We start from the raw sequence: 46529 nt of genomic DNA on the forward strand, positions 1-46529 counted from the left end.
TCCATTGCTTCTTGCCGTTGGTGATCAGATATACGGGCGCGCTGGTCGCCCCCTTGGCCAGCACCGCGCCGACGCTCAGCGCCGGACCGCGTGGGATGTTGTCGACCAGGTAGTCGCTGACCACAACGTTGTTCCAGTTCGCGAACAGGTTGTTGTAGGTGGTTGAATCCGGGATCCAGCTCAATTGGCCGTTCAACACCAGGTAGATCGGGTCGCTATTGCTGCCCTTGACGCGTTCGCCGTCATACTTGCTCCAGTTGACGCCCTGTTCCAACGCTTCTTTGATCTGGCCTTCCGAAGCCACCACACGATTGCTTTCCGAATACACTACCGCTGCTTGTGAGCTCATGACATTGTCCTTTTAAATAGTTGACGAAAGCCTCTTGCGCGCCACCCGGAATGGGTTGCGGCCAGCCAGTTCAGCAATTGCCATGCCATCGCCGCGATGCCGGTCCGGCGCTATGGGCGGCGTGTGCGGCGCTGTTTTCCGCCGTGTAAAAAAATCCCACTTTACATGTCAATTGACACGCGATTTGACACGCCGGGCGCGGCCGCCGGCACGGCGCGCCGCGCCAATACTGGCTGCGGCCACGCTTTTAGCGCTGGCACTGATTTTGCGTAAGGACCATGTTGAAAAGTGCTGCGCCGTGCAGCGTCCATGACCTACATCAGCATCGGGAACGCCATATGTCCAATATCCGCAACGTCCTTGAAGTGATCTGCAAGGCTGTCAACGAGAACCTGCAGAACCTCGAGCAGCGCGGCGACGATTGGGTCGTGTTGTCGAGTATCGTCGGCCATGGCGGCGGGATCAACGAACACGTCAGCAACAAGGTGGTGATGACGGTCTACAACGTCACGCGCGAAAACATGGTCAGCAATTACACCGCGGCCCGGGCCGGCAACGATGCGTTTGCGATGGTGCGCCCTCCCATCTACATCAATCTGTACTTGATGTTCATGGCAAATTTCGCCGATAAAAACTACACCGACGGCCTGGCGGCGATTTCGCGCGTGATCTCGTTTTTCCAGCAAAATCCATGCTTTACCCAAGCCAACCGGCCCGAGCTGCAACCGGGGATCGACAAGCTGACCTTGGAGATGGAAAACCTGACGCCTACCGATGTCAGCTTCGTCATGGGCGTGCTGGGCACCAAGTATTTGCCCAGCGCGTTTTACAAGCTGCGCCTGCTGCCGTTCGATGCCAACGCGATGTATGCCCGTGGCCATGGGGTGCAGGGCAACAGCGCCAACAGCCTGCCGGAAGCCTGAGGCACCCATCATGGCCACCCATCCCGCCCACCGGCTGACGCTCGGCGCCGCCGACGCCACCCCGCCACTGCGCAAGTTATGCAGCGTGGCGGTCACCCATACCTTCTATCTGCCGCCACTGCATGCCTGCGCCGATCTCAGCGTCGAGGCGACGCCGGCCTGCCAGGCGCTAATGGCCCAGCTTGGCATCGCGCTCCGGCAGGACGCGACCGGATTCAGTCTCTTCATCCCGGCCGCCAAGCTGCCGGCGCTGCAAGCGTATCTGCTGGATGGCGCCCGCGTCGGCCCGGACGGCCATCTGGAATTCTGGCAGCGCCTGACGTTTTCGCTGCGGCTGAACAATCCGGACTTCGTCGGCTTCACCTCGCTGCCGCTGGACCTGGTCACCAGCGGCCGAAATCTGTACGCCAGCAACGCCGACGCACACTACACCGACCAGGGCTTGTTGCTCAGCGCCGGCGCGGCGATGCTGGGCGACGCGCTGCTGCGGGTGACCGGTCCGGAGCTACCGGTCACGCTGCCGGAGGACGTCGCGGCGGTGCAGGTCAAGGATATTTCCGGCGCCGTGGTGCTGCCGGCGCCCGGCGCCAAGCCCATTTATATTTCGCCACCACCGTACCGCCAGGCGCTGCTGGACCTGGGCAGCCTGCCGCACGGGCGCTACCGTATTGTCGCGCTGACCGACGCGGGGCGCGCCTGCGGCGTCGGCGGATATCCGCGCGATGTGCTGTACACGCCACAGCAGTCCGGCGCGCTGGTGCTGCTGGATCTGTTCTTCACCCGGCCGACCCGCGGCAGTGCTGGCCAGTATCTGTTTGAACGGCCAGACTCGCCGCCTGCCGGCGTCGGCGGCCAGCCGCTTGACCTGCCCTACCTGCTGCCCTTCATTGCCCGCTTGACGCAATGGCGCTACTTCGTCATCTCGCAGGACCCCGGCACGCGGCTGGCGGACCTGCGGATAGACGGCGAAGGCGTCACGTTTTCCGGTCCCGGCAAGCCGGTGCCCTTACCAAGCGGCCACAGCGCCGTGGTGTTCACCGCCGACCGCCTGCTGCCGCTGCAACACAAGCCGACCCTGTTGTTCAAGCTACATGGCAAGCGCCTGCACAGCGATAGCCATGAGAATCACGTCCGTATCTCCCGCCTGCCTGCAGCGTCAAGCACGCCGGTGTGGCCCGATGGGGAACTGCCGCCAGTCTCGGGCGTTTCCGAAATTTTTGTCTATGTTTGATCCGGCAATTCCGCCACGTTTGAAAAAAGAGAAGGATACGCGCCATGTCGACCAGCACCACCCTAGCCAAGAACCGTAAAACACCCGGTGTCTATATTACGGAGTTCCCATCGTTTCCGCCGTCGATAACCGGGGTGGCCACCGCCGTGCCGATCTTCATCGGCTACACGGAAACCGCGGCCGATCCGGCCACCGGCAAGCAACTTTTCAACCAGGCCATCGCCATCAGCTCGATGGTTGATTACATCAGCTATTTCGGCTACGGCTACAGCACCGTCAGCGACGTCGCGCCGGCGGCCGGCGAGGACTACGATTTCCAGGCGCCAGGCCTGCAAGTGATCGATGACAAGCTGGTCGCCGTGTCAAAGAAATATCAGGTCGGCCAGACCGATAACGGTTCGGTGCCGAAATTCAACCTGTATGCGGCCATGCAGCTGTTCTTCTCCAACGGCGGCGGCAACTGTCACGTGATCTCGGTTGGCAACTACGTTGGCCAGCCTGGCGGGCTGCAGCTTGAAAACGCCGCCGCCGTGGCCGTCAAGGCCAAGGCGCTGCGGGCCGGCATCGACATCGCCGAGGCGGTCAAGGGCGGCACCATGCTGGTCATGCCGGACGCCTGCCTGCTGCCGGTCGAGGAGCATCTGCCGCTCGCCGTGGCCATGTTGAAACAAGCCAAAAAACTGCAGGACCGGGTCGCCATCCTCGATCTGCCGGGCGCGCTGGAAGCGAGCAACTGGACGGCCGAGAAGATGCGCGAGACCACCGACGATTTTTGCGTCGGCATCAACAGCGCGGAGGATGCCTTCAGCTACGGCGCGGCCTACGGCCCGGCGCTGGAATCGTCACTGCTGACGATAGACGACGTGGACTACACCAATTTGCTCGGCAATGCGCCACAAAGCCAGGTCCTGATGAACAACCTGCTGACCACCCAGGCGCTGGCCAGCTATCCGGTCGACGGCAATGGCGAATATACGAAGAAATTCAAGGATATCGCGGCGCGCATCGCCGCCGCCTTCCCGATCGATGGCACCACGGGCAAGTTCGGGCACCCGGAGGGCATTACCGGCACCGTGGCGGGCTATCCCGCGACCCCGGCGTCCACCATCCTGGTTTCGCTCAATCAAACCGACGTGCCGTCGCCCCCGAAGGACGACCGTGCAGCCATCGGCTCGCTCGACCAGTACCTGACCAACGCCGTGCCGCTGATCGGCCAGATCGAGCAGATCCTGGCCAGCCAGCTGAACGTGGTGCCGCCCAGCGGCGTCATGGCCGGCGTGTGGTCGCAGAACGACGCCAACCGCGGGGTCTGGAACGCGCCCGCCAATGTCAGCCTGAACCAGATCATCGCGCCCAAAGTGCTGCTGAACGATGAACAGCAAGGCGACTTCAACGTGCCGCTGAACGGCAACTCGGTCTGCATCCTGCGCTCGTCGACCAGCCGCGGCACCGTGGTCTGGGGCGCACGCACGCTCGATGGCAACAGCCTGGACTACCGCTACATCCAGGTGCGCCGCACGCTGAACTACCTGGAGCAGTCGATCAAGGCCGCGTTGCAGCAGTTCGTGTTCGCCCCCAACGATGGCGGCACCTGGGCCACCGTCACGGCGGCGATCTCCAGTTTCCTGACGCAGGTCTGGCAGGCCGGCGGCCTGATGGGCGACAAGGCCAGCGACGCGTTCACCGTCAACTGCGGCACGCCGACCACCATGAGCGCGCTCGACGTGCTGAACGGTTACATGATCGTCAGCGTCACCGTGCAACTGATCCATCCGGCGGAATTCATCGAGCTGACCTTCAAGCAGACCATGCAAGGCGCCTGACACGGCCCGACCGTCCCTCAGGTAAACCCACAACTTTTAGCAGGAGAGCATTATGGCAGGCGAAACCCAATCCACGAATGTATGGCCGCTTCCGAAGTTCTACTTTTCGGTCACCGGACTGCCGTCCGGCACCGTCAGTTTCCAGGAGGTGACCGGCCTCAGCACCGAGGTGACACCGATCGAATACCGTCACGGCGACAGCCCCAGCTTCTATCCGATCAAGATGCCGGGGCTGGGCAAGGTGGGCAATGTCACCATGCGCAAAGGGATTTTCATCAACGACACCGCGCTGTGGAACTGGTTCGACCAGATCAAGATGAACACCATCGAGCGCCTGACGGTGGTGGTCAGTCTGCTGGACGAGTCGGCGGCGCCCAAGATGGTGTGGACCTTGCAAAACGCGTTTCCGATCAAGGTCACCGGCACCGAACTGAAATCGGAAGGCAACGAGGTCGCCGTCGAAAGCGTCGAGATCGCCTTTGAAACGATGACCATCTCGGCGCCGTAAGCATGTTCGCCACCTATCATCCGCCGCCGGCGTTTTCCTTCACCGTCATGGTGGCGGGGGTGGGCACGCCGCTGCAACTGAGCAGCCTGGCCGACACCAGTTTCCAGGAGGCGTCCGGCCTGGAGGCCAGGATCGACACCGAGGCGCTGGCCGAGGGCGGTGAAAACCGCTTTGTCCACCAGTTGCCGGGCGTGACCAAGTCGCCCAACCTGGTGCTGCGGCGCGGCTATGTGACGCGGCCCTCGTTCCTGTCCGAATGGGCGGCCCAGACCATCGGTTCGGCCTTGAGCCAGCGCATCCTGCCGCAGACACTGGTGGTGATGTTGCTGGGCAGCGAACGGCTGCCGCTGGTGGCCTGGCGGCTGGACCGCGCCTGGCCGGTGCGCTGGGTGACCGGCGCCTTCGACGCCACCAAAAACGAGGTGCTGACCGAGGTGCTGGAATTTCGCTACGGCGCCGTCACCCGCATGCCGCTGACCGAGGCGGCCGCCATGATTCCCGTGGTCGATCGCCTGATCGACATGAACACCTAGGAAAGGAAAGCATCATGCCTGTGGAAATCAGTGAAATCGGGGTGCGCATCCACGTCCGTGACGAGCCGCATGACGGCGCCGCGCGCGGCGCCGACGCCGGCACCGATGACGGCCAGGCCACGCCGCGGCAGGACGAGATCGTCCGCGCATGCGTGCGGCTGGTGCTGCAGGCGTTGCGCGACCAGGGAGCGCGGTGATGCTGGGCGGCCTGCAACACATGGTGATTTCGGCCTTCTCCAACGACAAGCTGCGCCAGCCGGCGGGGGAATTCACCGTGTGGATCAATCCGGCCAGCTATCGGCACGATTACGGCGTCAAGTATGTCGATCGCCAGGGACCGGGCAGCAACGGCGCCTCGCCGGTGCTCAACAAGGTGTGCGAGGAAACGGTGGCGTTCGACCTGGTGTTCGACGCCACCGGCGTGATTCCGCCGCCCAACGGCGGCGGCTACCCGGCGGACGGGGTGGCCACGCTGGTCAAGGACTTCAAGGACCTGACCGTGACCCTGAAGGGCAAGCTGCATCGCCCCAACCTGCTCAAGCTGAAATGGGGGACGCTGCAGTTCGAATGCGTGCTCAGCAGTGTCAACGTCGCCTACACGCTGTTCCGCCCGGACGGCACGCCGTTGCGCGCCAAGCTGTCGGCCACCTTCCGCTCCAGCGCCAGCGAGGCGGCGCTGGCCGAGCGGGCCAACACCAATTCCCCCGACATGACCCACTTGGTGACGGTGGTGGCCGGCGACAGCTTGCCGGCGCTGTGCGAACGCATCTACGGGAGCAGCCGCTACTACCTGGGCGTGGCCGCCTTCAACCGGCTGAACGGCTTTCGCCAGCTGCGGCCCGGCGACCAGCTGCTGTTTCCGCCGCTGTCGGGGTCCAATCCATGAGCGCGCCCTCGCCCACCCAACTGGCCGGCACGCTGGCGGCGGCGGTCATCAGCGCCGGCGGCCAGCCGCTCGACAGCACCTACCAAGTGATCTCGGTCGAGGTCTGGCACGGCGTCAACAAGATGCCCAGGGCGCGGCTGGTGATTTCCGACGGCAGCCCGGATCAAGCCACCTTCCCCATCAGCGAAACCAGGACCCTGATACCGGGCGTGGCGCTGACCATCGCGCTGGGCTATGACGGCGAGCAGAGCCAGGTGTTTTCCGGCGTCATCCATCAGCAGGGCTTGCAGATCAGCCGCGACGGGCCGTCGCGCCTGGTGGTGGAAGCCACCGACCCGGCAATGGTGATGACGCTGGCCCGCAAGAACGCGATCTTCAACCAGCTCAGCGACAGCGACCTGATCAAGAAGCTGATCGGCGGCGCCGGCCTGGGCGCCACGGTGGAGGCGACCACGGCGATACAGCCCTCGGTGGTGCAGTTCTACTGCTCGGACTGGGACTTGATGCTGATGCGCGCGCAATTGAACGGCATGGTGGTGGCGGTGGCCGGCGGCAAGGTCAAGGTCGGCGTGCCCGACACCGCCGCCGCGCCGGTGCTGGCGCTGACCTACGGCAGTTCGATCCTCGATTTCCACGCCGACATGGACGCCAGCACGCAGTACGCCGCCGGCGCCATCCAGAGCGTCGCCTGGGACGCGGCGGCCCAGGCGCTGGCCACCTCCGGCAAGGCCAGCACCGGCGTCACCGCGCCGGGCGACCTGGGCTTCGACGACCTGGCCGGGGTGTTCGGCGTCAAGCAGCACCTGCAGCAAACCGGCGCCACGCTCGACCAGGCCGGGCTGACCGCCTGGTCGTCGGCCGAGCTGACCAAGAACTGCCTGGCCAAGATCCGCGGCGAGGTGCGTTTCCAGGGCTGCGCGCTGGCCGTGCCGGGCGCCATGGTGACACTGGCCGGGCTGGGTGGACGGTTCAATGGCAACGCCTATCTGTCGGCGGTCCGCCATACCTTCGAGGACGGCTGGTGGACCACCAGCGGCACGATCGGCCTGTCACCGGACTGGTTCGCCGCCAGCGCGCCGCGGATCCAGGCGCCGCCGGCCGCCGGCCAGCTGCCGGCGGCGACGCTGCAGACCGGCATCGTGCTGAAAGTCGACGCCGACCCCGACGGCGAATTCCGCGTCCAGCTGCGGCTGCCGCTGTTGCAGGCCGGGGAGCTGGGCGTCTGGGCCCGGCTCGGCAGCACCTATGCATCGACCGGCGTCGGCGCGGTCTTCTATCCCGAAGTCGGCGACGAGGTGGTGGTGGCGTTTCTCAACGGCGACCCAAGGGCGCCGGTCATCATCGGCGCGCTCTACAGCAAAAAGCACGCGCCGCCGGCGCCGCCCGACGCCAGGAACAGCCGCAAGACCATCATGACACGCGCCAAATTGCGGGTCGATTTCCTCGACGAGGAGCAAGCCATCGAAATCGCCACCGACCAGCAGCAAAGCATCCGTATCGACGACAAGAATGGCACGCTGGTCGTCAAGGACAAGAATGGCAACAGCATCAAACTAGGCGCCGATGGCGTGCTGATCGACAGCGCCGGCAAGCTCGCCATCAGCGCCAAGGGCGACCTCACGCTGCAGGCCCAGGGCAAGCTGGCGCTCAACGGCGGCGCCGGCGTCACGCTTGCCGGCGCCAGCATCAGCGCCAAGGCCGACACCAGCTTCGCCGCCTCCGGCGCGACCGAGGCCAAGCTCACCTCCAGCGCCATGGTGACCGTCAAGGGCGCCATGGTCATGATTAACTAACGCACGCTCGCACAGGAACCGCCATGCCCCCTGCCGCCCGCCAGACCGACCTTCATGTATGCCCGATGGTGACGCCCGGCCTGCCGCCGATACCGCACGTTGGCGGCCCGATCACCGGACCGGGCTGCCCCACCGTGATGATCGGCGGCCTGCCGGCCGCCGGGCTGGGCGACCTGTGCGTCTGCGTCGGCCCGCCGGACACCATCGTCAAGGGCTCGGCCACGGTCAAGATCGGCGGCCGGCCGGCGGCGCGCATGGGCGACAGCTGCGCGCATGGCGGCAGCATCGCCATCGGCCTGCCCACCGTGATGATCGGCGGCTGAGCGATGAGCGCCGATTCCATCGCCTTCCTCGGGGCCGGATGGGCTTTCCCCCCCTCCTTCGACCGGCAGCGCGCGAGCGTCAACCTGTCCAGCGCCGAGACCAACATCAAGCAATGCCTGCGGGTGCTGATGGCGACCAGCATCGGCGAACGGCTGATGCTGGCCGGCTACGGCACCGATCTCGGCACGCGGGTGTTCGAGCAACTGACCACCACCATGGCCAATGACCTGCGCAGCAACCTGGAGCTGGCCATCCTGCGCTGGGAGCCGCGCATCGACGTCAACGCCATCGAGCTCAGCGAAATGTCGCCGCTGGAGGGCCGCCTGACCATCATGATCGATTTCACCGTGCGCCAGACCAACTCGCGCAACAACCTGGTCTTCCCGTTCTATCTGAACGAGGCGACGCTTCCGCTGCCGGCGCCATGACCCGCCATACCGCACTGAATCACGCGCTGAGCCAGGCCCGGCGCGCGCGCCAGACGCCGGCGCCGGCCAGCGTCGCGGTCGACGGCCGCACTCTGGCCGAGGTGCTGGGCTTCGCCGCCGAGTACGGCGCGCTGGTGCGCTTCTACGACCTGGCCGACCAGCCCGACGGCGATTGGTCGGCCTTCTTCCGCGCGGCCCCCAGCGTCGGCCTGGCGCTGCAGGCCGGACTGGACCTGGCCGACATCGAGGCCGAGCTCGATCTGCTGCTGCGGGCCTTGCGCCAGGCCGACGACGCCGCGCCGCGGTTGCGGCACTGGAACGTGCTGAGCCGTGTGGTGTCCCGCCTGAGCACCGTGCTGCAGCGGGACGACGCCGGCTACAGCGACCTCGGCCAAGCGCTGGCGGGGCTGGCGGCCGCCGCGCACGACGCCGAGCTGAGCGAACCCGCGCAACGGCTGGCCTACCACCTCGGCTATCACCTGGGCCCTGACCAGGCCGAGCAGCGCCTGCGGCGCGCCAGCGACAGCTGGCTGCAACAGCTGTGCGAGCTGATCGAGGCGCTGCTGGCCGCCCTGCTGCTGGCGTTGGCGCTGCTGCGCGAGGCCGCCATCGAGGCGCTGGCGCCGGCGCTGCGCGACCAGCGGCACGCGCCGCAGGCCGGCCTGTGGGCCGCCTTCGCCCAATTGTTCGCCCACGCCCAGGCCAGCCTGAATGTCTTTCCGCGGCGTCTGCTGGCGTTCTACCAGAACGGCGTGCTGCGCCAGGATGCTGCGGCGGCGCAGCCCGATCACCTGGTGCTGCTGTTCACGCCGGAAGACGGCGCCAGCGACGTGCCCGTGCCGGCCGGCACGCAATTCCCGGCCGGCGCCGACGCCGCCGGCGCCACCGTGCTGTATGCGCTCGACCGCGGCCTGGCGGTGCAGGCCACCACGCTGGCCGCGCTGCGCACCATCACCCTCAGCACCCGGCCGGTGGCGCCCGGGGTGTCGCCGGTGCCTGCCCAGCTGTTCAGCGCAAGCGTGCGGCTGTCCTCCCAGCCGCCGTTGATCGCCACGCCGTTACCGTTGTTTGGCGACACCAACGGCGCTGCGCCAGACGGCAAGGCCAGCCTGGGCTTCGCGGTCGCCAGCGATTGCCTGATGCTGGCGGGCGGCGTGCGCCATGTCGAGCTGCGCCTGGACGTCTCGGCGGCAAGCTATGCGCAGCTGGCGCCGATGCTGGCCGCCATCGGCCAGCAGGCCGGCGGCATGAGCGCGCAAGTGGTGCTGGCGCAGTTGCTCGAAACAGGCTTCACGCTGCGCTATTCCAGCACGGACGGCTGGGTCACCGTCACGAGCTACCAGGTGACGCCGCCGGACGACGACCAGGCCGCGTACCGGCTCTCGTTTCGTCTCGACCACGACGCCGCGCCGTGCCGCGCCTACCTCCAACCGTCGCAGCCCGCCCCCGGCGCCACCGGCCCGTATGCCGACACACCAACGCTGCAGGCGCTGCTGAACCAGGACATGGTCAGCCTGTCGGTGCCGGGCAGCCACCGCGTCGCCGAACTGTATCCCTATGCGGTGCTGTCCGGCCTCAGCCTGGACGGGTTGGCGCTGCGGGTTTGCGTCGACGGCTTGGCCGAGCTCGGCCTGTCCGGGCCCGCCGGGCCGCTGGACGGCAGCGCACCCTTCGCCCTGTTTGGCTCGCCGCCAGTGCAATACGCGGCGTTGCGCCTCAGTGCGCCCGAGCTGTTTTGCAAGCGCCTGTCCAGCTTCGCCCTGTCGATCGGCTGGAACGGGCTGCCGGCCAGCAGCAAGGGCTTCGACGACTATTACCAGGGCTACCGCATCGACGCCGATGGCAAGCCGGTCGAGCCGCCCGCCAAGCTGTTCTCGAACACCATCTTCACCGCCGGTGTCGAGGTCGTCAATCCCGGCAGCTGGCGTTTGCCGACTGGCGCGCCATATCAATCGCTGTTCCAGACCGAGGACGACGGCACCACGCTGCTGGCGCGCACGGTCCTGCACTTGCCGGTGCTGGCGCACTCGCCAGGCGACTATTATGATCCGGCCAGCAGCGCCATCGAGCTCCGGCTGGAAACCCCGGCGTATGCGTTTGGCGAGGTGCTGTACGCGCCGAACGTCATGGCCGCGTCGCTGCAGCTGACCGCGACCGCCGCCGCCTGCGCGGCCGCCTGCGGTCATCCCGAGCAGATCGAGCAGGAGCGGCACGGGCGGATTGCGCAGGAGACGCCGTCCACCTGCGTCCAGGAATGCATCGCCAAGGCCAACATCAGCTTCCCCAACGCCCCCTGGCTGCCGATGGCGCAGGACGCGCGGGTCAGCTATAGCGCGCATGACAACGCGCCGGCTTTTTCACATCTGTGCCCCTTCGACGAGATCGTCACGCCGGCATGGCCGCCGGGCCAGGTCGTGCCACTGCTGGCGCCTGTCGCCGGCGCCGGCGCGCTGTATCTCGAACTGACACCAGCGCCGCGTTCGCTCAGCCTGTTCTTCGAGCTGGCGCCGGGCGCCGCCGGCTGGTCCGGCGGCACGCCCGCGCCGCAGTGGGCGCAGGCGCTGGACGGCGGCTGGCAGCCGTGCGCGCCGCTGGAAGACAGCACCGGCGGACTGCGCCAGTCCGGCATCGTGCGGCTGGCGTTGGCGCCGTCCGCCGGCCCGCTGCGCCTGCGAATCGCCGTCGCCAGCGAACCGTCGCGCTTTCCGCTGCTGGCGCAGGTGGCGCCCAACGCCGCCGGCGCGACCTGGCAGGCGGGCGGCGCCGAACGCCTGTCGACCCCGCTGGCGGCCGGGACCATCACCGCGCCGCTGGCGCCACTGGCCGGAATCGGCGCGGTCGCGCAGCCCTTGCCATCGCATGGCGGCCGCGCGCGGCTGACCGGCCCGGCCTTCGACCAGTGGCTGGCCGAGCGTCTGCGCCACAAGGATTACGCGTTGCAGGCATGGGACTACGCCAGCCTGGTGCTGGCGGCATTTCCCACCCTGTGGCAAGCCGGCGTGGTGGCCGCCAGCGACGGCCATCGCGACCGGGCGCCGGGTCATGTCTGGATCATCGCGGTGCCAGGCCCGCACGTGGCCAGCGGCGCCGATGCCACCACGCCCACCAGTCCGGCCCAGACGCTGGACGACATCGCCGCCTTCCTGGCCCCGCGCGTCGGACCGTGTGTCCAGCTGACAGTGACCAATCCGCCGTACACACGGCTGCGGGTGGAGGCCGAACTGCGCTTCAACGCCGGCCAGACGGCCGAGGCCTGCATCGCCCGCTTGAACCGGGAGCTCATCGACTTTCTGTCGCCATGGCCGCCGGAGGCGTCGCCGGCGCGGCCGGACAACTACTACACGCGCCAGGCCGTGATGAACTTCGTCCGGCAACGGCCTTATGTGCGCGCGATCCTGTCGCTGAAGCTGTGTCCCGAGGCCGGCGGCAGCAGAGCCGGACGGCGCTATTTCACTTCCGCCCTGGCCCACGACTTGCGCGGAGGCGCGACATGAACCCGACTATCAATCCCGACGCCCGCACGCTGTCGCGCGCCGCGCCAGAGGACATCGCGCTCGACTACACCAAGCTGCTGGCCGAGGGCATCGCCCTGGTGCAGCAACTGTCGGGCGATGTCTGGACCAATTTCAATTACTCGGATCCGGGCGTCACCATCCTTGAACAGCTCTGCTACGCGCTGACCGAACTGGCCTACCGTGCCGGCTTCGCGGTCGAGGACCTGCTGGGCGCCCCGGACAGTGGCGAAGTGCTGCTGGACCAGCACGGACTCTACCCCGCCCCGGCGATCATGCCGGTCAATCCGGTGACGCCGGACGACTGGCGCCGCCTGGTGATCGACCGCGTGCCGGCGGTGGCGAACATCTGGTTCACGCCGCTACCGGCGGCCACCGGCGCCGAGAACAGCGGCCTGTACCGCATAGACGTGCTGGCCCGGGCCACGCCCTGCGACTGCGCGCCGTTCGACGACGGCGACCGGCTGCTGACGTCGGTGCTCGACTGCTACAGCGCGCACCGCGGCCTGGCCGAGGACGTCGACGCCTGCCGCGTGCTGGTCCCCTTGCCGGCGCACGTCGGCGCCGACGTCTATCTCGACGCCGACAGCGATCCCGAGACAGTCATGGCGCGCTTGCTGTTCGTGCTGGGCATGGCGCTGGCGCCGGAACCACGGCGCAGCGCGCTGCAACCGCTGCTGGACGCCGGCCTGTCCAGCGCCGATATCTTCCGTGGCCCGCTGATGCTGCACGGCTTTATCGCCGACAGCGAACTCACGCCGCGCGTCACCACCGTGGCGGTCAACGACCTGCTGGCGGCTATGCTCGACGTGGACGGCGTGCTCATGGTGGAATCGCTGTCCTTGCTGGTCGGCGAGCCGGCGCAAACCTACCGCGGCGGCCAGGAATGTCCGGTGCCCGACGGCTACATCCTGCAATTGCAACCGGTATGGCGCGCCGGCCAGGGCGCGCTGCGGCTGCTGCGGGATGGCGTGGTGTGCACACCCAGCGGCGTCAAGGTGCGGCGGCGGCTGGAGCGCGCCTGGGCCGAACAGCGCCGCACCTATCCGCTGGGGCAGCAATACCGCGACGCCTATCCGGCGCCGGTCGGGCGGGCGTTGCCGCTGGCGGCGTACACGTCGGTCCAGAACCAGTTTCCAAGAGTGTACGGCATCGGTTCCGACGGGCTGCCGGGCGAAGCCGGCGTGGCCCGCAAGGCCCAGGCCAGGCAACTCAAAGGCTACCTGATGGCGGCCGACCAGTTGATGGCCAACTATTGCAGCCAGCTGGCGTTCGTGCGCCAGCTATTTTCCATCGAAGCCGGCGGCAAGCATACCTACGCCTGGCAGTCGCTGCGCGAGATCGTCGCGGACAGCGCGCCGTTGCTCCACGCCGACTACGAACAGCGGCTGGCCGCGCTGGTCGGCAGCCATGATCCGGTGGCCGCACGACAATCGGCGGTGCTCGACTTCCTGTTGTCGCTCTACGCCGCGTCACTGGACGCGCCGGCCGGCGTCCGCGGGCTGCCGGCATCCCGGCAAGCGGCCGTGCTCCAGGCCAAACGGACGCTGCTGACGCGGATGGTAGCCGCCACCCGTGACCGCGGCCGTGGTTTCGACTACCGGCACGGGGGCCACCACCACGATGGCGCCGGCCTGGAAATTCGCTGCCAAGTCGAATTGGCCCTGGCCGGCCTGGAGGATGGTGTGGACGAGGCCGAGGAAAACCCGGCGTCCGGGCTGTCGCCGCGTCTGGTGATTGTTGAATGGATACTGCTGCGCTACGCCGCCGAGCACGATGAACAGCCGCCACCACCAATGGCCGATGCATTCCGTTGTCGTATCAGCGTTGTCCTGCCCGCGCCACAGCGCGACGACGACGCGGCCAATGCGGCGTGGCGCGACCAGGTGTACGCGATCGTGCGCGCCAACACCCCCGCGCACCTGGTGATCGACGCCTGCTTCCTTGACCACCACCAGCTGCGGCATTTCCATCGGCTGCATGAGGAATGGCGGCGGGCGCTGCGCGCTGGCACGGCGGCGCAGCGGCGCCGGACCAGCCGCGATCTGGCGCACTTCCTGCAGCCGGCAACGTTGGCCGCCGCGCTGGCGCCGCAGCCAGTGGACGACGACGCGGAGATACCGCTGCTGCTGACGTTGGCGCCGTCGCCGCCGGCCGCCGGCGCCAGCCGGCAACCGCCACCGGCGGCCGCCTCAAGCCGGTCGCCCGACCGCGCACCGGCCGGGGCCAGCGGCGCCAACCTGCAGCACAAGCTGAGCGACGGTGCCGCCGCACACTACGCCGCCAAGGGCTTCGCGTTCGTCATTCGCGATGTCGGCCATCCCCACACCGCCATTGCCGACCTGCTCGACGCAACGGAAGTGCGCGAGATTCTGGCGGCTAAACTGGCGCTGATGCTGCGACAGTCGCTGTCGCCCGTGGGACCGCCCCTGGATGCTGAATCCGGCACGCGATGCGCGCGCCATGCGGTCGAGCAAGCGCAGTCGGCGGGCGTTCCCGAGGGCGTTACCATCTGGCTCGACCTGCGGGAGGAACCGGAAAATACCGCGCCGGACGACCTGCTGGCCTTTTGCCAGGCCTGGCATGCGTCCGTCGAAATCGCCGGCTATCTTCCAGGTTTGCGCCCGCCGTCATTCGCCGACGCCGGGTTTTACGCACGATTGTCGTTTTCACTCGTGTATTGGCGCGCCGCCAGTGTCTGCGCCCGGTTGCCGGCGCGCGGCGCCTGTCTGATCACAGCAGCCGGCAGCAATTACGCGCTGGCGGGCATTCGCTACGACTGGACCTATGTCCAGGCCGATGAACTCGGGCTGACGCCCGCCTGGCTGCAACCGCGCAGCCTCACGCCTGAAGGCCACCGCCATGCCGATCCACGATGAAGCGACAACGCAAGTGCGACCGCGCGCGGCGCGACGGGAAGCTGCGCAGCCGCAGGCTGACGGCGGCGAGTTGGCCGGCCAGCAGCAATCGGCACGGACCGCACAAATGCGGAGTTTGCGCGCGGTGGCAAATAGCGGCCCCCAACTGCGGCGCCTTGCCGGCCTGGCGTCGTCCGCGCCGGTGCAGCGTTATTCGCCACGGCCCTTTGAACGGGTGGAATTGAACAACCTTCCCGGCGTACCGGGCGTCGCCGGATTTGGATGGAATGGGGAGCGTCTCGCCGCGCTGACCGCGTGGAGCAAGAGCCACAAACAATTGCTCCACATCGCCCACAATCTTCGTTACGACGCGTGGCTGCGGCTGCAAGATCTGCCAGGAGCGGGTTTCAACAATCAGGTGCTGAAATCCGCGCCAGACGAGAGCAACGCCGACGCGTTGGCCGCCGCCCACATCATGCAGTCGCTGCCAGTCTGCCTGCTGCCGTTGGCGCGCTTGCTCATCGAAGAACATGGCGAGGAGGTGGTGCCGGAGCTCAAAGCCAAGCTGCCGATAGTCAACGCGGCCTACGGCATCGGCAGTAGCACCGCGGCCGCCGTGATTGCGGCGCAAAAGGGCTTGCAGCAATGGTTGCTCAGCAAATTAGACGTCAATCAGATTGTCAGCGTACAACGCAGCATCGGTTTCGAGTTTGAGTTCGCCCGCTACCATGCGCCTGGCGAGTTGCCCGCGCATCTGATACTTGGAGAATCAGCGGAACTCAGCACCTTGTTCAAGATGCCATTCGTGCTTGAAACCGACTCCGGAAACGAATTGGAGATCGGCATGCCGCCCATGTTGATTGGCTTGGTGGAGGATGGACCGGACAAGGACACCATCAGCCGCCTCTGGCCCATCTTGCGCTCCACCATGAAAACGATTCGTGACCAACACATCGACAGCCCCGTCAACACGCTGCCGCTGGCGGGCAACGGAATAGGCGCAGGCTGGAACATGAAAGCGGCGGCGAACAATCTGACTGTGGTCGCGGGCCGCCCCGGTAAAGCAAGCGCCAGCGCGGACCAGGTGTATTCCCAACTCAACATCACGCTGACGCCGGCGGAAATCGCCCGCTTCACGGATGGCGAGGGCAAGCGGCTCTATCTCAGCAAATCCCACGAGTTCTTTGGCAAGGCCTATGACGCAATCCGGACCATTCTCAAGAGTGCGGAGGGAACGCAGGGCAAGCAGGCGGCAATTCATATCAGCAAAGGATTGTCCAACCTGCTGGCGGTGCCCAGTTTTCTGTTCCAGGCCGAGTACCCTGACGTAACCGGGAATGCGGATGTCAGCTCGACGGTAAAGGAAGTCTTTGGTATCTGGGTCAAGGACAGCATTCCCAACATTGTCGACAACGCACTGACGGACCCGGAACAGCGCAAGGCAATGCGCCTATTGTTAAGCCAGAAAACAGTGGAAATCGAAGCGGCAATGGATAAGTTGATGACCGATGCCAACGACTTCCTGGACGGCGATTTCCCGTTTGGCACCAAGGATACAGAGGGAAAATTGGAGCGCTACAAAAACACCTTCCTCGTCGAGCTCGGACAGACGCTGCTCAAGCTGCAACAGCGGCTATCGGCGGATGTGCCTTCCTACCGTGTCAATCCCAAGCTTGCATTTGGCGAGGAAACATTCCCCGACGACGAAGCGGCATCGCGTGGACATGGGGTGCGAAAAGATACCTTTGTCAATGTGCCCGAGGGAGAGCGCCGGCTGCACCTGGCCGAACTCAGAAACGACCATTTCATCAACAGTTTTCTTGGCAAGCGCTAGCACATGTCGATCCCAGTCCACCAGCTAGGCCAGGTCAACCTGGATTTCTCCTCCGCCACCATGGCGACGGCATTGCGGTGGCGCGGTTGGATCGAGGAGTTCGCCAGAGTGCGCCTTCCCGCCGTGTTGGCGACGGTGTTCGACCAACTCGCGCCGCCCGACCTGCACGTCCGCATCCGGCGGCTGGATCTGGATCTGGGCGAGATCGCGGCCGAAGCCCTCGACAGCGAACTGCCGGCGGCCCTGGAGCAAGCGCTGCGCGCCGCGCTCGAAGCGGCGCTCGCCCGCGCCACGCACGCGCCCAGCGCGCAGGCCATCGCGCTATCGCCGGCGGCGGCCGCGCTCGATGAATTCGGCGTCTATCTGGCCAGCGGCGCCGTGCCCGCACGCAGTGCCAGCAACCGCTTTGCCCCGGCCGCCGTCCTGCGGCAGCTGATCGCGGACCAACCAGCCGCCCTGGTGGCCTTGCTGCGGCGTCACGCCGGAGATCGTTACGTCATCGAACGGCTGGCGCTGCAATCCGGCGCGGAGGGTCTGCACGACCTGCTCAAGCTGCTGTCGCCAGCCCACGCCGCCGTCATCCTGGCCTACCTGGCCGATTTCCGGCGCCTCCATCCCTTGTCGGTGGCCACGCCGGCGGCCGCGCCAGCGCTGCAGCGCGCGCTGTGGGTGCTGACGCTGACCTATCTGCTGCATGAGGCCGGAACCCAGTTCAACCGCCGCAGCTATCTGGCGGCGCTGATCACCGCGGTGGCGGCGAGCGAAGGCCTGGGCTACGCCGCCCTGCTGGCGCAAATGCACGCGGCCGCCCTCAAGACCCGGGCCAGCCAGCCTTTGGCCGGCACGCTGTTGAGCGTGCTCGACGAGTTGGTGGCGGCCGTGCCGGCCGCCACCGCGCCGGCGGCGACGGCCGCCGGCGACGACCCTGTGGCCCGCGCCGAGGCTGGCGACGTCGAATCCTTGCTGCGGCTGCTGCGGCGCGGCGCCAGCCAGCCGGTCGCGCTGGACGCGCTGCTGCGCGTCATCCCGGAACCAGTGTTCACCCGCGTGATTGAACGGCTGCAGCCCGTGCACGCGACCTTGATCGTGAGCTATATCCGCGACCTGGGAGCACTGCATCGACAGCGTCCGCTGCCGAGCCTGAGCGCCTCCGGCTTCGAACACCAGTTGCGCTTGCTGGCGCTGCGCTATCTGCTGCGCGACCCCGGTTCGGAATTCAACCGCCTCAGCTGGCTCCGCCGGCTGCTCACGTCGCTGGCGATGGAAGCCGGTGTCAGCTACCGCCACCTGCTGCTGTCGTTCGCCGATGTGCTGGCCGGACTGCGCGCGAGGATGCCGCTTTCGAGCTCGCTCCCGGAAGGCCTGGCGGTGCTGACGGCGGAACTGGCGTCGCGGCACCCCGGCGACACGGCCCCGGCGCGCCAGGATCGGCCGGACGCGACCAGCACGCTGCTGGAACGCTTGCGTGGCCAGGCCGGCCATCCGGCGGCGCTGGCCGCCATGCTCAGGGCCTGCCCGCCGGCGCAATTCACCGACCTGCTCAACCGGCTGGCGCCGGCGCACGGCGCCGCCATTCACGCCGATATCGCCGCTTTGATCCGCTCGCCCCTGTGGCGCCGTCCAGGTGCCGCGGCGATGGCGACGCGCATCGCCCCGATCGCGCTGCAGCTGCTGCTGGCGGCCGGGCCGCCCTTCGAGCGCCAGCGCTGGCGGCAACAGCTGCTCGATCGGCTGGCGCAGGAGGCGGCATTGCCGCCGGCCGAGCTGGTGGTGGCATGGACGGCGCCAGATGTGCCCGCGGCGGTTGTCGATCCGCAGGCGGCGGTGGCGCTGGCGGAGCGCTTTTTGCGCACCGGCCAACCGCCGGCGATGGGGGCGCGGCTGAGCGATCTGGCCGCCGCCAACCCGGGCGGCTTCGCCGCCCTGCTGCGGCGCCTGCTCCCGGCGGTGTCGGACCAGAGCGGCCTACTGCTCGATCGTATCCTGGACTGGATGCTGCCGGAGGAGATCGCGGCGGCGCTGGTGCCGGGCCAGGCCGCGCAAGCGGCGCGCTGGGCCGAGATGTTGGCCGACGAACCGGGCGCCGACATGCGATCGGCCTGGGGCCAGGTGCTGGCGGCCGCCTTGCGCGGCGACGTAGCCGGCGGCCCGCCTGGCTTCGCGCCGCCGCAACAACGCCTGGACCGGCTGTCGGCGTCGCGGCACTGGCTGGCGCATGGCGCACTGCCCTGGTGGCTGCCGCCGGAAATCAAGCTGGACGAGCTGCTGAGCGACCTGCCGCGACTATCGCAGGCCCAACTGCACGGGCTGTTTTTCGACCGGTCGCCGGCGTTCATCACGGCCGCCTTGCAACGGGTGCTCTCGCATCTGCCGGCCGCCGCCGGCGCAGCCCTGTTGGCGCGGCTGGCGCCTTGGGCGTCGTCGCCGGGCGGCGCGCTGGCCGGCATGCAAGCCGGACTCGACAGCACAACGCTGCGGACACTGCAATTGCGTGCCGCCACGGCGGCGATCGCCGGCGCCACGCTGGACCTCGCGCAGCTGGCGGCCGCCGCGCCAGCCCCCGCCGCGCCAGTTGCGGCGGCCGGTGCCGCGCCGCCGCCCACTATCGCCCCGCCAGCGTCGCTGGCGTGGCTGGCTGGCGACCCGGCGGCGACGGGTGAACCGGACGACCCCGCATTCCGCTGGCTGGCCGACATGCTGAGCCAGCCGACACCCGAGCTCGACGCCGCCTTGCGTGCGGGGCTGGCGCGGCCGGCCACGCGCGCGCGCTGGGCGCGGCTGCTGCCGGAGCATATCCTGGCGCTGCTGGTCTATCGCATCGCGCCGGCACGCGCGCGCACCATGCTCGATCTGAAGACCGTATTGCAAGCCGCATGGCGCTTGTCCGCGCCGCATGCCGCACGCGGCGACAACGACAACCGCCTCGCGGCTATATTGCTGACCTCGCTGGCGGGCGAGCCGCTGCCGGCGCCGCGCGCGCTCGCCGGCCGCATGCTGGCCAGCCTGGCGGACGGCAAGCCCGCCGGCGCGACGCTGCTGGCGAACGCCCAGTCGCTGGCGCGCCAGGGCGGTTACGCCAATGTCGCCGCCTTGCTGCGGCCGGCGGCGCCGACGCCGGTGGCTGCGGCGCCATCGCCGGGACGCGCGCCCCAGCCGCCGCTGGCCGACGGCGTGCCGCTGTATGTCGCCAATGCCGGCCTGGTATTGATCCATCCATTCCTGCAGCATTTTTTGCGCCAGCTGGACCTGCTGAGCGCCGACGAGCACGGGGTTGAACGCATACGCGACGTCGACGCGCGCTCGCGCGCGGTGCATCTGCTGCAGTACCTGGTGGATGGCCGCTGCGACCGCGCGGAGCCTGGCCTGGCGCTCAACAAACTGCTGTGCGGCATTCCACTGGAGGCGCCGATCGCCGCCGCGATCGAACCGACCGGCGCCGAACTGGCGCTGTGCGAACAACTGCTGGCCGCCGTGATCGGCAACTGGCCCACCATGGCAAGCACGTCCCTTGCCGCGCTGCGGGAAACCTTTCTCCAGCGCGAAGGGCGCTTGCAACTGAAGGACGACAAATGGACGCTCACCGTCAGCCGCAAGACAGTCGATGTGCTGGTCGACCAGATCAACTGGAGCCTGTCGGTGATCGTCTATCCATGGATGCCGGCGCCAATGGCGGTCCTATGGTGAGCGCGGACGACGCCAATGCCGCCGTCCTGGCCGGCGAGCTGGCCTGGCTTGAGGCCGTCATCGCCCAACGCTTCCACGCGCGCAACTCGACGCCGGCCGCCGACGCCGGCCTGCCGCCCGCGCCGCCCGCGCTGGACGGCGCGGGCGGCGCCTACGCCCGGACCGTGCGCGCGCTGGGCCTCGATGCCAGCGCGCGCCTGCTGCTGGCGCTGATGCTGGCGCCGCATCTGGCGCCGGAGATCCTCGACCCGTTCTGGCTGCAAAACCAGGTGACCGGACGCCGCTTCAGCGAATTTGGCGGCGAGACCGGCCAGTCGCACATCGGCTTCCTGCCGACCGTGGAGACCGCCCTGTTCTTGCTGGCCGGCGCCGACCTCCCGCTGCGGCTGCGGGCGCGCTGCCTGTTCCGTCCGCAGCACCCGCTGTGCGCCGCCGGCGTGATGACGCTGGACCAGCGCCACGCGGAGGAACCGCTGGGCGCCGCCGCCATTCGCCTGTCGCGTGAATACCTGGAAATCCTGCTGACCGGCAGCGACGCCGTCCTGCCGTCCAGCGGCGAGTTTCCGGCCGAACGCATCGACACCCCGCTGGAGTGGGACGACCTGGTGATCGACGACGCCACCCGCGCGCAAATCCACATGATCAGCGACTGGCTGCGCCACGCCGACACGCTGATGCATGACTGGGACCTGCGGCGCCGCCTCAAACCGGGCTATCGCTGCCTGTTTTACGGCACGCCCGGCACCGGCAAGACGCTGACCGCCTCCCTGCTCGGCAAGCAGCATCAGATGCCGGTGTACCGGGTCGACCTGTCGCGCGTGGTCTCCAAATGGATCGGCGAAACCGAGAAGAACCTGGCGGCGCTGTTCGACCGCGCCCAGCGGCAGAACTGGATCCTCTTCTTCGACGAGGCCGAGGCGCTGTTCGGCCGCCGCACCGAGGCCCAGAGCTCGAACGACCGCTCGGCCAACCAGCAGATCGCCTACCTGCTGCAACGGCTGGAGGACTTTCCCGGCATGGTGATCCTGGCCACCAATCAGCGCGGCCACATGGACGACGCCTTCGCCCGCCGCTTTCAGTCCACCATCCTGTTCCCGCTGCCCGATGTCGGCGCGCGCCTGGCCTTGTGGGAGAAACTGTTTCGCACCGGCCGCATCGCGCTGGCGCCGCAGCTCGATTTCGCGCCGCTGGCGGAGCAATACGCGCTGGCCGGCGGCGCCATCCTCAATGTGCTGCGCTACGCCTGCCTGCGCGCGGTGACGCGCACGCCGCAACAGGTGCAGCTGGCCGACATCATGGCCGGCATCAAGCAGGAGCTGCAAAAGGATGGCCACTATCTGCAGCGATGACAAGTCCGAAGCTATATGCTTGAGCCCGGCTGTCGCATCAGCTATGCTGCGACAGTGGACCGTCCCTTTAACCCAAGATTGCAAGGCGCTATCCCCATGAACGATGCCGACCGCACCCTGACCACCGCCGCCGCCGCCGCCACTTTCGCGGCCGCGCCGGTGCTGGGATTAACGATCCTGTGGCATCCCAGCCTGGAGCGCATCGGCGAGCAATGCCTGGGGCCGGGATGGGGCGGCGCCATCGAGCTCAGCCGCTTCACGCCGCTGTTTTGCGCGCCCGGCGGCGAAGCCGGCGCGCTTGGGCATCGCGCGATTTCGCGCTCGCCGCTGCGGATCCGCGTCGACGCCGGCGGCGCGGTCGAACTGCTGCCGGCCGACAGCCGGATGACGCTGGAAGTCAATGGCGCGCCGCTCTCGGCCCCGCTCAAGCTCGCCCCCCATCAGCTCGACCAGGGCGTGGTGCTGGGGCTGGGCGCGCAAGTCTTCGTTTGCCTGCACTGGATGCGCTGCCTGCCGCGCCCGGCCAACGTGCCGGGCGTGCTGGGCGTGGGCAGCGCGGCGATCGCGCTGCGCGAGGCCATCACGCAAAGCGCCGCCGCCCAGCTACCCGTGCTGCTGCTGGGCGAGACCGGCTGCGGCAAGGACGTGGCCGCGCGCGCCATCCATCACCTGAGCGCCCGCGCCGCCCGCCCCTTCGTGGCCGTCAACATGGCCACGCTGAGCGAGTCGCTGGCGGCGGCCGACCTGTTCGGCGCCGTCAAGGGCGCCTACACCGGCGCCCAGGCCAACCGCCGCGGCTGGTTTGAAGAGGCCGGCGACGGCACCCTGTTCCTGGATGAAATCGGCGACACGCCCGGCGCCGTGCAGGCCATGCTGCTGCGGGTGCTGGAGAGCGGCGAGTACCGCCCGCTTGGCGCCGCCGCCGACGCCGTCTCGCGCGCGCGCCTGATCGCCGCCACCGACCAGGACCTGGACAGCCGCGGCTTCAGCCAGGCGTTGCGGCGCCGCATGGAAGCGTTTGTGATCCGGGTGCCGGCGCTGCGCGAGCGCCGCGAGGACATCGGCGTGCTGGCGCGCCACTTTTTACGGACCTACGGCCAGCTCGGCGACTGCAGCCTGCCGACCGCCTTGGTGAGCGGCATCTGCAACAACAATTGGCCGGGCAACATCCGCCAGCTGGCGCACGCGATGCACCGGATCGCGCTGGACCTGCACCACCAGCGCACGCCGACGCTGGACGAGACCAGGAGCGCGCGCCAGGTCGCGCCGGCCCTTCCCGCCAACGACGGCCATGGCGCCATGGCGCGGCCAGACGCGCCCCGCCCCAGGCGCAAGCCGGCCGACGTCACGCCACAGGACCTGGTGGCGGCCATGGAACAGGGGCAATGGCAGATCCGCAGCGCCGCGCGGCATCTGGGAATTTCGCGGCCGTCGGTGTACAAGCTGCTGCAGGCGCACCCGCATATCCGGCTGCCGGCCCACATTCCGGCGGCGGAAATCCGCGCCGCGCTGCAGGCTTGCGCGGGCGACGTGACGGATTGCGCGTCGCGTTTGATGACCCCCTCCGAGGCGCTGCGACGGCACCTGAGCGCCTTGGACCGGGCGCCGCCGGCGGACTGACGACAGCGCTTACGGTGGATCCATTCCGTTGCCGACCTCGCTCTCGGGATCGAAGTAAAACACCCGATAGTCAAACACGCCCGGCTGGCGCTCCAGGCGCAGCGTCACGTAGAACGACAGGTCCCAATGCGACTGCACCTGTCCGACCTCCAGCTCGCCATCCCAGATCAGGAAACGCTTTCTGCCGGGCGCGCCGGCCGACAGCGGATCCTGCGGCCTGAACTTGTCGCCCGGGATCGCCACCAGCGCCCCGCGGTGCTTGCCATGCGCCTCGACGAACGGCGACGGCGGCGCATAGGTCGGCGTCTTGCCCGGACCGCAAACCGTGATCTGCGGCCGGGTGATCAGGCAGCAATCGACCACGGTGATCGCCTGGCAGGGCTTGTCGTAGACGTTGTCCGCCTCGATATCGATGCGAAATTTCTGCCCCGGAAGAAACTGGATATTGTTGCGCCAGTTGCGATCCGGCGCGCCGGCCTGCCCGGTGGCCGGATCCACCTGGACAAAATCCCAGTTGATCCGGTCGCGGATCTGACTGATGTCAAAGCTGACCTTGAGAGTCATGAGGGGTTGTTTTGGCATTACCTACCTTCCTTTTTCACACGTTGAAAACGGGGGTCGCGCCGCAGCGCCAGCAAATCCGGCTCGGCGGTGATGAAGCCATCGGGATAGCCCAATTGCTGGGCCGCGCGCAGTTCGCCCAGGGCGGCGTCGCGCTGGCCGATCAGTTCATAGGTCATGGCGGCGCGAAAACGCACATCCGGCTCCTTCGGCGCGCCGGACAGAGCGCGCTGGATCAGCGATGCCGCCTCGGCCTGTTGGCCAAGCTTGGCGCAATACAGCGCCAGGCGCGATAGATAGGTCACGTCGTTGGGCGAGCGCGCCAGCAACTGGCGCAACAGCTCGGCCGCCTCATGGTAGGCCTCGCGCGAGGCCGGCTCGCGGCCTGGAATCCAGCGCAAGGTATCGGCCAGATTGGCCCAGCGCAGATAGGCGTTGTTGCTGCCCTTGCTGGCCGACACCGCGTGTTCGAACGCCTGGGCCGCGCCGAGATAGTCGCCGCGCTGGAACAGCGCGGTGCCGAGGTTGGTGTACAGCTGGCCGCTGGGCCGGATATGCAGGCCTTGCTGCAGCACCTGCAAGGCCTCGTCGATGCGGCCCTGGCGCAGCAGCGCGGCGTTCAGGTTGGCATACGCGGTCACGGCGTCGGGCTCGACTTCGATGCTGCGGCGGAACTGCTGCTCGGCACCGCGGTAATCGCCCTGCCGGTAGCGCAAGGTGCCGGCCTGGTCGATCAAGCGCCGCTCGCGTGGATAAACCGACAGCGCGCTGTCGACATAGCGCTGGGCCTCGTCAAAACGCTGCATGCGGCCCAGGATGGCGATCCTGCCGCTGAGCGCAAAGACATTCAGCGGGTCGAGCTTCAAGGCCTGCTCCTCCAGGCGCAGCGCTGCCGCGTTGTCGCCCTGGAACTCCCGCACCATGGCCTGGGCGGCGTACGCCAGCGCCAGTTGATCGTCGTGCGCCAGCGCCAGTTGCGCGCTGGCGTCGGCGCGCTGCAGCCAGCTGCGATCGCTGCGATCGCCCAGGTAGCGCAACGCATAGGTCAGCGCCAGGCCGGCGGCGGCGGCGGCGTGGTCCGGCTTGCGCGCCAGGATGGCGCTGAACTTGTCGGTGGCGGTGTCGAGCGCGCCATCCCGGTCGAAGATGCTCAGCGCGGCCAGGCCGTCCGCCATGGACTGGGCGTCCGACGATGGCAGCCAGCGCTGCGCGAGCTGCGTCACCGGCGGCGGCAACATCTTGCGGCCCAGCAGGCCACCGGCCAGCAGCACCAGCCCCAGCGCCGCCCAGACCAGCCTGCGGCGATAAGGATGGCGCCGCGGCGCCGGCGCCGGGGCGGTGGCGGCCGTACCTGCCGACTTCAGGCCGCGCGCTTGCTCGGCCACCGCCAGCATGCTGGCCGGCCGCTGCGCCGGATCACGCGCGGCGAGCGCGCGCGCCAGCGCGGCACAGTCAGGGTCGCAATCATGGGGAAAGCTCCATTGTGTGGACGACGACTGGACCTGGGCGGCGGCCAGCGCCAGGCCGTGGAGGTGGTCGAACGGACGGGCGCCGCACAACATCTCATACAGCACGACGCCGAGCGAATAGATATCGCTGCGCGCGTCGGCGAGCTGCCCAAGCAGCGTTTCCGGCGCCATGTAGGCGATCGTCCCCGGCATCGGCGCGCCGCCGCCTGGCTCGGTGGCCTGCGGATCGATGCGCCGCGCCAGACCGAAATCCAGTATGCGCACCAGGCCCGAGCTCTCCACCATCAGATTGGCCGGTTTCAGATCTCCGTGCACCAGTCCGGCCGCATGGGCAACCGCCATCGCTTCGGCCACTTGGGCGATGATCTCCAACGCCTGCGCGCGTGGCATCGGCTGCGCGGCGATCATCTGCCGCAGCGTTTGCCCATGTACCAGTTCCATCACGATCGACGGGCTGCGGCCATCGTCCTCCAGCGCATAGATCTGCACAAAAGCCGGATGCCGCAGCGAGGTCGCCAGCCGCGCCTCGTCCAGCAGCGACACCGCCTGCGCCCGCAGCGTATCGGGTTTCAGCTGCTTGATGGCGACCTGGCGGCACAACGCCGGATCCCACGCCTCGAATACCTGGCCAAAGCCGCCGTCGCCCAATAGCCGGCCCAGGCGATAGCGCCCCGGCGCCGACACGGTGCTCGGGGGAGCCGGGCTGAACGAGGTATCCGATCGAAGGTTCATTTCGCAGGGTTCTATAAACGTCGAAGGCTGTCCGATATTACACCGCAACAACATTGTTGGCTATGCAAATTTAATGAATATTTCTTCTGCATAGCTGACGCAAGATAGAGACACCTGCCTTGCAACTCGGAATCGAGACCGCGCTGCGCCGGCGTTCAGCGAACGCTATTTCTTGTACACGCCGCTGAGGACAAAGTAATCGTCGATCCGCTCCAGGTACGTGTAGCGGCGCTCCATCTTCTCGCTGACCGGATTGACCCATTCGAACTCGACCCAGCCGCTGCCCTTGGTCTTGGCCAGCTCGATCTGCTCGCGCACGAAGGCCTTGCCGTTGACGTCCTTGATGTCGAGCAGCGTCTTGCCGATCAGCTTGGGATTGGCGCCATGCGCCAGCATCACGCCGTTCAGGTCCAGCGCGGCGATGTACAGTTCGCGGTCGACGAACTGGCCTTTCGGCCGGCTGAACTCGGCGAACGCCTTGTCCTTGCCGTTCTGGCGGATGTAGCTGACGGCCTTCTTGACCATGGCCACCGCCTCGTCCTTGGACGCGGCCTGCTGCTCGGCCGCCGTCGCGCCCAGGCACGACGCCATGATCAACAAGGCGGAAATGAATTTAAACACGTATGCGCGCATGATGTGGTCTCCTGATCAGAACGTATGGCGGATGCCGGTCGAAACGCCGGACTGGTTCATACCCGTGCCCACTGTGCCGCCGGCGTCGAGCGCGATCGCGGCCTGGCCGGCGTTCCTCATGTAGCCTATCGAGCCGTAGACTGCGGTGCGCTTGGACAGATAATACGTCAACCGCAGCACCGCCAGCGTGGAATCGTTGCCGCTGTCCTTGACGTCGTGGCGCGCCACCTGGCCGTCCAGCGTCATCAACGGCAGCAGCGGATAGCTGGCGCCCACGTAGACCAGATTGGACTCCAGGTTGTTGACCGCCGTGGCCGCCACCTTCCTGCGCGCCATGACGCCGCCGCCGATGCGCACGTCGCCAGCCATGACGTAGCCGTTCAGCGTGGTGCGGCGGTCGTAGCTGTCGCTGGTGGTCAGGCCGGCCGCCGCGCCGGTGTTGCCGTACATCTTGTCGTAGCTGGCGGTGACGCCGAAACGCTTGTTGTCATATCCCAGCAACGCCGTCACCTGGCGGCAGGCCTTGGCGTTGCCGGCCACTTCACCCGCGCAGTTGGTGGCCGCCGGTCCGCCGGCGTTGGAGGCGTCGCGGCCAAAGCTGTAGGTCGCGCCCACGGTGAAATCCGAGTAGGCGCCAAGGTAGCCGATGGCGTTGTCGCTGCGGGCGTTGGGGATGTACGGGTCGATGCTGGAGATGCTGAACAGGTTCGGCCCCATCACGTCCGACTTGAGCGTGGCCAGGAAGGTCATGTTGTTCTGGCGGCCGACGGTCAGCGTGCCGTAGCTGCCTTTCAGGCCGACGTTGGCCTGGCGGCCGAACAGGCGGTTGCCCTGCCCCATGGTGCCGGTGTCCATGCCGATGCCGCTTTCGAGCACGAACACGGCCTGCAAGCCACCGCCCAGGTCTTCCGTACCACGGAAGCCGATACGCGACGGGAAGCTGCCGGTCAGGCTGGGCACCTTGACGATGGAATCGCCGGCGGCGTTGCTGTTGGTGGTGTAGACCACGCCGCTGTCGACGATGCCGTAGATTGTCACGTTGCTCTGCGCGTTGGCGGCGTGTGCCGACAGGACGCCGATCATTGCGATGGCGCCACCTAGTACTGTTTTCTTCATTATTTTGTCTCCAGATGTTTTATGTGAAGGTGCTACGGGTGAAACGGTTTATTCGCTGTCGGGCTGGCATCCTGGATGCGCCCGCTGGAACGCCGGCAGCCTCTGGCAGGCCGCGTCAATAGCCTGCAGGGTCGGGAACGGCGTCAGGTCCATGCCGAAGCGGCGCGCCGCGAACAGTTGCGGCACCAGGCAGCAGTCGGCCATGGTCGGGGTGTCACCGACGCAGTAGCGGCCGCGCTGTTGGTCGCGCGCCAGGTCCGCTTCCAGCGCTGCCAGGCCGACGGCGTGCCAGTGCTGGATCCAGGCGTCCTTCGCCGCCTCGTCCTGCCCCATGGTCCCGGTGATGTACTTCAGCACGCGCAGGTTGTTGAGGGGGTGAATGTCGCAGGCCATCGACAGCGCAAGCTGGCGCACGCGGGCGCGCTGGCCCGGCGTGGCCGGCAGAAGCGGCGTTTCCGGATAGGCCTCGTCCAGGTATTCGATGATGGCCAGCGACTGACTGATGTCCAGCGCACCATCGCTCAGCACCGGCACCAGCTGCTGCGGATTGCGGGCGCTGAACGCGGGCTGGAATTGCTCGCCGCCGTTGCGGTTGAGGTGCACCGGCAGGTAGGCGTACGGCAGCCCTTTCAGGCCCAGCGCGATGCGCACGCGGTAGGCGGAGGAACTACGAAAATAATTGTGCAGCACAAGCTGCGTTGCGCTTTCCGGCATCACGACACTCCCATGTATTGTTGAACGATGTGCGGTTCGGCGCGCAGCGCGTCCGAACTGCCCTGCCACACCACCTTGCCCTTCTCCAGCACAAAATGGCGGTCAGCGAACTTGAGCAAGGCGCCGACGTTCTTGTCGATGACGATCTGCGACAAGCCCTCCGCCTTCAACGCCGCCAGCGCGGCCCAGATCTCGGCGCGGATGATCGGGGCCAGCCCCTCGGTGGCCTCGTCCAGCACCAGCAGCCGCGGATTGGTCATCAGCGCCCTGCCGATGGCCAGCATCTGCTGCTCGCCGCCGGACAACTGCCAGCCGTGGTTGCCGCGCCGCTCCTTCAGGCGCGGGAAGAAATGGTAGACGCGCTCCAGGTCCCACGGCCGCAGGCCCGGCTGGCCGTGGCGCGGCAGGCGCGCGGTGGCCACCAGGTTCTCTTCCACCGACAGATTGGCGAATACCTGCCGCCCTTCCGGCACCAGCCCCAGTCCCAGCCGCGCGATGTGGTGCGACGCCAGGCTGGCCAGCGGTTGGCCGCCGAAGGCGATCGCGCCGGACTTCAGCGGCAGCATGCCGAACAGGCATTTGACGGTGGTGGAGCGCCCCATGCCGTTGCGGCCCAGCAGCGTGACCACCTCGCCGGCCCGCACGTCGAAGCTGACGCCAAACAGCGCCTGCGCGTGGCCGTAAGCGGCCTGCACGTCGCGCACTTCCAGTAGATTCGTCATGCCTCGCCCTCCTCTTCGCCGAGGTACACGGCGCGTACCTCGGGGTGGTTGCGGATCTGGTCCGGGGTGCCGCTGAACAGCACCTTGCCGTACACCAGCACGGTGATGCGGTCGGCCAGCGCGAACACCGCGTCCATGTCGTGCTCGATCAGCAGGATGGAATAGCGGCCCTTGAGCCGGGCCAGCATGGCCACCACCGCCGCCGACTCCTGCACGCTCATGCCGGCCATGGGCTCGTCCAGCAGCAGGAATTTGGGCTGGGCGGCCAGCGCCATCGCCAGTTCCAGCTGGCGGCGCTCGCCGTAGCCAAGGTCGGCGGCCGGGATCTGCGCCAGCGGCGCCAGGCCGCAGTCGCGCAGCGCCGCGTCGGCCGCTCGCACTTGGTCGGTGCGCGACATCATCGGCTGCCAGAAGCGCCAGCCGTGTTCGCGCGCGCCCACCGCCGCCAGCACGGCGTTTTCGCGCACCGTGAAGTCCTCGAAGATGGAGGTGATCTGGTAGGAGCGCAGCAGCCCGCGCCGCGCCCGCGCGTGGATCGGCAGCCCGGTCACGTCCTCGCCGTCGTACCACACACGACCCTCGTTGGAGGCCAGTTCGCCGGACAGCTGGTTGATCAGCGTGGTCTTGCCGGCGCCGTTGGGGCCGATGATGGCGTGCAGCTCGCCGGGCCGGATGTCGAGCGACACCGCGTCCGTGACCAGGATGCCGCCATAGCGTTTGACCAGCGCTTCGGTTCGCAGGATGCTCATGCGTGTTCCTCCACCGCCTGCACCGGCTTGACGGCGACTGCGGGAAGCGGCGCGGTCCGGCGCGGCGCCAGCTTCTCCAGCAGGCCCATCAGGCCGGCGCTGCGCAGCAGCGCCACCAGGAAGATCGCCAGGCCGAAGATCGCGGCCCAGGATTCGGTGATCATCTTCAGCACTTCCTCGGCGCCCATGAACACCACGGCGCCCAGCAAGGGACCGCACACCGTGCCCAGGCCGCCCAGCACGATCATCACGATCAGGTCGCCGGACACCATCCAGCTCAGCGTGGCCGGCGAGGCGAACGCGGTCAGGTTGGCCAGCAGCATGCCAGCCAAGCCACACAGCACCGCCGACATCACATAGGCCGCCAGTTGATAGCGCTTGCCGCGCAGGCCGATGGCGTTGATGCGGCGCGGATTCTGGCGCGCCCCGCGCAGCACCATGCCGAACGGCGCCACCCGCAGCCGCGCCGACCACCAGATCACCAGGCACAGCAGGATGAAGGCGACGGCGTAGACCACGCCCGGCTGGCCCAGGTCCAGCCCGAAGAAGCGGCTGGTGGCGCTGATCGGCGTGCCGTCGTCGCCGCCGTACTGCTTCAGGCTGACGAAGACGAAATACCCCATCTGGGCAAACGCCAGCGTGATCATGATGAAGCCGATGCCGGTGGTGCGCAGGCTGATGGCGCCGGTCAGCAGTCCGACCAGGCCGCAGGCGGCCACGCACACCGCCAGGTGCAGCCAGCCGTTGTCGATGCCGTGGTAGGCCGGGATCGCCACGCTGTAGGCGCCGATGCCGAGGAACAGCGCGTGCCCCAGGCTGACCAGGCCGCCGAAGCCCAGCGCCAGGTTCAGCGCGCTGGCGGCGATGGCGTAGATCAGGATGCGCGCGAAGAAGACCACGTAGAACGGCTGCTCGGCGACGCCGGCGGCCCAGGGCACCAGCGCCAGGGCGCCCAGCAGCAGCGCTGGCACCAGCGTGGCCGGGCGGCGCAGGGAGTTAAATGGATTCATCGGGTCCTCTCGGTCGGGAACAGGCCTTGTGGGCGCAACGCCAGCACCAGGGCCATCAGCAGATACACCAGCATCGAGGCCAGCGCCGGTCCGGCGGCGTTGGCGATGTCGCGGCTGGCCAGTTCGCGCAGCAGCAGCGGCAGGAAGGCGCGGCCCAGCGTGTCGGCGGCGCCGACGATCAGCGCCGCGTAAAACGCGCCGCTAACCGAGCCGATGCCGCCGATGACGATCACCACCAGCGCGGTGATCAGCACCGGCTCGCCCATGCCGGTCTGGATCGACATGATGGGACCGGCCATCACGCCGGCCAGCCCGGCCAGCGCCGCGCCCAGCGAGAACAGCACCGCGTTGAGCAGCTTGATGTCGACACCCAGCGCCGACACCATGGCCGGGTTGACGGCGCCGGCGCGGATCAGCATGCCGAGCCGGGTCTTGTGCATCAGCAGATGCGCGCCCACCGCCACCGCCAGTCCAACCACGATGATCGCGAAACGGTAGCTGGGGTAGCTGATGCCGAACAGGTCAACGGTGCTCTCCAAAAAGCTCGGCAGCGGCAGGAAGTAAGGCTGCGGCCCCCAGATCATGCGGGTGGCCTCGTTAAAGAACAGCACCAGACCGAAGGTGGCCAGCACGTGGTCCAGGTGGTCGCGCCCGTACAGCCGCGAGATGGCGGCCCGCTCCAGCGCGAAGCCCAGCGCCACGCAGCCGGCGACGGCGGCCAGCAGCGCCAGTCCGAAGGAGCCGGTGTGCTGCCAGGCGGTCGCCGCGAAGTAGGCGCCCAGCATGTACAGCGAGCCGTGCGCCAGGTTCACGAAGCTCATGATGCCGAACACCAGCGTCAGGCCCGCCGCCAGCAGGAACAGCAGCACGCCGTACTGCAGCCCGTTCAGCAGCTGCGTCAATAACAGGTGGATGCTCATGCCGTTCGCCTCAAGGCAGGCTGCATTTGGACTGGTAGCTGTCGGCATGCGCCGTCAGCGGAGTGCCCAGCAGCTTGACGGTCGGCTTGCCGGCCTCGCTGGCGACCTGGAACGCGTAGTAGTTCTGCACCGGCATGTTGTTCTTGTTGAAGCGGAACGGCCCGCGCACCGACTTGAACTCGCCGCCGGCCGCCTTCACCGCGGCGGCCAGCGCGCGCTTGTCGCCGGCCTGGGCGCCGGCCTTGCGCAGCGCCGCGTCCAGCAGGCGGGCCGCGTCGTAGCCGGTGGCCGCATATTCGCTCGGCAAACGCTTGTAGCGGGCGCTGAAGGCGCTGACGAAGGCGCGGTTTTCCGGCGTGTCCAGCGCCGCGTCCCACATGGCGCCGAAGGTGGCGCCGACGGCGGCGTCGCGCAGCGCCGGCATGGTGGTGCCGTCCACCGTGAACACCGAGTAGTTGGGCAGCTTGGCCAGCATGCCGGCCTGGCTCAGTTGGCGGATGTAGTTGACGCCCATGCCGCCCGGGTAGAACGCGAACACCGCGTCCGGCTTGGCCGACTGCAGCTGCGCGATCTCCGCCGAGTAGTCGGACTGGCCGACCTGGGTGTAGACCTCGTCCACGATCTCGCCCTTGAAGTAGCGCTTGAAGCCCTGCAGCATGTCCTTGCCGGCCTGGTAGTTGGGCGCCATCAGGTAGACGCGCTTGTAGCCCTTCTCCTGCATGAACTTGCCCATACTTTCGGCCGAGCCGTCGTTCTGCCAGGCGACCGAGAACACGTTCGCCGCGCACGAGGCGCCGGCCACCGGCGACGGTCCGGCGTTGGTGGCGATGGCCACCGTGCCGGCATCGACGATCAGCTTGTGGCTGCCCATCAGGACGTTGGAGAAGCCGAGGCCGACGATGGCGTTGACGCGCTCCTTGTCGATGAACTTGCGCACGATCTGGTTGCCCACTTCCGGCTTGAGCTGGTCGTCCTCCTTCAGCACCGTGACGGCCTGGCCGCCAAGCTTGCCCCCGCCCTGCTCCAGCGCCAGCATGAAGCCGTCGTACTGGTCCTGGCCGACCACGGCCACCGGGCCGGACAACGGCGCCGAAAAGCCCACCTTGAACTGCGCCTCCGCGGCCCCGGCCAGCAGCATGGCGATCCCCGCGACGATATATTTGTTGTTCATTTCTGTCTCCTGTGTTTTTATTGGTTCAGCCCAGATCCACGTAGACCCGGCCGTTTTCAATCTTGACGGGATAGCTGCGCACCGCCTCGGTGGCGGGCGCGCAGCTGGCGCGGCCGTCACGGATGTCGAACTTTCCCTGGTGCAGGGGGCATTCGATTTCGTAACCGTCAAGGAAGCCGTCGCACAGGCGCGCATTGCCGTGGCTGCACAGGTTGGCGGTGGCGTAGACCTGCCCCTCCACGCTGTACAGAGCCAGCTCGGCGCCGCCCGCCGCCACCGCCGTGACGTCGTCTTCCGGCACGTCCGCCTCGGCGGCCGCGTCGATCCAGTTGTTTGCCATGGTGCCCTCCTCAGATGGGATAGATCAGCGAGTTGGCGATCATCTCGGTGTCGTAGATGCAGTGGCGCTGCGCGAAGCGCAGGCCCTGCGGCGTGACGTGGATGCGGTCCAGGTAGCGGCCCACGTTGAAGACCGTGCTCTCCTGCGACAGCTTGGTGCGGAACACGGCGTAATTGGCCTGCGCCACGATCACGCCGTCCTCCACCCGCTCCACCAGCGGCGCGCCGGTCACGTGGCGCTGGTAGTACGGATCGTGGAACAAGGTTTCCTTGATGCCGTAGGCGCGGTCGCGCAGCATGCCCTTGCTCAGCAAGGCCAGCGTGGCCAGCGGGAAGCCGCGCTCATGGTTCTCGCGCGGCTGCACACGGTAGTCGCAGTCGTCGACGAACAGGTCTATCCATTTGTCCCAGTCGGCGTTGTCGACCGCCGCCGCGTAGTCGGCGTACAGGCGGTTCAGCGCCAGGAAGGTGTCGATGTCGAGCGTGTTCATACTTCCATCACCTTTCGCCAGTATTCATACATGCCCCGTATCAGGGTCTCGGTGACCATGTGGTCGGTGTTCTCGGCGCCGTAGCCGCCCAGTTCCGCCACCGTGCGGTGGCTGGGCTTCTGCTCGAAGCCGTTCTGCGACAGCTCGATCACTTCGCCGTCGTCGGCCGATACGAAACCGGCGGGGCCGAACAGGTTGGCCTGGATCAGGCGGCGCTCTGTCATCTCCGGCGTGTCGTCCTCGAAGCCGAAATGGGTCCAGACGAAATCGAACGATCCCTCGCCGTTGGGCTGAATGTGGCGGGTCGAGACGCTGTTCACCTGCTGCTGGAAGATCACGCTGGGGAACACGGTCATCATCACGGCGGTCGGCCCCTTCCACCACGCCTCCGGCACGATGTCGAGCAGGCGCTTGTCGTGCACCTCCATGCCGGCCTTGAAGCTGGTGACGCCGGCCGTCACCTCGCTGCTCGCGGCCTGCTGGCCGCGGGTCGAGATCATGGCGGCGTGGCGGTGGTGGGCGTCCATCTTCAGTTCCGACTTGTTATCGGCGCGCCACAGGCCGTAGGTCACGAACCAGGTGTGCAGCAGGCCCGGATGGTAGGGGTCCTTGATGTTCTCCTGCATCAGCTTCCAGTTGCCGGGAATGCGCTGGCGGTTGTAGCCCAGGATGGTCAGTTTGCGGCCGTTGAACAGGCGGTCGAAGTAGGCGCACATGTCGGGGCCGAGGAAGTCCTCCAGCGGCTCCACGTCATGGTCGAACGAGGCGAACACCACGCCGCCGCGCAGCGCCACCTTGAGCCGGGTCAGGCCATGCTCGGCGGTGTCGAACTCCTTCGGCATGCCGCCATTGATCTTGCCGTCCTGCTTGACGCCGCGCCGGAACGGCACCCCCTGCAGATCGCCCTTGAGGGTGTAGCTCCACTGGTGATACGGGCAGACGAATTCCTTCTTGTTGCCGTGGCGTTCGCGGCAGAACTGCATGCCGCGGTGCGCGCACACGTTCTCCACCACGTTCACGCTGCCGTCGGCGGCGCGGGTCAGGATCACGGAGCGCTCGCCGATCACCGAGCGCTTGAAATCGCCGGGATTGGGGATCTCGGCCTCCAGGCCGACGTAGCACCAATGGCCCCGGTAGAACAGGCGCTCCAGTTCGCGCTGGTAGAGAGCGGCGTCGGTGTAGGCCCAGAACGGGATGCGGCTCGATCCCGGCTGCTCCCATACGGGCTTGATGGGGAATACGGCGGCCATGATCAGGCTCCCGCCACGCGGACCGTGATGGGCGCCAGGCCCGCCACTTCGCCCACCATCAGGTCGCCGGCCACCACGCTGTTCACCCCTTCCGGCGTGCCGGTCATGATGACGTCGCCCGGCTCCAGCGTCTCGTACTCGGACAGGTAGGCGATCGACTCGGCCACCGACCAGATCAGCATGGCGATGTCGGAAGCCTGGCGCGGCTGGCCGTTGACGGTGAGCGCGATACGGCCGCGTTCCAGGTGGCCGACCTGCGCCACCGGCGAAATCTCGCCGATCGGCGCCGATTGGGCGAACGATTTGCCGAACTCCCACGGACGGCCCTTGTCGCGCGCCTCGAGCTGAATGTCGCGGCGGGTCATGTCCAGGCCGACGGCGTAGCCGTACACGTGTTCCAGCGCCCGCCCGACCGGGATGTTGGCGCCGCCCTTGCCGATCACGGCCACCAGCTCGATCTCGTGGTGGAAGTTGCTGGTCTTGGGCGGATACGGAATCGCCACTTCGGCGGCGCCGGCCGGCACGGCGGCGTTGGCCGGCTTCATGAAGAAGAACGGCTTTTCGCGCTCGGGATCGCGGCCCATTTCGCGCGCATGCGCCGCGTAGTTGCGGCCCACGCAGAAGATGCGGTTGACCGGAAAGCGCTGTTCGCTGCCGGCGATGGCCAGGCTGTGGACAGGTGCGGGAGGGACTGCGTAGTTCATCATGGTCTCCAGGTATTTTTGAGGGAGGTGAAATCAGCGCGCCAGCTTTTCCTCGCGCCACAGGCCCAGCGCCTGCTGGATGGGGCGGTCCGAGAAGCTGAACAGGATGGTGTCGGCGCCGGCGCGCAGGCGCAGGGTTTGCCAGGACGGCACCACGAACACGTCGTTGAGCGCGAAGTCGAAGGACTGGCCGCCGATGTCGGCGCTGCCTTGGCCTTCGAGGCAGACGTAGATGGTGCTGTCGGTGCAGCGGTACGGCAGCGTCTCGAAGCCGGCCGGCAGGCGCTGGGCGAAGGCGCCGATGGTCGGCATCGGCGAGGCGCCGGTGGCCGGATTCACGTAGCGCAGCTTGTGGCCGAAATGGGCGTCGATGGCGCCGCGCGCGATGCCCAGCAGCGACTCGCGCGTTTTGGCGAACGGGTAGACGAACACCTTGGTCGGCTGCGCCGCGGTCTGCACGAAATCGACTGGCAGCATGTTGTTGCCGTAGCGGGCCAGCGCGTCGCCTTCCGGGCGCGTGGCCTGCTGCACCGCCTGCGCGCCGTGCTCGGCGAAGCCGGCGTCGAAGAAGCGCACGGTCGGGATGTCCAGCCCGTCCAGCCACACCACCGGCTCATCGCCCAGGTTGCCATGGTCGTGCCAGGTCCAGGATGGCGTGATGATGAAGTCGCCGTGCCGCATGGTGGTGCGTTCGCCGTCGACGGCGGTGTAGGCGCCCTCGCCGTCCAACACCAGCCGCAGCGCGGACTGGCTGTGGCGGTGCGCCGGCGCCACCTCGCCCGGCATGATCAGCTGCAGGCCGGCGTACAGCGACTGCGTGATCGACGAGTTGCCGCGCAGGGCCGGGTTTTCGAGTATCAGCACGCGCCGCTCGGCCTCGGCGGCGGTGATCAGACGGCCCGCCTCCATCACGTGGTCGCGCACGTCGGCGTAGCGCCACAGCGCGGCCTGCAGCGGCGAGGCGGGTTGCTTGGGCACCAGCGCGCCCAGCACCTCCCACAAAGGGGTCATGCAGTGCTGGTCGATGCGCCGGTAGAAATCCTGGCGGGCAGTGTCGGTCATGCTTGGTCTCCGGTTGATTGTGTTCAGATGCCGCTGGCGTAGAAAGCGTCCGCGTAGACGTGCGCGGGCAACACCCCTTTTCTCCTGGCCAGCATGGCCGCCGCCTCCACCATGGGCGGCGCGCCGCACAGGTAGGCGCGCCAGCCGGCCAGGCTGTCCCAGTCCTGGCTGACGGCGTCGGTTACCAGGCCGGCGCGCCAGCGCGGATCGTGCGGGCCGGTGCTGACGACGACGTGCAGGTGCAGGTTGGGATGGCGTTCGCACAGCTGTTCCAGCCATGGCAGGCCGTAGATATCGCGCTCGGTGCGCACGCCGAAGTACAGGTGGATCGGTTGACGCATGCCTTCGCCCAGCGCGGCGCGCACGATGGACAGCACCGGCGCCAGGCCGGTGCCGCCGGCCACGCACAGCATAGGCCCCTGGTGCTTGCGGCGCAGGTAAGCGGTGCCCAGCGGGCCGCTGACGCGCACCGCGTCGCCCACCGCCAGCGCCGTCTCGACATGGCCGGTGACGCGGCCGTCGGGCACCAGGCGCAGGTGGAATTCCAGCTCGTCGCCGCCGGGGGCGTTCGCCATCGAATACGGGCGCGCCAGGCCGGGGCCGAACTGCAGCGTGGCGTACTGGCCGGGCGAGAACTCCAGCTGCTTGGCCGGCTTCAGGCGCAGGCGGCGGATGTCGTGCGTCATCGCCTCGATGGCCAGCACGGTGGCCTTGATGATGCGCGCCGGGTGGATCACCACCTCGTCCGGCTCCGGCACTTCGATCACGCAGTTGGTGCTGACGGTGCTCATGCAGGCCAGCACATAGCCTTCGTCGTCCGGGTGGGTGATCTTGGCTTCGCGGCCCGCTTCCAGCACCTCGCCCTTCAACACCTTGCAGCGGCAGGTGCCGCAACGGCCGGCGGTGCAGCTATAGGAGATGGGAATCTGGTGCTCGCGCAGCGCCGCCAGAACGTTGCTGCCGGCCTCCACGTTCAGGGTACGCCCCAGCGGTTGCACGACTATTTCCATGACTCCGGTCCCCATCTGTTTTATTGATTGATGGGCAAAGTATAGGAAGCGGAGTAATATAAATAAATAGCATCTCGTGAATGCATCAAATCACTGTCAGCAATATTACAAAGCCATGGAACTGAAAGACGTCGACCTCAATCTACTGCTCGTGTTCAACCAGCTGCTCGCCGAACGGCGGGTCTCGAAGGTGGCGGAGGCGCTGGGCATGACCCAGCCCGGCGTCAGCAACGCGCTCAAGCGCCTGCGCCTGTTGTTGGGGGATGAGCTGTTCGTGCGCACCGCGCGCGGCATGGAGCCGACGCCGTACGCGTTGCGGCTGGCCGAGCCGATCGGCTATGCGCTGTCGACCATCCACGATTCGCTGAACGAGGTGGCGCACTTCAACCCGGCCACCAGCACGCGCCGGTTCACGCTCGGGGTGACGGACATCGGTGAAATGTATTTTTTACCGCGCCTGATGGAGGTCCTGCGCAAGCAAGCGCCGGGGGTGACGGTCAGCACGGTGCGCAACACGGCGGTGAACCTGCAGGATGAAATGGAGGCCGGGCACGTCGACCTGGCGATCGGGCTGCTGCCGCAGCTGAAGTCCGGCTACTTCCAGCGCCGCCTGTTCCGCCAGCGCTATGTCTGCATGTTCCGCAAGGGGCATCCGCTCGACAAGAAAAAGCTGACGGTGGAGGATTTCCGCAACGCCGATCACGTCACGGTGGTGTCCACCGGCACCGGCCACGCCATCGCCGACCAGACCATCGAGCGCCACGGCATCAAGCGCAACATCGGCCTGACCGTGCCCCACTTCGTCGCCGTGGGGCACATCCTGTCCAAGAGCACGATGATCGCGACCGTGCCGGAGCGCTACGCGATGGCCTGCGTGGAGCCGTTCGGCCTGCGCTACGTGGCCCATCCGCTGGCCATGCCCGAGATTAGCATCAACGTGTTCTGGCACGCCAAATTCAACAAGGAGCCGGCCAACAAATGGCTGCGCGGCCTGATCTTCGATCTGTTTGCGGACGGGCGGGACAGCCAGCTTTAGCCGCGCCGCGCCGTCAGCCATTGGCTCGGCGGCAGCGCGGCGCTGGCCACGCGCACCTCGCCGATGTTGCCGAAGAAGCCGTCGGCGCGCTGGCCATCCCACGAGCCGCCGCCCACCACCCACGGCGACGCCGGCGACAAGCTGGCCAGCCCGACCACGTTGCTGCTGTTGCGCAGCACCGGCGCGCCTTCCACGTACATCACCGTGTCGTGCGTGGCCGGGTCGTTGACGATGGCGATGTGCACCCAGTTGCCGGCGATGATTTCGCCCGACCAGCTGGCCATGGCGTCGCGCTGGCCGCTGACGTCCGGCACCACTTCCCACTGCACCTCGCGCAGGCTCGAGATGGCGAACAACAACGGCGGCGATTCCGGATCGCCACCGATGAAGCCGGCCAGGTCGCCGCGTTTGCCATCGCGCGTCATGATGTTCATCCACGCGTGCTTGGCCTTGTCCCACGCCGGATTGATCTTGATGAAGGCTTCGATCGTGTAGCCGGTGCTGGCGAAGGTCTGCGCGTTGATGGCGGCCGTGGCGTCGGTCAGGAAGTAGCTCAGGCGCGGCGCGTTCTTGTCGGTGTTCAGGAAGCTGACCGAACCCGGCGCCGAGGACAGCCGGTGATGGTCGTTGCTCCAGACGATGTCGCCGGCCTGGGCGCCGGTGATGCCGCCCTGGTTGAGCTGGTCGCGCGTGAGCGGATTGGCGCCGGTGACGTCGGCGATGCGGGTGCCGGGCGCGACCGCCGCACCATCGCTGCCGCCGTAGAAGCGCCAGTGCGCCACGGTCGAGGCGACTTTCGGATAGTCGTCCACGTCCTTCGGCAGGACGGGCTCCACCACCACCGGTTCGGTGTAGCCCTTCAGCACCAGCGCCTTGGCCTGCTCCACCAGCGAGGACGCCACCGTCGCCTTGCCGGCGCTGAAATTCGGGTTGAAGCGCGCGAAGCGCTTGGCGAAGTTGATGTTGATGGTGAAATTGTGATTGGGCTCGGTCAGCACCGCGCGGTCGAAGGCGTTCAGCGTGTCCGCCGGCTTCATCGGCACCCACGGCGAGAACGACAGCACCTTGATCTGGTTGTTGGTGAGGTCGAATTCGTACAGGCGCATCAAACCGTTGCCGCCCTGGTAGGCCATCTGGTAATCGACCACCATTTCCTCGACCGCGTTGCCGAAGTCGTTGGTCTTGGTCAGGCGCGCGCCGCCGTGGTGATGGCCGTTGAGCGTCATGAAAATCTGATCATTATCGCGGATCAGCTTTTCCCACAACATCTTGCCGTAACCCGTTTCCAGCGGGCTGACGGCGTCAGGCGCGATGTTCAGCAACTGGTGATTGACCAGGATCACCGGCAGCGTCGGGTGGTCCGCGATCACCTTGCGCGCCCAGGCGATGCCGGCGTCGGAGATACGCCAGGACAGCGACAGCACCAGGAATTGCTGGTCCTGCGCCTTGAAGATGTGGTATTCGTGGAAACCGGTGCTGTCGCGCGCGCCAAACGTGGCCTGGCGTTGCGCGCGCCGCGCGCTGAACCATTGCAAATAGGGCTCGTTGGCCAGCACGCGCTGGGTGTCGGTGCCCTTGCTCGGATCGCTGTCGTAGTCGATGTCGTTCAGCACGTCGTGGTTGCCGGCCAGAATGGAGTACGGCACCTTGGCCGCCTCCAGCACCTGCATGGCGCTGTCGGCCACCTTCCATTGCTCCGGCTTGCCCACCTGGTCGACCACGTCGCCCAGATGTATCAGGAACGGGATGTTGAGCGCCTGCGCGTTGCGCGCCACCCAGTTGGTCTGGGCCGCGTACGGCTCGTTGCCGTAGTGGCGCTCGTATTGGTTGCTTTCCGACGAGGTCGCGTAGCGCGAGTAAAACTGGGTGTCCGGCAGCACCGCCAGCGCGAAGCTGGAAATCTGGGTGCTGGGCGCGGGCGCCGCGCCACCGCTGACGCTGGCGCTATCGCCACCGCAGCCGGCCAGCAGGCCGCCGACCGACAGGCCGGAGGCGGATGCGAGGCCCATCTTCAGCAAGGTGCGCCGGTGCGGCAGCGGGTTATCGTGTGGTGCGGCGGGTGGGGTGGTGTTGTGGCCGTGTTTTTTCATGGAACGCTCGTGACGATGAAAGAGCGCCCAATATATTGCCCATAAGTGACATGCTTATGACAAGTCACCTACCGTGCGCGCCCTCACGCCATCGCCATGCACTTGGCCAGCGCGGCCCGCAGTTCGCGGATTTTCGGCGGTTTGCTCAGCACCTGGTCGACATTGACCGGGCCTTCGTCGGTGTCCGGTATCAGCCGCTGGCCCCAGCCGGTCAGCAGGATCACCGGCACCTCGGGCGCGACGCGCTTCACGGTCTCGGCCACCTGGCGGCCGTCGACGTAAGGCATGCCGAGGTCGGTGATGACGACGTCATAGCCCTGCCCGGCCGCCACCGCCTCGCGGAAGCGGTCGATGCCGGCCTGGCCGCCGTCGGCCTGGGTCACGTCATGGCCGTCGAAGCCGAGGATATTGCCCAGCGAGGCCAGCAAGGTGGGATCGTCGTCGACAATCAGGATCCTCATGCCCGACGGCGGCGTCAGCGCGACCTTGCCGGCCTGGTCGTCGGCCGCCTGCGCCGCCACCGGGAAGTACATCTTCACCGTGGTGCCCTGCCCTGGCGCCGATTCGATGGCGATGCGGCCGCCGTGGCGCTCGGTCATGCCGTAGACCGTGGCCAGTCCGAGCCCGGTGCCGCGCTCGCCCTTGGTGGTGAAGAACGGCTCCAGGCAGCGCCGCTGCGTGGCCTCGTCCATGCCGCAACCGTTGTCGGCCACCTCCACCAGCACGTGCGGGCCGGCGCCGTCGTCCAGCTGGGCCAGGTAGCGCGTGCGCAGCGTGACGGCGCCGCCGTCCGGCATGGCGTCCACCGCGTTGAACACCAGGTTGGTCAGGGCCTCGCGGATTTCGCCCTCCACGCCCAAAATCATCGGCAAGTCCGGCGCCAGTTCCTGCCGCATGGCGATGACGATGCCGCGCTGCTGCGGCATGTCCGACCAGCGCGCCCGCGTCAGGTCCACCACGTGCTGCATCATCAGGTTGACGTTGACCGTGCTGAGCGTGATCTGCGGCTCGCGCTGGCGGTAGAACTCGCGCATGCGGGCGACGGTGGCGGCGACGTCGTCGATGGCGCGCTCCATCACCTGCAGGCTGGCGCGGCCGCGCTCGCTCAGGTCGGGCTCGGTCTCCAGCAGCGATTCGGCATACAGGCCGATCGGCGCGATGGCATTATTGATGTCGTGGGCAATGCCGCTGGCCATCTGGCCCAGCGCGCGCAGGCGCTCCTGCCGCGTCACCTGGGCCTGGCTCTGGTGCAGGTCGTCGTAGGCCTGCTGCAGGCTGGCGTACAGGCGGGCCTGGTTGGCGGCCAGCGCCACGTGCTCGCTGAGCTGGCGCAGGAATTCGCAGTCGCTGCTGGAGAAACTGTGCGGCTGGCGGCGCGCCACGATCAGCACGCCGAACACGGTGCTTTCCACCAGCAAGGGCGCCAGCACCATCGAGGCCAGCCCGCCTTTGGCCAGGCGTTGCGGGAATGGGAAGTCGACCTCGGCCAGGTCGGGTTCATACACGAGTTCGCCGGCCACGCAGCGCGACAGGCCGTTCTGGTCGATCGGGATGTGGGCCGCCTCGCCCATCGCCAGCGACATCGACAGCTCATAGCTGCGAACGCCCACGCCGCTCACCTCCAGCTTGCCATCGGTGTACCGGCAGATGGCGCTGAAGTCGACCGGCAACTGATCCTCCAGGCTGCGCACCACCACCTGGAAAATGCTCGGCAGATCCTGACGCTCGCCGATCGAGCGGGTGATCTGGTGCAGCAGGCTCATGCGCGCAAGCTGGGCCAGCACCTTGCGCTCGGCGGCCTGGCGTTCCGCCACCTCGGTCTGCAAGGCCTGGTTGGCCTGCAGCAGCTCGTTGCGCGACACCGTGGTTTGCCGCAGCCGCTCCACCATCAGGTTGAACGCGCGCGCCAGGCTGCCGATTTCGTCGTCGGCGCGCAGGTCCAGGCTGAAATCGAGGCCCCCGCCGCCCACGACCTCGGTCGCGCGATGCAAGCGCGCCAGCGGCGTGGTCACGCTGCGGATGGTCAATCCCATCGCGCCCAGCACCACGATCAGCACCAGCCCGCCCAAGGCGGCGCCCGCCACCATGGCCCGGCTTTGCGCGGCCAGGATGTTGGCGCGGCTCAGGCGCGCCAGCTCCTCGGCGTCGGACATCATGCTCTGCGCGCGGTTCATGATCAAGCCGCTAAGGCGCGCCTCCAGTTCCAGCAGGATATCGCGCCGATCCGGCGTGCGCTGCAATTCCTCCTGCAGCCCCTGCATTTCACCGAACAGCTTGACCAGCGACTGCTGGCGTTGCCGCAGCGTGGCGAGCAGCGCCAGTTCCTCGGCGTCGTCGAAGCGGCCGTTGCCGGCGATCAGTTGCTGCAGCGACTGCTGCCGCTGCTGCCATTGCACGCGGCTGCGCTGGCCGTGGTAGAGCACGTATTCAAGCGACAGGTAACGCAGGCTGGATGCGGCGCGCAGCACTTCGCTGCTGACCTCGGACTTGGCGATCTCGTGGCGCATCTGCAGCGTGGTGCGCACGAAGATCACGGCCATCACGGCCAGCAGCACGATGCAAAGCAGTTGCGCCAATTTGAGACGGGTGGCGATCTTCACGCTGCGCCCCTAATAAATGACGGTGACCTCGGTCGGGCTGACCGCTTTCATCCCGTCGAGGTAAAGATAATCGAGGAAGTTGGGCACCGCGCTCGCGGTGACCAACCCGCCCTTGATGGCCCAGCGCGACTGGTCCTCCAGCACCAGCAGCAGGCTCTGGTCCAGCTCCAGCCCGAAGTGATACGACGGCCACCGGGCCAGCAGCGTGGCCCGGCTTTCGGGCGTGAGGCGGGTCAGGTAGGCGGTCGCCTCGGCGGGATGCTCGCGGCAAAAGCGTTCGCCCAGTTCGAGCGCGCGCAGTATGCGGATCGCGACGTGCGGTCGCTGCCGCAGATAAAGCGACGGCGCCACCATGTTGTAGATGCTCTCGTAGACGTCCTGGCCAGAGAAGCGCACGGCGTTGGCGCCAAGGTTTTGCTCGATCAGGCCGAGGAATGGATCCCAGCCGCTGACGGCGTCCACCTCGCCCTCGGCCAACGCGCGCTGCAAGGCGTCCGATGAGTAGTTCAGCAGTTGCACGTCGCGGGTGTCGAGGTGCAGGCGATTGAGCAGCACATCGAGCGCGAAATGGCCCGAGGTGCCCAGCGAGACGCCGATGCGCTTGCCCTTGAGGTCGCCGGCCTGCTGGATGCCGTGGTCGCGCCGCCCCACCACGCCGTGGTCCTGGCTGGAACGGAAGATGGTGCCGAACACCTGCACCGGGATGCCGCTCAGGCCGGCGAACATCACGGGGATGTCGGCCACCGTCGCCATGTCGGCCTGGTTGGCCAGCACCGCGTTCAGCGCCTGCTTGCCGCTGCTGTGCGGCTGCAGTTTCACGCTCAGCTTGTGGCGCGTGAAATAGCCCTGGCTCTGCGCCGCCATCACGGGACACGCGCCCAGGTATTCGGTGTTGGTGGCGATGGTGACGGCCTCCACCGCCCCCGGCTCGCTGTCGGGGGGCGGCCGCAAGGCCAGGCCGAGGCCGACGGCCAGCGCGGCCGCCACGGCGGCGAGCACGATCATGGGGCGGCGGCGTATCATGACGGTGTGCGGCATGGCGTGCTGTCGGCGCCGGCGGGCGTGGCGCTGGCGGCCTGGGTCGGGATGGCGGCGCTGTCCAGCAGCGGCAATTCGATGCGGAAGGTGCTGCCCACGCCCGGCTGGCTTTCCACCTCGATGCTGCCGCGCATGGCCACCACCAGCCGCTGGGTGATGGTCAGCCCCAGCCCCGTGCCCTCCTGGTTGCTATCCTCGCGCCCGGCGCGGCTGAACGGCTGGAAGATCGCAGCCAGCTGTTCCGGCGTCAGGCCCAGGCCGGTGTCGCTGACGGCGATGCGCGCATAGCCGTTGTGCTGCTCGCAGCGCACGCTGACGTGGCCGTGCTCGCGGTTGTACTTGACGGCGTTCGACAGCAGGTTCACCAGGATCTGCTTGACCCGGGTCTGGTCGGCGCTCAGTTCCAGCCGCGTCTCCGCCAGCGGCGCCAGCCGGATCCGCCGCGCCTGCGCCAGCGGGCCGACGATGGCGTATGCGTCGCGCAACACCGCGTCCAGCGCCATGGGCCCGACCGCCAGCGCCACCTTGCCGGCCTCGATCTTGGCCAGGTCCAGTATCTCGTTCACCAGCGTCAGCAGGTGGCGGCCGGCCTGCACGATGTTTCCGGCAAAATGCTTGGTGTCGCCCTGCCCCTTGGGGAACTTGTCGCTGGCGAGGATCTGCGCGAAGCCGAGTATGCTGTTGAGCGGCGTGCGCAATTCATGGCTCATGCTGGACAGAAAGGTGGATTTCTCCTGATTGGCGCGCTCGGCCTCCTTGCGCGCCGCGTCGAGCACGGTGTTGAGCCGGCCCAGTTCCTCGACCCGCGCGCGCAGCGCCGTTTCCAGCATGGCGTTCTGCCGCCGCAGGCGACGCGACTCGATCGCGCGCTCCAGCACCGGCAGCAGGCTGGCGGCCTTGAACGGCTTGACGATGTAGTCCAGCACGCCGATCTTCATGGCCTTGATGGCGGTATCGACCGTGCCTTCGCCGGTCATGATGATGCAGGCGATTTCCGGATCGAGCTTGCGCGCCGCCTCGACCAGCGACAGGCCGTCGATGCCGGGCATGACCAGGTCGGTCAACAGCAGGTCAAAGGGATGGTGCTTCAGCTCGGCGAGGGCGGCCTCGCCGGTCGAGCAGCCGGTGGTGTCAAAGTCGTGCCGTCCCAGGATGTCGCACAGCGCCCTGAGGTGGGTGACTTGGTCGTCAACGACCAGAATACGCGCGTACCAGACCGATTCGGACATAGACCCCTCCGGGAGCTGCCGCCAGACCGCACTTTACGTATCCATTATGCCAAATTTAACCGGGAGGAAACTCTCCAATTCTATCCATCCGGCCCGTTCAATTCGTGTTTAAGTCGTCATTCCGGCGCAGGCCCACTGCTGTCCGGAATAATTTTGTTGACATGGTTTCAAAAGAGTGAAGGTTGCAGTTGTGCGAATTCCTCCATCTGGCGTCGTCGTCGTCGGTAT

At 67.5% G+C, this 46529-nt stretch carries 38 protein-coding genes (1 of these 38 cut by a window edge); 17 read left to right on the top strand and 21 right to left on the bottom strand.

Features of this window, described 5'->3' with window-relative positions; genetic code table 11:
* On the bottom strand, window positions 1–349 hold the 5' portion of the coding sequence (locus FHW83_RS21140; RefSeq protein ID WP_176648326.1) for a hypothetical protein. The gene continues 107 nt to the left of window position 1, outside the view; only the first 349 of its 456 coding nucleotides appear in the window; its start codon is at window positions 347–349; its stop codon lies beyond the left edge, outside the window.
* Window positions 350–687: 338 nt separating this feature from the next.
* Between FHW83_RS21140 and FHW83_RS21145 the strand changes: the two genes are divergently transcribed.
* From FHW83_RS21145 to FHW83_RS21220, 16 genes are all read left to right on the top strand, one after another.
* Window positions 688–1272, top strand: a complete 585-nt coding sequence (locus FHW83_RS21145) for a DUF4255 domain-containing protein (protein ID WP_176648327.1) — start codon at window positions 688–690, stop codon at window positions 1270–1272.
* 10 nt (window positions 1273–1282) lie between these two features.
* Window positions 1283–2503, top strand: coding sequence for a hypothetical protein (locus FHW83_RS21150; protein WP_176648328.1), 1221 nt, complete (start codon window positions 1283–1285; stop codon window positions 2501–2503).
* A gap of 44 nt (window positions 2504–2547) precedes the next feature.
* Window positions 2548–4326, top strand: coding sequence for a phage tail sheath C-terminal domain-containing protein (locus tag FHW83_RS21155; protein ID WP_176648329.1), 1779 nt, complete (start codon window positions 2548–2550; stop codon window positions 4324–4326).
* A gap of 52 nt (window positions 4327–4378) precedes the next feature.
* Entirely contained in the window at window positions 4379–4834 is a 456-nt protein-coding gene (locus FHW83_RS21160) for a phage tail protein (RefSeq protein ID WP_176648330.1), read from the top strand.
* A 2-nt stretch (window positions 4835–4836) separates the two neighbouring features.
* The gene (locus FHW83_RS21165) at window positions 4837–5367 is read left to right on the top strand and encodes a phage tail protein (protein ID WP_176648331.1); all 531 of its coding nucleotides are present in this window, start codon (window positions 4837–4839) and stop codon (window positions 5365–5367) included.
* 20 nt (window positions 5368–5387) lie between these two features.
* Complete coding sequence (locus FHW83_RS21170) at window positions 5388–5564, top strand: DUF5908 family protein (RefSeq protein WP_176648332.1); 177 nt, start codon at window positions 5388–5390, stop codon at window positions 5562–5564.
* A complete protein-coding gene (locus tag FHW83_RS21175) occupies window positions 5564–6253 on the top strand; it encodes a LysM peptidoglycan-binding domain-containing protein (RefSeq protein WP_176648333.1) in 690 nt (229 codons plus the stop codon). The genes FHW83_RS21170 and FHW83_RS21175 overlap by 1 nt, the downstream gene beginning before the upstream one ends.
* The gene (vgrG, locus tag FHW83_RS21180; RefSeq protein ID WP_176648334.1) at window positions 6250–8046 is read left to right on the top strand and encodes a type VI secretion system tip protein VgrG; all 1797 of its coding nucleotides are present in this window, start codon (window positions 6250–6252) and stop codon (window positions 8044–8046) included. Before FHW83_RS21175 ends, vgrG begins: the two co-directional genes overlap by 4 nt.
* 23 nt (window positions 8047–8069) lie before the next feature.
* The gene (locus tag FHW83_RS21185; protein ID WP_176648335.1) at window positions 8070–8369 is read left to right on the top strand and encodes a PAAR domain-containing protein; all 300 of its coding nucleotides are present in this window, start codon (window positions 8070–8072) and stop codon (window positions 8367–8369) included.
* Between the two features lie 3 nt (window positions 8370–8372).
* A complete protein-coding gene (locus tag FHW83_RS21190; RefSeq protein ID WP_176648336.1) occupies window positions 8373–8798 on the top strand; it encodes a GPW/gp25 family protein in 426 nt (141 codons plus the stop codon).
* The gene (locus FHW83_RS21195; RefSeq protein WP_176648337.1) at window positions 8795–12292 is read left to right on the top strand and encodes a hypothetical protein; all 3498 of its coding nucleotides are present in this window, start codon (window positions 8795–8797) and stop codon (window positions 12290–12292) included. Before FHW83_RS21190 ends, FHW83_RS21195 begins: the two co-directional genes overlap by 4 nt.
* A complete protein-coding gene (locus FHW83_RS21200) occupies window positions 12289–15189 on the top strand; it encodes a glycoside hydrolase domain-containing protein (RefSeq protein ID WP_176648338.1) in 2901 nt (966 codons plus the stop codon). Before FHW83_RS21195 ends, FHW83_RS21200 begins: the two co-directional genes overlap by 4 nt.
* A complete protein-coding gene (locus FHW83_RS21205) occupies window positions 15173–17002 on the top strand; it encodes a hypothetical protein (RefSeq protein ID WP_176648339.1) in 1830 nt (609 codons plus the stop codon). Before FHW83_RS21200 ends, FHW83_RS21205 begins: the two co-directional genes overlap by 17 nt.
* Before the next feature lie 3 nt (window positions 17003–17005).
* The gene (locus FHW83_RS21210) at window positions 17006–20686 is read left to right on the top strand and encodes a contractile injection system tape measure protein (RefSeq protein ID WP_176648340.1); all 3681 of its coding nucleotides are present in this window, start codon (window positions 17006–17008) and stop codon (window positions 20684–20686) included.
* A complete protein-coding gene (locus tag FHW83_RS21215; protein WP_176648341.1) occupies window positions 20680–22035 on the top strand; it encodes an ATP-binding protein in 1356 nt (451 codons plus the stop codon). The genes FHW83_RS21210 and FHW83_RS21215 overlap by 7 nt, the downstream gene beginning before the upstream one ends.
* A gap of 96 nt (window positions 22036–22131) precedes the next feature.
* Window positions 22132–23655, top strand: coding sequence for a sigma 54-interacting transcriptional regulator (locus FHW83_RS21220; protein ID WP_176648342.1), 1524 nt, complete (start codon window positions 22132–22134; stop codon window positions 23653–23655).
* Between the two features lie 9 nt (window positions 23656–23664).
* Here FHW83_RS21220 and FHW83_RS21225 read toward each other — a convergent pair whose 3' ends face one another.
* The 16 genes from FHW83_RS21225 to FHW83_RS21300 form a co-directional block, all read right to left on the bottom strand.
* Window positions 23665–24237: a hypothetical protein gene (locus tag FHW83_RS21225; protein WP_176648343.1), complete on the bottom strand. Its 573-nt coding sequence runs from the start codon at window positions 24235–24237 to the stop codon at window positions 23665–23667.
* Window positions 24237–26417, bottom strand: coding sequence for a serine/threonine-protein kinase (locus FHW83_RS21230; protein WP_176648344.1), 2181 nt, complete (start codon window positions 26415–26417; stop codon window positions 24237–24239). The genes FHW83_RS21225 and FHW83_RS21230 overlap by 1 nt, the downstream gene beginning before the upstream one ends.
* Before the next feature lie 165 nt (window positions 26418–26582).
* A complete protein-coding gene (locus FHW83_RS21235) occupies window positions 26583–27050 on the bottom strand; it encodes a cache domain-containing protein (protein ID WP_176648345.1) in 468 nt (155 codons plus the stop codon).
* A gap of 15 nt (window positions 27051–27065) precedes the next feature.
* Window positions 27066–28166 carry a porin gene (locus FHW83_RS21240; RefSeq protein WP_176648346.1) on the bottom strand — a complete coding sequence of 367 codons (1101 nt, stop codon included), beginning with the start codon at window positions 28164–28166 and terminating at the stop codon, window positions 27066–27068.
* A gap of 48 nt (window positions 28167–28214) precedes the next feature.
* Entirely contained in the window at window positions 28215–28880 is a 666-nt protein-coding gene (maiA, locus tag FHW83_RS21245) for a maleylacetoacetate isomerase (RefSeq protein WP_176648347.1), read from the bottom strand.
* Complete coding sequence (locus tag FHW83_RS21250; RefSeq protein WP_176648348.1) at window positions 28880–29602, bottom strand: ABC transporter ATP-binding protein; 723 nt, start codon at window positions 29600–29602, stop codon at window positions 28880–28882. The genes maiA and FHW83_RS21250 overlap by 1 nt, the downstream gene beginning before the upstream one ends.
* The gene (locus FHW83_RS21255) at window positions 29599–30351 is read right to left on the bottom strand and encodes an ABC transporter ATP-binding protein (RefSeq protein ID WP_176648349.1); all 753 of its coding nucleotides are present in this window, start codon (window positions 30349–30351) and stop codon (window positions 29599–29601) included. Before FHW83_RS21255 ends, FHW83_RS21250 begins: the two co-directional genes overlap by 4 nt.
* Window positions 30348–31361, bottom strand: a complete 1014-nt coding sequence (locus FHW83_RS21260) for a branched-chain amino acid ABC transporter permease (RefSeq protein ID WP_176648350.1) — start codon at window positions 31359–31361, stop codon at window positions 30348–30350. The genes FHW83_RS21255 and FHW83_RS21260 overlap by 4 nt, the downstream gene beginning before the upstream one ends.
* Complete coding sequence (locus FHW83_RS21265; protein ID WP_176648351.1) at window positions 31358–32281, bottom strand: branched-chain amino acid ABC transporter permease; 924 nt, start codon at window positions 32279–32281, stop codon at window positions 31358–31360. The genes FHW83_RS21260 and FHW83_RS21265 overlap by 4 nt, the downstream gene beginning before the upstream one ends.
* Before the next feature lie 10 nt (window positions 32282–32291).
* Window positions 32292–33452 (bottom strand): ABC transporter substrate-binding protein, encoded by a 1161-nt coding sequence (locus FHW83_RS21270; RefSeq protein ID WP_176648352.1) that lies wholly within the window; start codon window positions 33450–33452, stop codon window positions 32292–32294.
* A 25-nt stretch (window positions 33453–33477) separates the two neighbouring features.
* Entirely contained in the window at window positions 33478–33792 is a 315-nt protein-coding gene (locus tag FHW83_RS21275) for a non-heme iron oxygenase ferredoxin subunit (RefSeq protein WP_176648353.1), read from the bottom strand.
* Between the two features lie 10 nt (window positions 33793–33802).
* Window positions 33803–34282, bottom strand: a complete 480-nt coding sequence (locus FHW83_RS21280) for an aromatic-ring-hydroxylating dioxygenase subunit beta (RefSeq protein ID WP_176648354.1) — start codon at window positions 34280–34282, stop codon at window positions 33803–33805.
* Window positions 34279–35532, bottom strand: coding sequence for an aromatic ring-hydroxylating dioxygenase subunit alpha (locus FHW83_RS21285; RefSeq protein ID WP_176648355.1), 1254 nt, complete (start codon window positions 35530–35532; stop codon window positions 34279–34281). Before FHW83_RS21285 ends, FHW83_RS21280 begins: the two co-directional genes overlap by 4 nt.
* A 2-nt stretch (window positions 35533–35534) precedes the next feature.
* Window positions 35535–36236: a fumarylacetoacetate hydrolase family protein gene (locus FHW83_RS21290; protein WP_176648374.1), complete on the bottom strand. Its 702-nt coding sequence runs from the start codon at window positions 36234–36236 to the stop codon at window positions 35535–35537.
* A 33-nt stretch (window positions 36237–36269) separates the two neighbouring features.
* On the bottom strand, window positions 36270–37298 hold the full coding sequence (gene gtdA, locus FHW83_RS21295; protein WP_176648356.1) for a gentisate 1,2-dioxygenase: 1029 nt from the start codon (window positions 37296–37298) through the stop codon (window positions 36270–36272).
* A 23-nt stretch (window positions 37299–37321) separates the two neighbouring features.
* Entirely contained in the window at window positions 37322–38308 is a 987-nt protein-coding gene (locus FHW83_RS21300) for a 2Fe-2S iron-sulfur cluster-binding protein (protein WP_176648357.1), read from the bottom strand.
* Between the two features lie 115 nt (window positions 38309–38423).
* Here FHW83_RS21300 and FHW83_RS21305 point away from each other — a divergent pair, with 115 nt between their 5' ends.
* Entirely contained in the window at window positions 38424–39344 is a 921-nt protein-coding gene (locus FHW83_RS21305) for a LysR family transcriptional regulator (protein ID WP_176648358.1), read from the top strand.
* Here FHW83_RS21305 and FHW83_RS21310 read toward each other — a convergent pair.
* The 4 genes from FHW83_RS21310 to FHW83_RS21325 all read right to left on the bottom strand — a co-directional run bounded on the left by FHW83_RS21310 (window position 39341) and on the right by FHW83_RS21325 (window position 46301).
* Entirely contained in the window at window positions 39341–41434 is a 2094-nt protein-coding gene (locus FHW83_RS21310) for a LamG-like jellyroll fold domain-containing protein (protein ID WP_229224289.1), read from the bottom strand. The two genes, FHW83_RS21305 and FHW83_RS21310, sit on opposite strands and share 4 nt — an antisense overlap.
* Before the next feature lie 83 nt (window positions 41435–41517).
* Window positions 41518–44034, bottom strand: coding sequence for an ATP-binding protein (locus tag FHW83_RS21315; RefSeq protein ID WP_176648359.1), 2517 nt, complete (start codon window positions 44032–44034; stop codon window positions 41518–41520).
* A 9-nt stretch (window positions 44035–44043) separates the two neighbouring features.
* Window positions 44044–45072: an ABC transporter substrate-binding protein gene (locus tag FHW83_RS21320; RefSeq protein WP_229224290.1), complete on the bottom strand. Its 1029-nt coding sequence runs from the start codon at window positions 45070–45072 to the stop codon at window positions 44044–44046.
* Complete coding sequence (locus FHW83_RS21325; RefSeq protein ID WP_176648360.1) at window positions 45054–46301, bottom strand: hybrid sensor histidine kinase/response regulator; 1248 nt, start codon at window positions 46299–46301, stop codon at window positions 45054–45056. The genes FHW83_RS21320 and FHW83_RS21325 overlap by 19 nt, the downstream gene beginning before the upstream one ends.
* Window positions 46302–46529: the final 228 nt, after the last annotated feature.

The sequence above is a fragment of the Duganella sp. SG902 genome, from assembly GCF_013376005.1.
Lineage (GTDB): Bacteria > Pseudomonadota > Gammaproteobacteria > Burkholderiales > Burkholderiaceae_D > Rugamonas.

Bases quoted from the DNA above. Each gene is read 5' to 3' on its own strand.
- FHW83_RS21145 (WP_176648327.1), top strand. From the start codon at position 688: ATGTCCAATATCCGCAACGTCCTTGAAGTGATCTGCAAGGCTGTCAAC.
- FHW83_RS21150 (WP_176648328.1), top strand. From the start codon at position 1,283: ATGGCCACCCATCCCGCCCACCGGCTGACGCTCGGCGCCGCCGACGCC.
- FHW83_RS21155 (WP_176648329.1), top strand. From the start codon at position 2,548: ATGTCGACCAGCACCACCCTAGCCAAGAACCGTAAAACACCCGGTGTC.
- FHW83_RS21160 (WP_176648330.1), top strand. From the start codon at position 4,379: ATGGCAGGCGAAACCCAATCCACGAATGTATGGCCGCTTCCGAAGTTC.
- FHW83_RS21165 (WP_176648331.1), top strand. From the start codon at position 4,837: ATGTTCGCCACCTATCATCCGCCGCCGGCGTTTTCCTTCACCGTCATG.
- FHW83_RS21175 (WP_176648333.1), top strand. From the start codon at position 5,564: ATGCTGGGCGGCCTGCAACACATGGTGATTTCGGCCTTCTCCAACGAC.
- vgrG (WP_176648334.1), top strand. From the start codon at position 6,250: ATGAGCGCGCCCTCGCCCACCCAACTGGCCGGCACGCTGGCGGCGGCG.
- FHW83_RS21185 (WP_176648335.1), top strand. From the start codon at position 8,070: ATGCCCCCTGCCGCCCGCCAGACCGACCTTCATGTATGCCCGATGGTG.
- FHW83_RS21190 (WP_176648336.1), top strand. From the start codon at position 8,373: ATGAGCGCCGATTCCATCGCCTTCCTCGGGGCCGGATGGGCTTTCCCC.
- FHW83_RS21195 (WP_176648337.1), top strand. From the start codon at position 8,795: ATGACCCGCCATACCGCACTGAATCACGCGCTGAGCCAGGCCCGGCGC.
- FHW83_RS21200 (WP_176648338.1), top strand. From the start codon at position 12,289: ATGAACCCGACTATCAATCCCGACGCCCGCACGCTGTCGCGCGCCGCG.
- FHW83_RS21205 (WP_176648339.1), top strand. From the start codon at position 15,173: ATGCCGATCCACGATGAAGCGACAACGCAAGTGCGACCGCGCGCGGCG.
- FHW83_RS21210 (WP_176648340.1), top strand. From the start codon at position 17,006: ATGTCGATCCCAGTCCACCAGCTAGGCCAGGTCAACCTGGATTTCTCC.
- FHW83_RS21215 (WP_176648341.1), top strand. From the start codon at position 20,680: ATGGTGAGCGCGGACGACGCCAATGCCGCCGTCCTGGCCGGCGAGCTG.
- FHW83_RS21220 (WP_176648342.1), top strand. From the start codon at position 22,132: ATGAACGATGCCGACCGCACCCTGACCACCGCCGCCGCCGCCGCCACT.
- FHW83_RS21225 (WP_176648343.1), bottom strand. From the start codon at position 24,237: ATGCCAAAACAACCCCTCATGACTCTCAAGGTCAGCTTTGACATCAGT.
- FHW83_RS21230 (WP_176648344.1), bottom strand. From the start codon at position 26,417: ATGAACCTTCGATCGGATACCTCGTTCAGCCCGGCTCCCCCGAGCACC.
- FHW83_RS21235 (WP_176648345.1), bottom strand. From the start codon at position 27,050: ATGCGCGCATACGTGTTTAAATTCATTTCCGCCTTGTTGATCATGGCG.
- FHW83_RS21240 (WP_176648346.1), bottom strand. From the start codon at position 28,166: ATGAAGAAAACAGTACTAGGTGGCGCCATCGCAATGATCGGCGTCCTG.
- maiA (WP_176648347.1), bottom strand. From the start codon at position 28,880: ATGCCGGAAAGCGCAACGCAGCTTGTGCTGCACAATTATTTTCGTAGT.
- FHW83_RS21250 (WP_176648348.1), bottom strand. From the start codon at position 29,602: ATGACGAATCTACTGGAAGTGCGCGACGTGCAGGCCGCTTACGGCCAC.
- FHW83_RS21255 (WP_176648349.1), bottom strand. From the start codon at position 30,351: ATGAGCATCCTGCGAACCGAAGCGCTGGTCAAACGCTATGGCGGCATC.
- FHW83_RS21260 (WP_176648350.1), bottom strand. From the start codon at position 31,361: ATGAATCCATTTAACTCCCTGCGCCGCCCGGCCACGCTGGTGCCAGCG.
- FHW83_RS21265 (WP_176648351.1), bottom strand. From the start codon at position 32,281: ATGAGCATCCACCTGTTATTGACGCAGCTGCTGAACGGGCTGCAGTAC.
- FHW83_RS21270 (WP_176648352.1), bottom strand. From the start codon at position 33,452: ATGAACAACAAATATATCGTCGCGGGGATCGCCATGCTGCTGGCCGGG.
- FHW83_RS21275 (WP_176648353.1), bottom strand. From the start codon at position 33,792: ATGGCAAACAACTGGATCGACGCGGCCGCCGAGGCGGACGTGCCGGAA.
- FHW83_RS21280 (WP_176648354.1), bottom strand. From the start codon at position 34,282: ATGAACACGCTCGACATCGACACCTTCCTGGCGCTGAACCGCCTGTAC.
- FHW83_RS21285 (WP_176648355.1), bottom strand. From the start codon at position 35,532: ATGGCCGCCGTATTCCCCATCAAGCCCGTATGGGAGCAGCCGGGATCG.
- FHW83_RS21290 (WP_176648374.1), bottom strand. From the start codon at position 36,236: ATGAACTACGCAGTCCCTCCCGCACCTGTCCACAGCCTGGCCATCGCC.
- gtdA (WP_176648356.1), bottom strand. From the start codon at position 37,298: ATGACCGACACTGCCCGCCAGGATTTCTACCGGCGCATCGACCAGCAC.
- FHW83_RS21300 (WP_176648357.1), bottom strand. From the start codon at position 38,308: ATGGAAATAGTCGTGCAACCGCTGGGGCGTACCCTGAACGTGGAGGCC.
- FHW83_RS21305 (WP_176648358.1), top strand. From the start codon at position 38,424: ATGGAACTGAAAGACGTCGACCTCAATCTACTGCTCGTGTTCAACCAG.
- FHW83_RS21310 (WP_229224289.1), bottom strand. From the start codon at position 41,434: ATGAAAAAACACGGCCACAACACCACCCCACCCGCCGCACCACACGAT.
- FHW83_RS21320 (WP_229224290.1), bottom strand. From the start codon at position 45,072: ATGCCGCACACCGTCATGATACGCCGCCGCCCCATGATCGTGCTCGCC.
- FHW83_RS21325 (WP_176648360.1), bottom strand. From the start codon at position 46,301: ATGTCCGAATCGGTCTGGTACGCGCGTATTCTGGTCGTTGACGACCAA.